The following is a 55,664-nucleotide window of genomic DNA, read 5'->3' on the forward strand; positions in this document are numbered from 1 at the left end:
GCGACTCCGCGCCGACCACCAGGGGGCGTCGAGGTGCGGGGGACGTGCCCTTCCACCTTTACTTCATCATCCTCGACCCGCGAGAACAAGACTTGATCTTGGGCCGGTCGGCGGTCAGGGTAAGTCCATGGATTTCGATGCGACAGCCACCGCGCGACGAGCCCTGTGGATCGGTGGCGGACAGTGGGCCGGCAAGTCCACTGTCGCCGTCAACCTGGCGCTGCGGCACGGGCTGACCGCGTACCTCTACGACCGGCACGACGCTCGCGGCCACCACGACCGACGCGTGGCCGACCGCGTCCGACGTGGTGACCCGCCGGCTGACCCCGACCCGGACGTCGCCTGGGTGCACACCGATCCGGCGCGGATGGCGGCCGAGACACTGGCCGGCTTCCCCCGTCGCTTCGAATGGGTCCTCGACGACCTCAGCGCACTGGTCTGCGGACGGCGGGTGGTGGCCGAGGGTTGGGGGCTGCGAGCGGAACTGGTAGCGCCGCTGGTGGAGTCGGTACGGCAGATGGTGGTGCTGGTGCCCACCCCCGGGTTCCGAGCCCACCAGATCACCCGACTGCCCCGGGCCAGCGCTGCGGTAGCCGGGGTGAGCGACCCGCCTCTTGCGAACCGTCACCGGTGGGAACGCGATGAGTTGGTGGCGGCGGACGCGGTCGTGCAGGCCGAACGACTGAAGGTCCGCGTGATCCGGGTCGACGGCAGCCTGGACGGCGAAGGACTGACCGACCTGGTGGCGGACCACTTCGCCGCATACCTGTGAATCCCCGTCAGGACAGTGGCGTCGGATCGGCGGGCAGGGCTGTGGGTTCGGCCGCACGGCGGCCGGCGCGGGCACCGCCCAGCACCACCACCGCCACGCCGGCCAGCAGCATCGCCATGCCGAGCAGCGCGTACGGGCGGGGCACCTGCCCCAGCCAGGCCCAGCCGAGCACTGCCGCGCCGGGCGCCTCCAGCAGGATCAGCACGCTCACAGTTGTCGCCGGGACCTTCCGCAGGGCGTAGTTGAACATCGAGTGCCCGAGCAGTTGAGCGCCGGCCACCAGGGCCAGGATGGCGAGCCAGGTGCGCCCGTCGAAACCGGTCAGCCGCACGCCGCCGACCAGGCACAGGGCCAGCAGGATCAGCGAGCAGATCCCGTAGCAGATGGTGGTGTAGGTGGTGGTGCTGATGCTGACCCGGGCCCGCTCCCCGAAGGCGGTGTAGACGGCGGCGAACATGGCGCCGATCAGCGCCAGCACGTCACCGAGGACCGCCCGGCCGGAGACCCCGACGTCCACCCCGGTGGCGACCGCCGCGCCGCCGACCGCCACCGCGATGCCGGTCCACACCACCCGGGGCAGCGGACGCCCCTGGGCGCGAGCGATCAGCCCCTGCCAGACCGGCTGGGTGGCGACCAGGGCGGTGGACGTGGCGACCGAGGTGAGTTGGGCGCTCGGCACCCAGGTCGCGAAGTGCCCGGCGAGGGCGACCCCGGACAGAACGCAGAACAGGCCCTCCCGCCGGCCCGCGCCCACTGTCAACCTGCGGAACTCGGCGCGGCGTCGGACCAGCGCGAAGGGGCTCAGGACGGCCACCGCGAGCAGGTTGCGCCAGAACGCGATGGCCAGCGCCGGAGCGGCGGCGTACGCGATCAGCGGCGCGGACGACGACACGGCGACCACTGCCAGCCCGACCGCGCCGGTGGTCAGCGGATCCAGTGACGGTCGGGGTGAAGGTGGGGGCACGGGACGTAATCCTCACACGTATGACGGTCAGCACGGAGGGTCATCACTCCGTTACGATCACGCGGTTCCGCGCCGGCGACCCTCGACCGCCCGGAGGCGCTCTCCCATGCCCAGCTACCAGGCGGTGCTGTTCGACTTCTTCGGCACCCTGACCCGTTCGGTACAACGCGGTGTCGCGCACGTCGGCACCGCCGAGCTGCTCGGATGTCCCACCGAAGTCCTGACCGAGGTGCTGAACCGCACCTACTACGAGCGGGCCAGCGGCCGACTCGGCGACGCGGAGGCGACACTGCGCTGGGTGTGCGCCCAGGCCGGCGTACACCCCAGCGACCACGCGGTACGGGCAGCGGTGGCGTCCCGGCACCGGGCGGTCCGCGCCGACACCTGGCTGCGGGCCGACGCGGTGCCGGTGCTGGCGGCTCTGCGTCAACGCGGCCTGCGCACCGGCGTGATCAGCGACTGTACGCACGAACTGCCGGCCTTCCTGCCGCAGCTCGCGGTCGCCCCCCTGCTCGACGTACGGGTCTTCTCGGTGCAGGTCGGGCGGTGCAAGCCGGATCCGACGCTCTACCTGACAGCCTGCCAGCGGCTCGGGCTCGCGCCAAGCGACTGCCTCTACGTCGGTGACGGCGGCAGCCAGGAGTTGACCGGCGCCGAGCGGGCCGGGATGACCGCCGTCCGGCTCGCCGCACCGGATCTGGCCACGCACATGGTCTTCAACGCCGACCGGGACTGGTGCGGCCCCGCCCTCGGCACCCTGGGCGAGGTGCTCGCCCTCGTCGACGCCGAGGCGGCGGTGGCGGGCGTCGGCGGTCGGACGGGCTGATCGACCAATCAGCGGCGGCGGACCCGGTGCAGGCGGAACGGCTTGCGGGTGGCCCGGACCGCCGGACTCGCCCGGGGCGGCTCGGCCTGCGCGTCGGCCGGCAACTCCGCGCCGGCCAGCGGCGTACCGGCCGGGGCGAGGCGGTTCACCGCGCATCCGTCGGCGGCCCATCGGGCCACCAGGTCAGCGGTCGGACCTGGCGCGTTGAGGCGCTTCGCCGCCACCAGCGGCGCAGTGACGTCCCACGCCTCGGTGCCCGGCTGCAACCGGCTCACCCGGGCCGGCCAGGTGACGATCCGGCCGCCGTGGTCGCCGCGCAGGGTGACCTGGGCCTCGGTCGCATCGGCCAGACCCGGTGCGGCCTGCTCGCCCGGCCCACTGACCACCAGCAGCGCGCCTTCCAGCGGAGCGCACCAGAGCGCAAGCGCCGGCCCACCCGCAACGCTGACCCAGGCCACGGCGGCCTTCTTCATCGCCTCGTCGACCAGTGGGGTGCCCCCGGGGGCGGTCTCGTCCGTCACACCCGCATCCTCCCGCATCGGCGCCTCCGCTCAGCCCACGAACGGTGGCACGGCGATCTCGCCCCGGGCCACCGGCACCACCTGGCCGGCGACGGTCGCGCCGACCGCCGCCCCGTTCGCCGCAGTGACCGTGCAGGCCAACGCGGACGGACGGTTCATCTCCACGCCCTGACTGACCGCGTACTCGGACCGACCCTCACCGGGCAGCAGACCGCTCGCGACCAGCCAGACACCGAGGCCGAGGGCCGCCGAACCGGTCGCCGGGTCCTCCGGAACGCCGATACCCGGCACGAAGACCCGGGCGTGCGCGGTTTGCGCGGCCGCGTCCCAGGAGAAGACGCTGACGTGCGAAACCCCGTACCGCTGCGCCGCCGCGGCATTCACCTGCGCGCGGGCCACCGACTCCGGACGCACCGGCAGGTACGGGAACTCCAGCCCGCAGCCGGCGACCCGTGGGGCGGGCCCAATGTGGTCCTCGGCGACCAGGCCGGCGATCTCCAGCAACGGCTCCGGGTCCAGCTCCGGCCCGAGCGTCGGGGCGCCACCGGTCAGCGTCGCCCCGGACGCGGTCACCTCGATCGGCAGCACACCGGCCCGGCACTCCTGGGTGACCTGCCCCACACCGAACATGCCCCGCCGGCAGGCGGTGACCGCCGCACCGACACTGGGGTGCCCGGCGAACGGCAACTCCTCCACCGGGGTGAAGATCCTGGCCCGGTAGGTGACGCCGACCTGGGTCGGCGGCAGCACGAACACCGTCTCGGACAGGTTGAACTCCAACGCGAGCGCCTGCATCTGCTCGGTGGCCAGCGCCTCCGCACCGAACACCACAGCCAGCGGGTTGCCGGCGAAGGGGCGATCGGTGAAGACGTCCACGATCTCGTAGGCCAAGGTCGACATGTTGATAAACACTAGGCGCTTAGGCTGGTGCCCGTGAGTACGCCGACCCGGGTCTACATCGCCCGTCTCGCCGGAGTCGCCGTCTTCGACCCGAACGGCGATCAGGTGGGCCGGGTTCGTGACGCCGTGGCACGGCTGCGGGCGACGAAGCGTCCGCCGGAGGTGGTGGGCCTCGTCGCCGAGATGCCGATGCGTCGTCGGATCTTCCTGTCCATCAACCGGATCACCTCCATCGACGCGGACGCCGTCGTGCTCGGCTCCGGCACCCTCAACCTGCGCCGGTTCGAGAAGCGTCCGAACGAGCTGCTGGTGCTCCAGGAACTGCTCGACCGGCGGGTGCAACTCGACCCCGGCGGCCAGCCCGGCGCCGTCGTGGACGTCGCGATGGAGTGCACCCGGGGTGGCGAGTGGTCGCTGACCCGTGTCGCCGTCCGCGAACAGACCGGTCGGCTCAGCCGCCGCGGCCACCTGCACCAGGTCGAGTGGGACCGGGTGCGCGGGCTCAGCGGCATCGCCGACAACCGGGGTACGGCGAACCTGCTCGCCGTCCTGGAGGACATGCGCCCCGCCGACCTGGCGAACGCGTTGCAGGATCTGCCCGACGCGCGACGCAACGAGGTCGCCGCCGCGCTGGACGACGAACGACTGGCCGACGTGCTCAGCGAGCTGCCGGAGCACGACCAGGTGGAGATTCTCGCCGCCCTCGACCGGGAGCGGGCCGCCGACGTCCTGGAGGAGATGGACCCGGACGACGCCGCGGACCTGCTCAACGAACTGCCCCCACCCGAGCAGGACGTGCTGCTGGACCTGATGGAGCCGGACGAGGCCGACCCGGTACGCCAACTGCTCAAGTACACCCCCGGCACGGCAGGCAGTGTGATGACCTCGGAGCCGGTCATCCTGCCGCCGGACGCCACAGTCGCCGAGGCGCTGGCCCGGATCCGGGAGCCACAGCTCTCCCCCGCCGTGGCCGCGCAGGTCTTCGTGACCCGGGCACCGCAGAACACGCCGACCGGCCGTTACCTGGGCATGGTGCACTTCCAGGCGCTGCTGCGCGAACCCCCGGCCGACCTGCTGGGCAAGGTGGTGGTCAACGACATCGACCCGCTGCGCCCCACCACGCCGCTGCCGGAGATCACCCGCCGGATGGCCACCTACGACCTGGTCGCCATGCCGGTGATCGACCGCAACAACCGGCTGGTCGGTGCCGTGACGGTGGACGACGTGCTGGACCACTCGCTGCCCCGGGACTGGCGGGACCGCGACGCCCTCGTCGCCCCGGGCACCACCGACCCCGCGCTGGACGGCACGGATGGCTGACCAGCGTCGGACGGAGCGCCTCGACCAGCCACGCGAGCCCCGGGGCGTCAAGCTGCCCCGGTTCGACGCGGAGGCGTTCGGTCGATGGTCCGAGGGCATCGCCCGGGGCATGGGCACCGCGAACTTCATCGTCGTCATGACTGTGGTGATCGCGATCTGGTTCGTCTGGAACACCCTCGCCCCGGCGAACCTGCGCTTCGACCCGTACACCTTCACGTTCTTGACCCTGGTGCTGTCGTTGCAGGCCAGCTACGCGGCCCCGCTGATCCTGCTGGCCCAGAACCGGCAGGCCGACCGGGACCGGGTGGCCCTGGAGGAGGACCGGCGGCGCGCCACCGCGCAGAAGGCGGACACCGAGTACCTGGCCCGGGAGATCGCGGCCCTGCGGATCGCGCTCGGCGAGGTCGCCACCCGCGACTTCCTCCGCTCCGAGCTGGCCCGACTGGCCGAGGAACTGGACGAGGTGGGGCAACGCCGGCAGCGACTGGAGCGCCGCCAGCAGGAGAAGGACAACCGGCAGGAGCGACGTGGCCAGCGGCCGACCGACGGCGTCGGCCTGGAAGAACCCCGCGACGACCTGGACGGCGACTTCACCCGCAACGCCCGGCCGGACGGCACCGGCCCGCGCCGGTCGGAGGGCTGACCGACGGGTCATCGATTGGCTCACACCGCGCTGGGCAGCGGCGGCAACGGATGCCCCGCGACGTAGCATTGCGGGCATGTCAGCACCCGTGAGCACCGTCGAGGACGCGATCCAGGCCGCCCTGGCCACCGTCAACGACCCGGAGATCCGCCGGCCCATCACCGAGCTGGGCATGGTCCGCTCCGCCACGATCGGTGCCAGCGGTGTGGTCCGCGTCGAGCTACTGCTCACCGTCGCCGGCTGCCCGCTGAAGGACAAGCTGCGTACGGACATCACCGCCGCCGTCGCCTCGGTGCCCGGAGTCACCGGCGTTGAGATCGACTTCGGGGTGATGACCCCCGAGCAGCGGCAGTCGCTGCAGTCGCAGCTGCGCGGCGGCGGCGCCACCGAGGAGCCCGTCATCCCGTTCGCCCAGCCCGGCTCGCGCACTCGTGTGTACGCGGTGGCCAGCGGCAAGGGTGGCGTCGGCAAGTCCAGCGTCACCGTCAACCTGGCGGCGGCGCTCGCCGCCCGTGGGCTCTCCGTCGGGGTCGTCGACGCCGACATCTACGGCCACTCGGTGCCTCGGATGCTCGGCACCGAGGCACGACCCACCCGGGTCGAAGACATGATCATGCCGCCGCAGTCGCACGGCGTGAAGGTGATCTCGATTGGCATGTTCACGTCCGGCAACGCCGCAGTCGTGTGGCGCGGCCCGATGCTGCACCGGGCGTTGCAGCAGTTCCTGGCCGACGTCTACTGGGGCGACCTGGACGTGCTCCTGCTCGACCTGCCGCCGGGCACCGGTGACGTGGCCATCTCGCTGGCCCAGTTGCTGCCCAACTCGGAGATCCTGATCGTCACCACCCCGCAGACCGCCGCCGCCGAGGTCGCGGAGCGGGCCGGGGCGATCGCCCTGCAGACCCACCAGCGGGTGGTCGGCGTGATCGAGAACATGTCCTGGCTGGAGTTGCCGGACGGCTCCCGGATGGAGATCTTCGGCGCCGGCGGCGGTGAGGCGGTGGCCGAGTCGCTGAGCCGGACCATCGGCGCGCAGGTGCCGCTGCTCGGTCAGATCCCTCTGGACACCCGGGTCCGCGAGGCCGGCGACGCCGGTAACCCGATCGTGCTGGCCGAGCCGGAGTCCCCGGCCGCTCAGGCGCTCGGCACGGTCGCCGACCGGCTCGCCCTGCGCCGCGAATCGCTGCTCGGCAAGCCACTCGGTCTCAAGCCCGCCGGTCGCTGACCACCCGGAACACCGTCAGCCCGTCGGCCGCTGTCGGCCGGCGGGCTGAGTCGTGTCGGTCGGTGATCCGCCAGGTGCTGGCGTAGCGCTGGCCCCCATGGTCGATTTCTGGAAATCGGGGCATCACGCGCCGTTTGACGGGCCGACTTCCTGAAAACCGAGTTGATCAAGGCAAGCGCGGGCCCCGGGGGCGGGTCGGTCAGGTGGCGTCGTCGTAGCTGGCCCGAGGGGCCGGGGCCGAGGCAGTGCTGGTGGCCGTGCTGGCGGGCGAATTCCCGTTCGACCGCAGGTCGGCGGCGTTGGCCACGTCCTTCAGGTCGTTGTGCACGCCGCTGACGTCCGCGCGCAGGTTGTCGTAGACGCCCTGCAACGGCTTGCGGATCGCCGCCTCGTCCTCCTCGCTGAGGAGGTGCTTGCGGATGAACGCCTTCGGGTGCAGGTCTTCCAGCTGGATGTCGGTGCCCAGCTCACGGCTCAGGTCACCGGTGGCGTTGCGGGCCATGTTGCGCAGGTTTCGCACCAACCGCAGGCCGTCGGTGATCACGGCGGGAAGCCGGTCACCGAAGATCAACAGCGCCAGGAGCAGCAGCGCACCGATCTCCCACCAGTTCAGGTTGTCGAGCATCCCGCGGGCCTCCTCTCGGCGTCAGCAGCAAGACTACGCACGGTGGACGGCTTTCGGGCAAGGGGTGCGCCGCTGTTCCCTTCACTTCCGCGCTGAGTCACTTCGCGTCCGCGGCGAGAGTTACCGAGGTGTTCTGCCGGGCGGAGCCCCGCCGATACTCGACGGTCACGATCGAACCCGGGGCGTACTTGCGGACCAACGCGGTCAGATCCGTCGGCTCGGTCATCGGCCGCCCGTTGATCTTGAGGATCACGTCGCCGACCTTCAGTCCGGCGCCGTCCGCAGGGCCGGACGGCTCCACCTCGGCCAGCCGCAGGCCGCCCCCGACGACTCCGGTCGGGCCGTCCGCCCGCGCGCCGATCACCGTACGCCGGGCCTTGCCGGTGCCGATGATGTCCTGGGTAACCCGCTTGGCCTGGTTGATCGGAATGGCGAAGGCGAGCCCGATGTTGCCGGCCTCCTGCCCCTCGGCGACCAGTGACTTGATGGTGGAGTTCACTCCGACCACCCGGCCCGCGCCGTCGACGAGTGGGCCGCCCGAGTTGCCGTGGTTGACGGCGGCGTCGGTCTGGATGGCCGCGTAGTAACGCACCGGGCCGCCCGGCTCACCGGCCTGCATCGTCCGGTCCAGCGCACTCACGATGCCGGCGGTGACCGTGTTGGCCAGCGACAACGGCGAGCCGATGGCGAGCACGGGGTCGCCGACCGCCAGCGCGTCGGAGTCGCCGAACTCCACGGGTCGCAACCCGGGACGACTCACCTTGATCACCGCGATGTCCGACTCCGCGTCCTGGCCGACGATGGTCGCCGGCGCGGTGCTGCCGTCGTTGAAGACCACCGAGGCCTTGCCGGTGCCGCCGGCCACCACATGGTCGTTGGTGATCACATGGCCGTCGGTGGTGGCGATGAAACCGGAGCCCTCACTGGTCCCACCGAGGCTGCTCACCCGTACGGTGACCACGCTGGGCAGGACCCGTTCGGCGACCCCGGCCAGCGACTCCGGTTTGCGCTGCGCCAGCGCCGGCACCTCTGCGGGCGCACCGCCGAGGACCGCCGCACCAGCGCCGCCGCGCACCGCGAACGCGTAGCCCAACGCACCGCCGAGGGTGCCGGCCAGCAGCGCGGTGATCACGGGAATGAGCAACAGGTGGCGCAGTGTCGGCCGGCCCGGCGCATCAGGGTCGGTGACCGGCTCGGGCTCGGCGCCGGGAGCCACCACCCCGGGCACCACCACAGCGGTCGGGGCCGCCGGGTCGCGCCAGGGGTCGGCGAGCGCGTCCGACCACCAGGCCGACGCATCGGCAGGGCCTGGCCCGCCCGAAGCCGACGTCGGCCAGGCCGGTGTCGGTCCGCCGGAAGACGCCGGCCAGCCCGGTGCCGGCCCGCTGCCTGGCGGGCCGAGGGGCGGGCGGTCAGCCCCCGGCATGGTCGGCGGCCCCACCGACGGGGCTCCTGCCCCGGGCGGTCGCGCCGGAGCCGGAGTCTCACCGCCCCGGCGCCAGTCCCAGCCGTCGGTCACGTGGTGCCTCCCAGTCCGTCCCCGGATCCCGTGCCGCGTCGCCCGGCCACGGGCCGGTCTGGTCGCGGCTGACGGGATACCGCCTCCAGGATTGCACGGATGGACGCGGTGCAGTCAGCGGTTGCCCCGGTGATCGCTTCCGGCGGAGGCGCGGCTGCGCGCCCCACGACTGTCGCCTCTACGCTCACAGTGCCAACCCGCCCCCGCACCACGCACCGCCCCCGGAGGTGCCCCATCGCCACGGTCGCCGGTTCCGGCAGTTCGACGACACAGGCCCAGCATTTCGCCGAGTCGTACGTCACCGAGGATCTCGTTCTGCGTACCGCCCGCAGCCTGGCCCGGGAGGTCGGCCTCGACGCGGTCACGCCCGGCGCGGGGGCGGCGCTGCGGCTGCTGGCCGCCGCCGGCAACGCCCGTGCGGTGGTGGAAATCGGCACTGGCACCGGGGTCAGCGGTGTCTGGTTGCTGCGCGGCATGCGCGTCGACGGCGTGCTCACCACCATCGACGTGGAGGTGGAGCACCAGCGGATCGCCCGACGGATCTTCGCCGAGGCGGGTTTCGCGGCCGGGCGTACCCGGATCATCACCGGTCGGGCGCTCGACGTGCTGCCCCGGCTCGCCGACGGTGCGTACGACCTGGTCTTCGTGGACGCGGAGGCGACCGGCTTCCACGCCTGTGTGGAGGCGGCGCTGCGGCTGTTGCGCCCGGGAGGCGTGCTGGCGCTCAACGGCGTGCTGGCCAGCGGCCGGATCGGAGACCCGTCCGCCCGGGACGCGGAGACGGTCACGGTTCGCGAAACGATCAAAGCGGTCCGGGAGTCGGAGCACTGGATCCCCGCGATGCTTCCGGTCGGGCACGGGCTGCTCGCCGCGGTGAAGTGCTGATTCGAGCCCAGGACGGGTCAGAGCCCCGGTCGCGCCGAGGCTCTGACCCGCGCCCTAGTTGACGTCGGCGAGCCAGCGCAGCAGCGAGCGGACGCCCCAACCGGTGGCCCCGCGGCTGACCTCGGCCTGGTCTCCGTCGGCCCAGGACGGCGCGGACATGTCCAGGTGCAGCCAGCGGTCTCGTAGTTCACCGGTGAACTCGCGCAGGTAGAGCGCGGCCAGCACCGAGCCGGCACCCTGGGTGGGCGCGCTGTAGAGGTCGGCGATCTCGCTGCCGAGGTACTCGACGTAGTCGGTGTGCAGCGGCATCCGCCACGCCGACTCGCCGGACGCCTCGGCCGCCGCCAGCACGCTGGCGGCCAGTTCGTCGTTCTCGCTGTACAGGGCGGCGGTGCGCTTGCCCAGCGCCACCGAGTTCGCGCCGGTGAGCGTGGCCAGGTCGAGCAGCAGGTCCGGTTTGAGCTGCTGCACCGCGTACGCCAGCGCGTCGGCGAGGACCAGGCGACCCTCGGCGTCGGAGTTGGTCGTCTCGCTGGTCGTACCGCCGTAGTGCCGGATCACGTCGCCGGGGCGGAACGCCGAGCCGCTGACCATGTTCTCGGCCAGCGGTGCCAACGTGGTGATCCGGACCGGCAACCGCAGCGCGGCGGCGCCCACCGTGGCGGCGACGACCGCAGCCGCGCCGGCCATGTCCTTGCGCATCAGCTTCATCGACGCCACCGGCTTGATCGAGATGCCGCCGGTGTCGAAGGTGATGCCCTTGCCGATCAGCACCACGTGGGTGCGCGCGTCGGCGGGGTGCCAGTCCAGCTCGACCAGCCGCGGTCCGCTGGCGGAGCCACCGCCCACGGCGAGGATCCCGCCGAAGCCCTCGGTGGTCAGCTCGGCCGGGCCACGGACCCGCAGCCGCAGGTCCGGAAGGTCGGCTGCGGCGGAGGCCACCTGGTCGGCGAACCACTGCGGGGTCTTCACCGAGGAGGGGGTGTTGGTCAGGTCCCGGGCGAGATGCGTCATCGCGGCCGTGGTTCGGGCCGTGGCGACGGTGTCCTCGTACCCGGTGGGGTCGTCGAGCAGCAGGTCGACGCCGGTGAGCGCCGGTCGGTCGCCGGCCTCGGTGAGCCGGAAGCGGTACGGGGCGAGCAGCAGCCCCTCGGTCAACCCGCGAACCGCGGCCGCTGTCACCTCGGCCGGCAGCGCGATGGTGATATGCGTCTCAGCTGAGGCTGAGCGGGCCAGGGCCGCGCCGGCCGCCCGCCAGGCCGCCTCGTCGCCGTCGCCGATGCCGAGCAGTAGCAGCCGGCCGGGGGTACGCCCGGGCCGCAGCTGGGTGTGGATCTCGCCGGCTCGGCCGGTCAGCCGGGCCGCTGACACCAGCGCTGTCGCCTCGTCAGCCGTGCCGTCCGGGCCCGCCACGGCGGTCGGTACCGGCTCGGCCGAGGTGTCACCTTCCGCCGTCGAATCGGCGGAGCGGACGGGCAGGACGAGGACGTCGAGCCGGTCGGGCTCGGCGATCAGACGAATGGCGAGCACGCGGAACCGCACCTCCAGGAAAGTGTCGCGGGTCGGCGGCCAACCCGCCTACCCGCAGCGTTGAAGGCCCTGAGCCACCGGTGGTTCCGGTGGCTCAGGGCCTGAAGAACGTTCCGGGCGGCCTGAGCCGCCCGGAGCACTCCTTACTCAGCCGGCCGCTGCCTTCAGTGCGTCACCGAGCGCGTTGGCCTCGTCGGGAGTCATCTCGACGACGAGCCGGCCACCGCCCTCCAGCGGGACCCGCATGACGATGCCCCGCCCCTCCTTGGTGACTTCCAGCGGACCGTCGCCCGTCCGCGGCTTCATCGCCGCCATGTTGTCTCCCCTCAGACCTACACCAGGGTCGGTGGGTTGCCCCACAGCCACTTCGTCACGACCACCCGCAACGGTCGCGGGGGTGTCAACAAACGATTTTCCCTGATGAACACCGCCGGACCCAAACCGGAGCAGCATTGATGTAACAGCATCTAGCTTATCTTGAGAAGGCCTGTCACAATGTGCGGTCATGCAGGCACGGTCGGCACTCTTCGACCTGTACGGCGACCACCTCCGTCCGAGGGGTGGCCGGGCACCGGTTGCTGCCCTGGTCAAGCTACTGGCGCCGCTGGGAATCGCACCGCCAGCAGTTCGCACCGCCGTCTCCCGGATGGTGCGCCAAGGCTGGCTCGAGCCCCTCCGGTTGGTCTCCGGACCCGGATATTCGATCACACCGAAAGCTGCCCGCCGACTCGACGAGGCAGCCGCCCGGATCTACCGGACCGGCCGGGTCACCTGGGACGGCCGGTTCGATCTGCTGGTGTTGGAGGCCCCGGGCTCCCGGCGGGACCGCCAGCGGCTCGCCGCCAACCTGAGCTTCCTCGGCTACGGGACGCTCGACGAGCAGACCTGGGTCGCCACCCGCCCCGCCGAGGATGTCGACCTGCTCCTCGCCGAGACCGGCATCCGGTTCGAGCGGTTCACCGCCTCGCACTTCTCCGGCACCCCCGGCGCGATGGGCGTGGTCCGACGCGCCTGGAACCTGGCCGAGATCGGCCGCGCCTACGAGCGGTTCGTCGCGGACCAGCGCCCGCTGCTCGCCGCGGTCACCGTACGCAGCAGCGACGAGGAGGCGTACGCGACGCGGTTCCGCCTCGTGCACGCCTGGCGTACTTTCCTCTTCCAGGATCCGCAGTTGCCCCCGGCGCTGCTGCCCGAGCGGTGGCCCGGCACCGCCGCGGCCAGTTTCTTCGACCGGCACGCAGCCCGCCTGCGTCCGGCCGCCGACCGGTACGTCGAACAGTGCCTCGACGCCGGCAACCGCATCGTCCGACAGAAGGGTCGTTAGACACGTGACCGAGCCGCTGCTGGTCGACCGGACCGACGCCGTCGTCACCCTCACGCTGAACCGGCCGAAGGCGATGAACGCGCTCGACGTGGCGCTCAAGGAGGCGCTGCGCGACGCCCTCGCGGAGCTGGAGACCGACCGGTCCTGCCGCGCGGTGGTCCTGGCCGGGGCCGGCGGGTCGTTCAGCGCCGGGCAGGACCTGCGCGAGCACGTGGCCACCCTGGAAAACTCCGGCAATGATCCGCTGGGCACCGTGCGGGCGCACTACAACCCGATCGCCGCCCGGCTCGCCAACCTGCCCAAGCCGGTGATCGCCGCGGTCCGCGGGATGGCCGCCGGGGCGGGCGCGTCGTTGGCGTTCCTGGCCGACATCCGCATCGGCGGTCCGACCACCAGTTTCCTGATGGCCTTCGCCAAGGTCGGTCTCGCCGCCGACACCGGCGCCTCCTGGACGTTGCCGCGACTGGTCGGGCACGCCAAGGCGGTGGAGCTGCTGATGCTGGCCGAGCCGGTCCGCGCCGAGGAGGCCTGCCGGTTGGGCCTGCTCAACCGGTTGACGGACGACGACGAGGAGGTCCTGCCCGTCGCCCAGGAGCTGGCCGCCCGCCTCGCCGCCGGCCCGACCGTCGCGTACGGGGCGATCAAGCGACAGCTCTCCATCGCCGACGCCGGCACCCTCGCCGACGCCCTCGCCGCCGAGGCGCAGGCCCAGGCGATCTGCGGCGCCACCGCCGACCACCGGGCGGCCACCCTCGCCTTCGTCGGCAAGCAGAAACCGGTCTTCGAGGGACGCTGAACGCGATCCGGACGCCGCCCTTACCGTCCTCGAACACGGGCCGCCTAGCGTCGGCCGGTATGAGCGATCGTGAAGCGGTGGCGCACCTGCTGCGCCGGGCCACCTTCGGGCCGACCGCCGACGAGGTGGACGCGGCCGAGCGGGCCGGGACGGCGGCGACGCTGGACCGGCTGCTCACCCCACCCGCGACGGACCGGGGTGCGGCGGCCACGCCGGTTCCGACGCTGCCCCCGGACCCGTACGCCGGGCTGACCAAGGACTCCACCCGCGAGCAACGGCAGCAGGCCAACGCGGAGCGCCGCAGGCAACTCCAGCAGGTCACCGAGTGGTGGCTGGACCGGATGGTGACCGCCGAGGACGGGCTGACCGAAAAGTTGGTCTTCTTCTGGCACGGGCACTGGGCGACCAGCGCCCAGAAGGTCAAGTCGGCGCGCCTGATGGTGGGCCAGTTGGAGACGCTGCGCCGGTACGGTCGTGGGCCACTGGGCCCGCTGGTCGCCGCGATGGTGCGCGACCCTGCCCTGATCGTCTGGCTGGACGGGCAGAAGAACACCCGCAAGGCGCCGAACGAGAACCTGGCCCGCGAGCTGATGGAGCTGTTCACCCTCGGCATCGGCGCCTACAGCGAGGCCGACGTGAAGGCCGGCGCGCGGGCCCTGACCGGCTGGGTGGTCGACCGGCGTACCGGTGCGGCCCGCTTCGAGGCCCGCCGGCACGACAGTGGCGAGAAGAGCATCCTCGGGCAGAGCGGCCGGTTCGACGCCGAGACGTACGCCGGCCTGCTGGCCGCCCACCCGGCGGCCGCGACCTTCGTGGCCGGTCGGCTCTGGTTCCGCTATGCCGGCACCGAGACCCCGGCCCCGGACGGCCTGGCCGGCGCGGACACCATCGCGACCCTGCGCGCGCTCTTCTCCGCACCGGCCTTCGCGCAGACCCGGGGCACGCTGGTGAAGCAGCCGGTGGAGTGGTTGGTCGGTGCGCTGCGGCAACTCGGTATCCGACCGTCCGCGCTGCCCGAGCAGCAACGCCGACAACTGCTGGCCGGTCTGAACGCGCTCGACCAGGTGCCGTTGCGCCCACCCAGCGTGGGCGGTTGGCCGGCCGGGTCCGCCTGGCTGACCACCTCGTCGTTACAGGCCCGGCTGCGGACGGCGGGGGTGCTCGCCGCCGCCACGGCTCCAGCGGTGCTGGCCCGGCTGACCGCCGCGCCCACCGCCGGGCGACCGGACGCGCTGGCCCGACTGCTCGTGGTCGACGGCTGGGGCGCGCGCACCCGCGCCGCCCTCACCCCGCTGGCCGGTGAGCCCCGCAAGCTGCTGGCCGCCGGCCTGGTCAGCCCCGAATACACAGTCAGCTGAGCGGAGAGTCGACATGGACACCCTGACCCGACGCAGGTTCCTGCTGACCAGTGGGGTGGTCGGCGCTGGCGCGTTGGCCGCCGGGGCCGGCGCGTACAGCCTGCGGGACCTGCTGGACACCAGCGGAGACCGGGACCCGCAGTCCCGCACCCTGGTGCTGGTGACCCTCTACGGCGGCAATGACGGCCTCAACACGGTCATTCCGTACGGCGACCCGGCCTACCGGGCGGCTCGACCGGAGCTGGCGTACCCGGACGGGGAGGTGCGGCGGTTGGACGACGACTTCGGCCTCAACCCGGCGCTGGCCGGCCTGCACCAGCGCTGGTCCGACGGTGGGTTGGCGATCGTGCGTGGGGTCGGTTACCCGAAGCCGGACCGCAGCCACTTCCGTTCCATGGACATCTGGCACACGGCGCAACCGGACCGGCCCGGCAACACCGGCTGGCTCGGGCGGTGGCTGGACGGCGCCGGTGGCGACCCCCGACTGGCGGTCTCCTTCGAGCCAGCGTTGCCGCCGCTGCTGGCCGGGGCGCAGAGCGCCGGTGCGGCAGTACCGGTGACCGACCGGAAGGCAGCCAAGGGGCTGTCGGCGCAGACGCTGACCGCGTTCGAGGCTGCCGAGCCGGGTGAGTCCGCCGCGCGGGCCCGGGCCGCCGCCTGCTTCGCCGACCTGCGGTCGGTGGACGAGATGATCCGCCAGGTCCGCGACTCCGACAACCCGGACATGGCAGACCCGGACGGCGAGCAGGCTCCGGCGACCGCCACCGGCGGGGCAAAGACTCCGCTGGACGCCCAACTGGACCTGGTAGCGCAGTGCGTCGAAGCGGGCGTGTCCACCCGGGTCTTCTCGGTGTCGCTGGGCGGCTTCGACACGCACGCCGACGAGAAGCAGTTGCAGGCGGTGCTGCTGGGTCAGCTGGACCGGGCGTTGACCGGGTTCGCCGACCGGATGAGTCGCACCGAGGCGGGCCGGAAGGTGGTGGTGGCGGTCTACTCCGAGTTCGGCCGTCGGGTACGCGCCAACGCCTCCGACGGCACCGACCACGGCACCGCCTCGGACGTGCTGCTGCTCGGCGCGGGCGTCCGAGGCGGCTGGCACGGCGCACCGCCGAGCCTCACCGACCTCGACGACGGCGACCTGAAATACACCACTGACTTCCGGGACGTCTACGCCACGCTGCTGGAACGGGTGCTGGACACCGACCCGGGCCCGGTCCTCGCCGACTGGCGGGGACGGGTGGACAAGCTCTTCTAATCGTCCTCTTCCGGGTCCTGATTGGCCTGCTCGCCCAGCACGAACGCCTGCATGGCCAGCTCGTCGCCGGACGGCGAGACGAAAGCGGGCAGCTCACGCGGGCCCAGCTCCTGCACGTAGGACCAGAAGAGCCGCACCGCCTCGGCCGGCGTGTCGGCCTCGATCGGCAGGTCGAGGCTGACCAGCCAGGTGCGGCGCGCCGGGGGCAGGCCGAGCTGGTCGGCCAGCGCCCGGAAGGCCGCCGGCTCCACGGCGGTCACCGCCCCGTCGAGCGTCAGCAGGTCGGCCGGCACCGGCTCGTCGAAGGCCCGCCGGGTGTACGCGACGACGAGCGTGCCCGGCTCGACCGGGGACTGCGGGTCGTCCGGGTCCTCGCGGTGGCGTCGTCCCGGCTCGGTGACCCGGCCGAGGGCCACCAGCCGTGGCGGCGCGTCGACCAGCACTGCCACCTGGTCGCCCGGCCCTGGCCGGACGACGTCGGTCAGCCCGGTCAGCTCCAGCGTGTCGTGATGTACGAGCCGCTCGGCCTCGTACCGTTCGGCGGGCAGCAGCACGGCCCAGGTGCCCACCCCGTCGGCGTTGCCGGCCGCACCGGCCCGGTGCGCGGTCTCGGTCGTCATGCCTGCCATCTCATCACGCCGCCGGTGGGACGGTGACGTGACAGCCGACGATGTGATCGTCGACCATCCCGGTGGCTTGCATCAGCGCGTACGCGGTGGTCGGGCCGACGAACCGGAAGCCGCGCTTCTTGAGTGCCTTGGCCATCGCCGTCGACTCCGGGGTGATCGGCGCCAGCTCGGCGAACGAGGCGGGGCGAGTCGGCCGGGGCTCCGGCGCGAAGGACCAGAGCAGCGCGGACAGGCCCTCCGACAGCTCCAGTGCGGCGCGGGCGTTGGCGATCGCCGCCTCGATCTTGGCCCGGTTGCGGACGATGCCGGCGTCGGCGAGCAGCCGGGTGACGTCGGCGTCGTCGTAGCGGGCGACGGTCGGGATGTGGAACTCGTCGAAGGCCAGTCGGAACGCCGGACGCTTGCGCAGGATGGTCAGCCAGGACAACCCGGACTGGAACGCCTCCAGCGTCATCCGCTCGTAGAGCGCGTCGTCTCCGCGCAGCGGCCGCCCCCACTCGGTGTCGTGGTAGACGGCGTAGTCGGGGGTGCTCGACCCCCAGGCGCAGCGAGCCAGCCCGTCGGCGCCGATCACCAGGTCAGTCACCTCGTACACGCTAGGGCATCCGTCCGACACCCCATTGCCACCGGCCGCCCGGCTGCCTATGGTGCTTGTTACCGACCGGTAGGTCGAGGTCACCCGACGGTGCGCCCCGACCGGTGACGGCGAGCGGAGGCCGCGCGGTGAAGGAGTTCCCGGACGTCATCGCCTGGTCGATCCCGGCCTTCGTGCTTCTCATCGTGTTGGAGCGAATCTCCTACCTGCTGCACCGCGACGACGACGAGGTCGGCTACGGCGGTGCCGACACCGCGACCAGCCTGACGATGGGGCTGGGCAGCATCTTCGCCGACCTGCTCTGGAAGGTGCCGATCGCCGCCGCGTACGCGCTGCTCTACGCGCTCACCCCACTGCGGGTCGCCGAGCTCTGGTGGACCTGGCCGCTGATCCTGCTCGCGCAGGACTTCTGCTACTACTGGTCGCACCGCGGCCACCACGTGATCCGCATCCTCTGGGCCTCGCACGTGGTGCACCACTCGTCGCAGCGGTTCAACCTCTCCACCGCGCTGCGCCAGCCGTGGACCGGCCTGACCAGTTGGGTGTTCTACATCCCGCTGATCCTGGCCGGCGTCCACCCGGCCGTTGTCGCGTTCTGCGGCTCGGTCAACCTGCTCTACCAGTTCTGGATCCACACTGAGCGGATCGAAAAGATGCCGCGCTGGTACGAGGCTGTGTTCAACACCCCGTCGCACCACCGGGTGCACCACGCGTCGCAGGGCAGCTACCTGGACCGCAACTTCGGCGGCATCCTGATCGTCTGGGACCGGCTCTTCGGGTCGTTCGCGCCGGAAGGGGAACGTTGCGTGTACGGCCTGACCAAGAACGTCGGCAGCTACAACCCGGTCCGGGTGGCCTTCCACGAGTACGCCTCGATCGCCCGGGACCTGCGGGCCGCGGTGACCTGGCGGCACCGGGTCGGGCATCTCTTCCGCGCACCGGGCTGGCAGCCGGCACCGGGCTCCCCGGTCAGGGCAGCCGGCCCTGCTCGACCAGACGGGCAAACCTCTTCAGCGCCTGGGTGAGGCCGAGCTTGGAGCCGGGCCAGAGCACCGGCCACGCCAGTCGACCGGCCCGACCGCCCGGCAGGTGGAACCACTCGTGCCAGACGACCTGGGTGCGGTCCCGGTCCAGCTGGGTGCAGCGCAGCACCCCCGGGCCGCGCAGCAGCTGGCCGTGGTGCACGACGCCGATCTCGTACGGCTCGTCGACCCGGACAACCAGCATCTCGTCGCGCAGCGTCGCCCGGCCGAGCGCGGTCACCGCCTCGATCCGGCTGCCCTCGCGGCCGTCGCCCTCGACCACCCGGACGCGGGTGAACGGGATCCAGTCGGACTGACGTTCCCAGGCGAGCAGCGCGGCGAACACCCGCTCCGCCGGGGCTTCGACGATCACCGTGGCGGTCACCTCACCGGCACCGGGTCGGGCCGCCTCGCGAAGATCGTCAGCGCCCTCCGGCTCGGTCACGCCGACTCCGACCGAACCACCGCGTCGTGCTGGTCGGTGCCGGCGGTCTGCTCACGATCGGCCGACTCGCCGTCGGCGGGCGCGGCGGCGGGCGCCACCCCGTCGGAATCCGTCGGGGACGAGCTGGCGGCGGGCAACGGGCCGGGAGTCGTCGAACCGACCGGGGCCGAGCCCGCCTCGCCGGTCAGCGGCACGTCGCTGCCCGGCTCGGCCGCCTCGGCCGCCTCGCCTGCGTCCGGCTCGACCGCGTCCGCGGGAGTCACCTTGCTGGCAGACTGCTCGCGGGCCTGCCGCAGCACGTCCGCGTCGTCGGTGCGCCCCTCACGCAAGGCGATGACCTCCGACTCCAGTACGCCGATCAGCTCGGACTTGTAACCGATGTCGTAGGCGGCACGGCGCAACGCCTTATCGACCTGGTCCATCCGGTACCCGCGCAACCCGGTGTCGAAACGGACCGCCCCCACGTCGGATTCACGCAACGGGCGGGTGCCCGGCAACGCCACGGCCTGCGAATCCGGCTCGGCCGGCACCAGGCCGGGATCACGCCCGCTGACCAGCACCGTCACACCGAATATCACCGCTGCGACTGTCAACGCCACGACCAGAAGGAGCAGAAGCTGACCCATGTACTGATCGTGGCATGGCAGCCGGCCGGGAGCGACCCCGCCACCCGCCTCGATCACGATCGGTGCCGACGCCCGCCCGGGATGGTGGACGGGCGACCGGCTAGCGTCGGGACCGGCCGACGCGGCGGCGGCGGCGTGAACTTGCAGGAGGCGGGCATGGCCGGGGCGCTTCGGCTGGGTGGGCACACGTTCGCCCCCGGCGAGCTGGTGGTGATGGCGATCATCAACCGCACGCCGGACTCGTTCTTCGACCGCGGGGCCACCTACGCCGCCGACAGCGCTCTGCGCGCGGTGGAGCGGGCGGTGTACGAGGGCGCGGCCATCATCGACATCGGCGGCGTCAAGGCCGGCCCCGGCGCGGACGTGGACGTCGCCGAGGAGATCCGGCGCACGGTGGACACCATCGCCGCCGTCCGAGCCGCGTTTCCGGACGTCGTGATCTCCATCGACACCTGGCGGGCCGAGGTGGCGACGGAGGCCGTGGCGGCCGGCGCCGACCTCCTCAACGACACCTGGTCGGGCGCCGACCCGGCGTTGGTCCGGGTGGCCGCGCAGACCGGTGCCGGCCTGGTCTGTTCGCACGCCGGCGGGCTGACGCCGCGGACCAGGCCGCACCGGGCCGCCTTCACCGACGTGGTCGCCGACGTGGTCGCGACGGTGACCGGGCTCGCCGAGCGCGCGGTGGCGGCAGGGGTACGCCCCGACGGCATCCTCATCGACCCGGCGCACGACTTCGGTAAGAACACCCGGCACTCGCTGGAGATCACCCGCCGACTGGACGAGCTGACCGCTACCGGCTGGCCGGTGCTGGTGGCGCTCTCCAACAAGGACTTCATCGGGGAGACGCTGGGCCTGCCGGTGGCCGAACGGCTGGAGGGGACGCTCTCCGCGACGGCCGTCTCGGCCTGGTTGGGTGCCCGGGTCTTCCGGGCCCACCAGGTCGGCCCGACCCGCCGGGTGCTGGACATGGTGGCCTCGATCCGAGGCGACCGCCCGCCCACCGCCACCCGCCGGGGCCTCGCCTGACCGGTCGTCGCCGTAACCGACAGCGAACGGTCCGAGGGACCGACACGATCGCCGGAAGCAGTGGCGCTCAGGTCCAGCGGAGGATGTTCCTACGCCAGGCGTAGAGGATGCCGAGCGCGAGCACGGCCACGAACACCGCCATCTCCACCACCGTCACCAGACCGAAGCCGGGCCGGTCGAAGACCACCGCCCAGGGGAAGAGGAACACCGCCTCGACCGCGAACAGCACGTAGAGGTAGGCGTACACGTAGTAGCGGATCTGCATCTGCGCCCAGTCGGCACCGACCGGGTCGAGCCCGCACTCGTAGCTGGCCCGCTTGCCCGGCGGGTCGGCCGGACGCGCCGGGCGTAACACCCGGTTCGCCGAGAACGCCGTAACGAAGAAGAGAACGCTGGCGAGCAGCAGGAGCCCGAGCGTCGCGTACGAGCCCAGGTATCCGTTCACAGTCGGCAGCCTACCGTCCGCCCGGACGGGTCGTCCCAAACACGTTACGAATTTGTTTCGCATGGGACTAGTGCCCCGGGGCAACTGTTACCGAATACTGGACACCCACCCATGTCACCGGAGGATTGATGTCCCGCGTGAAGACATCGCCCGGTAACCGGGCGGAGGGGCGACGTTCCACGCCCCTGCTGGCGACCGCGCTCGCGCTCGGCCTGCTCACGGCGCTCGCCGTGGGGCCGGCCTGGGCCAGCGCGGCCGCACCGGACGCGGAGCCGGTCGCGACCTCGGCCGAGCCGGTCAACGAGCCGGGAGGCGAGGAGCCCCCGACCACACCGGCGGAGGAGCCCACCCCGACCGAGGACCCGGGCGGTGAACCGGAGCCGACCGGCCCGGCGCCGGAGACCTCCGCGCCACCACCGGAGACGACACCACCGGCACCGGTGACCACCGCCCCGGAGATCCCGCCGGCACCGACCACCGTCGCGCCCGCGCCGGACGCCACCACCCGACCGCCCAGCCCGGCTCCCCCGGTGCCACCGACGGCGCCCCCCGCCCCGCCGACACCGCCGGGGCCGACGGTCCGCCCGCCCGCCCCGGGTTCGGCGCCGCCGCCGCAGAGCCCGCTGGGCGTGCAGGTCACCACCGGCGACGTCACCCTCACCGAGGCGTACTGGAACACGCCGAGCACGGCCGCCACCCTCCAGGTCACCGTGCACAACACCGGCACCACAACGGAACAGATCCGACTCTCGTACACGCTGCCCGTCGGGCTGACCGACGCCGGCACGAAGGGCTGCGCCGCCGCCGGTGGTGGGACGTACCGGTGCGGTGCCTGGACCGCCGGAGCGGGCGTCCGGTTCAGCACCGTGCTGCGGCTGCGGGTCGCCGGCACGGCGTGGAAGCAGATGCCGCTCAGCGGCGCCGTCCAGGTCATCGCGGACGCGCCGGGAGCGGAAGGGGAGGCGACCGACGACCAGGGCTTCGCGGTGCTCTTCCCAGCGGGCCCGCCGGTGCCCGGGATCGCGCTCGCCGCCGACGAGGTGGCCTTCGACATCAGCGGCGGCCCCAGCACCCTCACACTCCGGCTGGGCAACACCGGCGCGGTGGACGCCGCCGGCCGGGTCGACGTCGTCCTGCCGGCCGGGGTGACAGTGCCGACCCCACCGCTCGGCTGCGTGGCGGTCGACCCGACGCGTACCCGCTGCGACGCCGGCCTGGTGCTGGCGGGCACGACCGCCGAGGTGCAGCTGCCGGTGGAGGCGACGCCGCAGGCTCAGCGGGAAGCGCCGCTGTCCGGTGCCGTGATCGGGCAACTCGATCCACGCAGCGGCCCGACCCGGCGGGTGCAGATGAGCTTCCGGATCACCGCGGCAGCCGCACTGGCCACGCCGGTGGTCTCCCCACCCGCGCCGACCGGCTCGCAGGGCGTACTGCCCGCCGGTGCCACGACCGGAGACGGCGGGTTGACGTCGGTTCAGCGCACCGCTGTCATCCTGATCGCGGTCTCCACGCTGCTGGTGGTGCTGGCCCTCACGCTGGCCACGACCTCGCTGCGGCGCCGGCTCGGCGGCCCGCCGCCCGAGCCCGCGCCCAACCCCGCCGACTGATCGACGGACGACCCCGGCCCGCGCGACCGGGGTCGTCGGCGCGACCGGGTGGTGATCTGAATTACGGCGGGCGGTGCGTAACCCCGCAAAGGCGGGCATTTCGCATCCAGATCCGTCCCCAGTAGGCAACCCTCCGGGGATGGTTAGGGCCCCCTTAGACGTAGGCTCTCAGGAGAGGAACGACAGCGGCCGGACCAGCCTGGGGCGGTGCGGTGAAGCGTTGCGTCGAGGAGGTTCCGTGGCCGGGCAAGCCCCGCAGTCGCGAACGAAGGTGGCACAGTGACCAAGCAGATCCGTCAACTCGACCGAGTGGTCATCCGGTTCGCCGGTGACTCCGGCGACGGCATGCAGCTGACCGGCGACCGGTTCACCTCGGAGACGGCGCAGCTCGGCAACGACATCTCCACACTGCCAAACTTCCCCGCCGAGATCCGGGCTCCCGCCGGCACCCTGCCCGGCGTGTCGAGCTTCCAGGTGCACTTCGCCGACTACGACATCCTCACGCCGGGCGACGCGCCCAACGTGCTGGTGGCGATGAACCCGGCGGCACTCAAGGCCAACATGGCCGATCTGCCGCGCGGCGCGGACATCATCGTCAACACCGACGAGTTCACCAAGCGCAACCTCGCCAAGGTCGGTTACCAGAGCAGCCCGCTGGACGACGACTCGCTGGCCGGTTACGTGGTGCACCCGGTGGCGCTGACCTCGATGACTGTTGGCGCGCTCGCTGCCCACCAGGTGTCCAAGAAGGACGCCGAGCGGTCGAAGAACATGTTCGCGCTCGGCCTGCTCTCCTGGATGTACTCCCGGCCCTACGAGTCGACGCTGCGCTTCCTGGAGCGCAAGTTCGCGGCCCGCCCGGAGCTGGTCGCCGCGAACGTCGCCGCCTTCAAGGCCGGCTGGAACTTCGGCGAGACCACCGAGGACTTCGCTGTCCGCTACGAGGTCAAGCCGGCCAAGATGAAGCCGGGCACCTACCGCAACATCACCGGCAACGCGGCTCTCTCGCTGGGGCTGGTCGCCGCCGGGGTCCGCTCCGGGCTTCCGGTCTTCCTCGGCGCGTACCCGATCACGCCCGCGTCGGACATCCTGCACGAGCTGAGCAAGCACAAGCGCTTCGGCGTTCTCACAGTGCAGGCCGAGGACGAGATCGCCGCCGTCGGCGCCGCGCTGGGCGCCTCCTACGGCGGGTCGCTCGGGGTGACCACCACCAGCGGCCCCGGCGTGGCGCTCAAGAGCGAGACGATCTCGCTCGCGGTGGCGCTGGAGCTGCCGCTGGTGATCGTGGACGTGCAGCGCGCCGGCCCGTCGACCGGCATGCCGACCAAGACCGAGCAGGCCGACCTCAACATGGCGCTCTACGGCCGGCACGGCGAGGCGCCGGTCGCGGTGATCGCGCCCCGGTCGCCGTCGGACTGCTTCTTCGCGGCGCTGGAGGCGGCCCGGATCGCGCTCACCTACCGCACCCCGGTGATCCTGCTGTCCGACAACTACGTCGCCAACGGTTCCGAGCCGTGGCTGCTGCCCGACGTGGAGTCGCTGCCCGACCTGCGGGTCGAGTTCGCCACCAAGCCCAACGGCGAGGACGGCACCACCTTCCTGCCCTACCTGCGTGACCCGGAGACCCTGGCCCGGCCATGGGCGATCCCCGGCACCGCGGGCCTGGAGCACCGGATCGGCGGTCTGGAGAAGGCCGACAAGACCGGGGACATCTCCTACGACCCGGCCAACCACGACTTCATGGTGCGCACCCGGGCCGCGCGGATCGAGACCATTCCGGTGCCGGACATCGAGGTGGAGGACCCGGACGGCGACGCTCGGGTGCTGGTCCTTGGTTGGGGCTCGACGTACGGGCCGATCGGCGCGGCGTGCCGCGGGGTCCGCCAGCGTGGCCTCTCCATCGCCCAGGCGCACCTGCGGCACCTGGCCCCAATGCCGGCCAACCTCGGTGAGGTGCTCCGCTCGTACGACAAGGTGGTCATCCCGGAGATGAACCTGGGCCAGCTCGCCCACGTCATCCGGGCCCGCTACCTGGTCGACGCGATCAGCTACAACCAGGTCCGCGGCCTTCCGTTCACGGCCGCCGAGCTGGAGACGACGCTGGAAGAGGTCCTGAAGAATGTCTGAGCCCGTCGCCCTCAAGCTCACCGCCAAGGACTTCAAGTCCGACCAGGAGGTGCGCTGGTGCCCCGGCTGCGGTGACTACGCGATCCTGGCGGCCATCCAGCAGTTCATGCCGGAGCTGAACATCCCCCGGGAGCGCACCGTCTTCGTCTCGGGGATCGGTTGCTCGTCCCGCTTCCCGTACTACATGAACACGTACGGGATGCACTCGATCCACGGTCGGGCCCCGGCGATCGCGACCGGCCTGTCGGTGTCCCGGCCGGACCTGTCGGTCTGGGTGGTCACCGGCGACGGCGACGCGCTCTCCATCGGTGGCAACCACCTGATCCACGCGCTGCGTCGCAACGTCAACCTCAAGATCCTGCTGTTCAACAACCGGATCTACGGTCTGACCAAGGGCCAGTATTCTCCGACGTCCGAGGTCGGCAAGGTCACCAAGTCGACCCCGGCCGGCTCGGCGGACGCCCCGTTCAACCCGCTCTCGCTCGCCCTCGGGGCGGAGGCCAGCTTCGTCGGCCGCACCATCGACTCGGACCGCAAGCACCTCCAGTCGGTGCTGCGGGCCGCCGCGGAGCACGAGGGCTCGGCCTTCGTGGAGATCTACCAGAACTGCAACATCTTCAACGACGGGGCGTTCGAACAGCTCAAGGACCCGTCGACCCGGGACGACTACCTGATCCGCCTGGAGCACGGGCAGCCGATCACCTTCGGTGACGGGCGCTTCTGCGTGGTGCACCCGCCGGGTGGCTTCGGTCTGGAGGTCCGGGAGACCAGTTCGGTCCGCCCCGAGGAGATCGTCGTGCACGACGCGACGGTGACCGACCCGGCGTACGCGTTCGCGCTGTCCCGGCTGCCCGGCCTGGACCTGCGCAACACCCCGATCGGGGTGTTCCGCTCGGTGGACCGACCGTCCTACGACAGCGTCGTGCAGGCTCAGCTCGCGGCCGCCAAGGCGACTGTCACCGAGACCCCCGAGCAGCAGCTCGCCGGCCTGCTGGGCAGCGGCGACACCTGGACGATCATCTGACCCGTCGTTACTGACGAGAGCGGCCGTCCCCGATCCGGGGGCGGCCGCTCTCTCGTCGTACCGGCGCTGCCTCAGCGCTGGGCGGTGGCCGGCGTCCAGAGGTTGTCGATCTCCTTTTCGGCCGCCGCGAGACTCGCCTCGTGCAGCGGGATCAGCTCGGCCATCGCCGGCACCGACGGTGCCAGGGTCAGCTCGGCACTGATGAAGCGCGGCTGCATGCCGGTCATCGACAGGCCGTGCGGGAGCCAAGGCTCGGCGTGGTCCCAGCCGGAGCGAGGGGTGCCCTCGCCGTAGCCGCCGCCCCGGGTGGCCAGCACCACGAATTCGCGCCCGCCGAGCAGGCCCTCCTGCGTCGTCGGGTCGTACGCCAGCCCGGGAACGATCAGGTGGTCGACCCAGGACTTGACGCTGCTGGGCGCACCGAAGTTGTAGAGCGGCAGGCCGAGCAGCACCACGTCGGCCCGCTTCACCTCGTCGACCAGCCGCTCACTGAGCTGCCAGGAGTCGCGCTGCGCCGGGCTGTGCTGGTCCGGCGGCGTCATGCGAGCCAGCCCACCGTCTGCATCCAGGTGCGGCAGCGGCTCCGCGCCCAGATCTCGGTAGGCCACAGTGCCGTTCGGGTGAGCCGCACGCCAGGTCGCGACGGCGCGGGCGGTGAGCCGCCGGCTGACCGACCAGTCACCGCGGATGCTCGAGTCGATATGCAGCAGATGCATCATTCCTCCTCCAGGAATCGTCTGTGAAGCACCAACTATTTATAGCAGGCCGATGTTCCTCAGACTCGGTAGACTGGGTCACATGTCCGCGCAGCCGCTCGACTCCTCCGAGCACCGCTCGGGCGCACTCCTGGACCATCTGGCCCGGCGGATGCGACTGCGGTCGGAGTCGGTGCTGGCGCCGCTGGGACTTCGCCCGCGGCATCTGGTCGCGCTCACCGTGCTGCGCGCCGGCGGCGGCACCGGGCAGCAGGCGCTCGCCACCATCCTGGAGATGGACAGCACCAACATCGTCGGGCTGCTCAACGACCTGGAGGCGAAGCAGCTGATCGAGCGTCGGCGCTCACCCGAGGATCGTCGCCGACACGTCGTCGACCTCACCGAAGATGGGGCGAAACGCCTCAGCGAGGCCGAATGCGCCCTGGCCAGCGCCGAGGACGAGGTGCTGGGCGCGCTGGATCCCGCCGAGCGGGAGACGCTCTACAAACTGCTCAGCCGGGCCTCCACCGGCGCGGCGGTCAACTGCACCGAGGCGATCTGCGTCGCCGACGACACCTGCTGACGCCGCCTCACCACACTGACGACAGCGGGGCCGGCACGCCGCGGCAGCGGCAGCGGCAGCGGCAGCGGCAGCGGCAGCGGCAGCGGCAGGACGATCAGGCGGTGGTCGCCGACTGGGGACGGTCGTCGCGTACGTGCACCAGCATGTCGCCGGTCTCGATCACCGCGCCGGCCCGGTCGGCCAGGGTGACCACCTTGCCCCGCCGTACCAGGGCGATCACCAACGACTCCAGCTCGCGCGGCGAGCGCCCCACCTCGTCCCGCTCGGCCGAACGCATCGCCAGCGCCATGCCCTGGCCGGGGGTGAGCAGGTCCTCCACCACGTCGATCAGCGGCGGCGCCGAGGTGGACAGGCCGAGCAGCCGGCCCGCCGTGGCCGAGGAGACGATCACATGGTGTGCGCCACTCTGCTTGAGCAGCGGGGCGTTCTCCGCCTCCCGGGCTGCCGCGATGATGCGAACCTGCCCGGCGGTGAGCTGCCGTACCGTCAGCGCGACCAGCACCGACGCGTCGTCGCTGTCGGTCGCGATGATCACGGCCTTCGCGTTCTTGACGTGCGCCTCGTTCAGCACCGACGAGCGGGTCGCCGAGCCCTCGATCGCCACCAGCCCGGCGGAGGTGGCCTGCCGCAGGGCGGCGGCGCTGCGCTCCACCACCACGATCCGCGAACGGTCCAGACCGTTCTCCATCAGGGCGGAGACAGCGCTACGCCCCTTGGTCCCGTAGCCGCAGATGATGACGTGGTCCTTCACGGCTCTCCTCCACCGCGACAGGCGACGGCCGGTCCGGTACTGCTCGGTCAGAACTTCCAGGGTGGTGCCGACCAGGATGATAAGGAAGATCACTCGGGCCGGGGTGATGAAGAGGACGTTGACCAGCCGGGCCGACGGCGCGGCCGGGGTGATGTCCCCGTAACCGGTGGTCGAGAGCGAGACGACCGCGTAGTAGAAACAGTCGAGGAGAGTCAGACCGTCCTCGTTGACATCGCGGTAGCCGTCCCGGCCGAGATAGACCGCGGCGACCACTGCGAAGACCAGGCCCAGGGCTGCGGCGAGCCGAAGGCTCAGCGCGCTCAGTGGGCCCCGCCGCTGCGCGGGAAAATGGATCACCGTCGAACCTGCTGCCCCGCCGTCGCCTGCACGCCCACAACATAGCGGGTACGCCGCCGATCGCACGTCCGGGTCGCGGCGGACAACCGACGCCGCTCCCGCACCCGACTTACGGACGACAACGACGAACCGGTGCAGGCCGGCAGACGGAGGGGGCGCGACCCTCGTGACGACGAGCGGCAGACGGCGAGCCGAGGCCGACGACGAATACACCGAGTACGTCCGGTCCCGGATGGCGCAGTGGCGACGCACCGCCTACCTGATGTGCGGGGACTGGGACCGGGGCGACGACATCCTGCAACGGGTGCTCACCGAGCTGTACCGCTCGTGGGCGCGGGCGCGGCAGGCCGATCACCTGGACGCACTGGTGCGCACCATGCTGCTGCGGCGACTGATCGACGAGCGGCGGTTGCGGTGGACGCGGGTCCGCCTCGGCGCCGCGCTGCCCGACGTGTCCAGGGCCTTCGCCGATCCGACCGACCGGATCACCCTGGTGGGCGCGCTGCGGCAGGTGCCTCCACGCCAACGCGCGGTGCTGGTGCTGCGGTACTTCCAGGACCTCAGCGTCGAGGAGACCGCCCACGCGATGGGCTGCTCGACGGGGACGGTGAAGAGCCAGACCGCCAAGGGCCTGGCCACTCTGCGCACCCTGCTCACCCCCACCCTGACCGCGAACTGAGAGGAGCGACGATGCTTGACGAACGCCAGATCGGCGACCTGATGCTGACCGAGATCGAGTCGGCCGAGCGGCCCTCCGTCGTGCTGGACGTGGAACGGGCGATGACCACGGCACGGCGGCAACGCCGCCTCGCTCACGGTGCCGGCGCCGCGCTGCTGGCGGTGGCGCTCACCGTCGGCGGGCTCACCGTCCCCCACCTGCTGACCCCGGACCGGGCGCCGGCCCCGTTCGACGCCGCGACACTCGCCGGCCAGACCGGACTACCGGCCGCGCTCACCACCATCGACCCACAGCGGGTGTACGTCCGGTTCGGCTGGCTGCCGGACGGGCTGCCCAAACTTCAATACCAGGCCGGGCTGTTGCTCTCCGGCTCCGGCGTCTATCTCAGCGCGTCCACTGCGCCCGGCGGCGGCCAATGGAAGGGCGTCGCGATCACCCTCTATCCGAGGGGAGTGCAGCCTTCGGCACCGCAGCGGGACAGCGGCGAAGCGGCCCGGCCCGGCGAGACCACACCCGGCCCGCAGTTGAATGGCGGGGCCAGCAGTTTCGCCTCGTACAGCGGGGCCGAGCAGCCGGAGGCGATCCTCCGCTGGCGGTACGCCCCGGACGGCTGGGCACAGCTCAGGGTGGTCGGCGTCGGAGCCGACGTCCGGAGCACCGCGACGCGGGTGGCCCGGGCGCTGCGGTTCGCAGACGACCCGATCCCGATGCCGGCCGCGGTGGCGGGTGTACCGGCAGCACTACAGGTGATCGCCGTCGACGTTCAGGAGTCGCTGGACGAGCCGAAGGTCTGGTACGCGTCGACCACCTGGTCACCGAAGTCGATCACCGACGATCCCGGCCAGCAGCGGGCCCGGACGATGACGGTGAGCATCTCCCGCTACCGGAACATCACCGATTCCGCCGACAACGAGTACGTCGACCCGAACACGACCGTCGACGGGCACCCGGCGCGGTTCGGCGGGGAGAACGGCAACGAGTCGTTGACCGTCTACGACGTCGACGGGGCGAACGTGTCGATCGACGACAGCGCCCTGCTCCCCAGCGGTGGCACCCGGGCGCTGTTCCCGGCGGTGACGCTGGTGGCCGATCCGGCCAACTGGCACACCCACCTGCACCGGTGAGAGCCCCGGGCCCGCGCCGTCGAGCGGCGCGGGCCCGGACGGGTCGGCCTTAACGGCCGGGGACGGGCATGATGAGGGTGTTCCCGACGACGACCGCGAAAGTGAGGCCGGCATGTCGTTGCTGCGACGAGTCATCGGCGGGGTGCTGCGTCGCCACCGCCAGCGCCAGGGCCGCACGCTGCGCGAGGTGGCCGAGTCGGCCGACGTGTCGGTGCCCTACCTGTCGGAGGTGGAGCGGGGCCGCAAGGAGGCTTCCTCGGAGGTGCTCGCGGCGATCTGCCGGGCGCTCGGCATCAGCCTCGCCGACCTGCTCGGGGAGGCCCGCGACGACATGCGCCGGGTCGAACCCCGTCTCCCGGCGGCACCCCGCGCCGCGCTGACCCACCTGGAGCCTGTCGAGGCGGTCCGACGGGAGATCGGCAATGCCACCCTTCTGGTGGGTCCGCTCGGCGGCGGGCTGCCCCTCCAGCGGGTGCCCAGGGCCGGCGAGCCGACCATGCGGGTCGGCGTGACGGTCTCCGCTGGTGGCTCGCGCCCCGGCCCGCGTACCCCTTGCCTGGCTGGCAGGGGGTCGGCCCCGGTCGGCGCGCGGCGGTTGACCGCCGCGTAGGCCGCGCCGGTTCTGCCGTCGGCGGATCTGCCGGCGGCAGAATCCGTGGGCTGGCCGTCGCGACCGCCGGCACGCTGGAAGGGCCGGTCCACCGGGTGGTCCCACCGCCCGCCGGCACGGCGGAAGGCGGCGGCACATGATGGGGTACGGCGTACAGATGCTCAACGGCGGGCAGCCGACCTTCGGCGACCAGGTGTTCGAGCGCCTGCTGCGGGAGCGGATCGTCTTCCTCGGCACCGAGGTGACGGAGGAGTCGGCCAACCAGATCTGCGCGCAGATCCTGCTGCTCGCCGCCGAGGACGACAACCGGGACATCTACCTCTACATCAACTCGCCGGGCGGTTCGGTGAGCGCGGGGATGGCGGTCTACGACACGATGCGCTACGTCCGCAACGACGTGGCGACGCTGGCGCTCGGGTTCGCCGGCTCGATGGGGCAGTTCCTGCTCTGCGCGGGTGCGGCCGGCAAACGGTACGCGCTGCCGCACTCGCGGATCATGATGCACCAGCCGTCCGGCGGGATGGGCGGAACCGCCGCCGACATCACCATCCAGGCGGAGAACATGCTGCACGTGAAGCGGACGATGCAGGAGCTCATCGCCCAACACAGTGGACGGACCCTCGACGAGATCCAGCGGGACTGGGACCGGGACCGGTGGTTCACCGCCGAGCAGGCCCGGGAGTACGGCCTCATCGACCAGGTGGTCACCCGAGCCGAACAGCTGCCGACGCTCTGATCAACGTCTGGTGGTCGCGGTACCGCCCGACCACACCACCCACCAACGCCGGCTGGAACAATCTGTGGACCGGCATCCACGGGGCGCAGGGCACCGCGCTGGCCGCGCTGAACCTCGACGGGGTGAAGCACATCTACAACGTCGTCGACGGCTACGTGCACGAGGCCGCCAGCAACAACGGCTGGCGCAACCTCAACAGCGGGGTCCGCGGAACCCGGGCAGCCGCCCTGGGGCTGGACGGCGTCAAGCTCATCTACGCCGCCTGAGTCGCCCCACCGCCCCGGCCGGTCGTGATCGGCCGGCCCGGATGGTGCGGTGCTAGAGCGCGCAGCCGCTGACCCGTGGGCATCGATGGTGAGCGAGCCAGGTGCGGGCGTCAAGCCGACGCCGCTCGCGGGTCAGCTGCGCGTGGAACTGGTCGCGCATGGCGATCGCTTCCGCTTCGTTGAGGCCGTCGTCGCGCTCCTCGGGGTGCACACCGTTCATTCGCCGCCAGCTGATCTCCATATCGAGGTCGGGTGCGCCTGCTCCCAGTCAACGATTTCGTTGCTCTGCAGTCTCGAAGCCGTCGACCGGGTCGGACTCCGGCGACAGCAAATAGTCATAGAGGCGTTGGCTCACCGCGCTAATCTCGCTGCGCAGCTGCTTCTCCTTGATAGCCAGCTCGTTCCGCAAGGCGGGAAAGTCCTTCTCGAGGCGTCGCATTCAGCGAGATATGCCGGCTCGTTCACCTGGCCGACACCCTGCGGCAATGTATCGGACCGGAGTTGTGCACGCGGGACCACGACTGTCGTGGCCCGAGCCGCGGGCCGCCCACTCGGCGGGGTTTCTTGACACGCCGTCGGCCTGAAATGCCAACCCTGCCGCCGGAGCGCGGGCGGCACCGGAAAGACCTATGCAACCGACGGGAGAGCCCGCACGTGTTCGTGTTGCTCGCCCACGAGGGTGGCACCACGGGAGGAAGGAAACGTGACCGCAGTGATGACCGCAGCCGCGGCCGCACCTCGAGCCTCGACAAAAGACGACCAGCGCGATTTCGACGAATTTTATGCGACAAAGTTCGACGTCCTCAGGTCCCAGCTCTACGCATACCTGGGTGACCGAGCAGAGGCACAGGACCTGGTGCAAGAGGCATTCTGCCGCGCCTACACCAGATGGGCCAGGATCAGGCAATACGACGACTCCTATGCCTGGGTGCGCCGGGTCGCATGGAATCTCGCCACCAGTAGGCTCCGGCGACAGAAGACGTCCGCGATATTCCTGCGCCGCCAGCGGGAAGAACATCACGACGGCCCGTCGCCAGACCGCGTGGCGCTGGTCGCAGCCTTATCCAAGATACCGCCGAAGCTTCGCAAGGCCGTCGTTCTGCACTACCTGGGCCAGTTGTCAGTCGCGGAAATCGCTGTGCAGGAAAACGTGGCCGAGGGCACGGTAAAAAGTTGGCTCAGCCGCGGGCGAACCGCCCTCGCCGAGCACCTCAAGGGATGACCGGAAAGGAAACCTATGTCTGACAACCTGGACAACCTCATCAGCGACGCATTCACCGAATTCGACGCGACAGAGCGCTCCTCCCACCTGCCCGCCCCGGGCGCCCCCGCAGTCCGTCACAAGGTGGCGTTCCGGCGGAGAGTCCACCTCACGGCATTCAGCGTGGCCGGTGCGTTGCTGATCGCCCTGCCGATCACGGCCTACTCCGCCAGTCCACGGGGCAACAACTCGCCACCCGATGCGATCGGATCCGCCAACCCCGTCGAACCGGCCAGTCCGACTCTGTCGCTCGCCCCGTCATCGGCTCCAGCATCGTCGGCTCCAGCATCGGCCGATCTGCGCAATGCCACCCTCACCCTCCCGGCGTTCCCTGGCTGGGAAGACGACGGGTGCAAGGCGAAGGGAACGAGGAAATTTGTCCACGGTACGACGACGCTGGCGGATGGCGCGAAACTGGTCATCGGGGAGCTGGATCCCATCAAGGCCGACCTCGATGGCGTGCCGGGCGACGAGGAACTCACCACCATCCGTTGCCAGAACGATGAGTCGCTGAACGTTACCCAGTTGCTGGCGCTGAAGGTCGCCTCGGACGGCGCACTGACACCGTTGGGATACGTCATCAACTCGGCGGACACTCCCAACGTGGCCGCGACGTTCTCCCGCGAGGCAATTACAGTCGATAACGGCGTCGTCCGGCTCGCCGCCTATGGCCCGTACCAGACCAACGGGTGGCTGCCCTGCGAGCGACAGGTGCGGGGCTATGCGTTCCGGAACAGCGCCTTCCGTCAGGTGGACGGTCCGACCACCTTCCAGAAGCCATCCAAGGACTTCCACGAGGTCGACTTCCGCAACACCGGCCTCCTCGTGAGCCGCCGGAAGCCCAACGGATCCGGCGAGTCGGCTTACTGCGTGCCGATGGTGAATGGGTCCGGCAAAGTCAACATGTACAACAACAGCGATGACCCCAGCAAGGGCACGACCCACTACACAGTCACGATCGGCGCCGTGTCCTTCGTCAACGCCAGCGACGGCGAAGCGACGTTCGCCATCCTCACGTTGCGGTCCCCTAGCGGCGAAACGTCGCAGACCCTGCAATCCTTCCGGCACGATGGGGACTACCCACTCGGCTCGGAGGTTCTCCGGTCGGGCGTCAACGGAGTCACCCGTATCGAGAAGGCGGAAGTCCGCGAAGGCATCGTGCAGGTAACCGTCACGACCACAAGCGGAAAACAAGTGTGGTCGTACCGTCCCTTTGCCGCAGATCGGAGCTGGCAACGAGTCAGCTCATAGCTTCTCCAGAAAGTGCCGGGCCCGCCCGAGCAGGGCAGGCCCGGCACCAGTGCCTCCGCGTGCTTTGCCGAGCGAGGTGCCCGAGCGGCGCTTGAACGCCCGTGCTCGCCTGTCAAGAGAGCCTCTATCGATGTCGACTTCCTGCTCGATCACGGCAGCAGCGAGGTCGCCGTCTGGGAAGTAGGTAATCACACGAAGCCCAAGCAAGTCGTGCAGTGAGTCAGCGTGGAAACCCAAGACTGTGCACAGCTACCGCTCGGTCCTGGACCGCCTCATCGTGCCGCACCTCGGCCGTACCCAGCTCTCGATGCTCCGGCCGATCGCCGTAAGCAAGTGGGTCGGCAAACTGTCGCAAACGCTGAGCGCCTCGCAAACGCGGCAGGCGTCTCGGCTGCTGGCTCAAGTCATGGCCTCGGCGGTCGACAACGACATGATCGCGTCGACTCCCTGCCGTGATGTGCGGCTGCCCCGAATACCGGAGGCTGATCCGCGCATCCTTACCGTCGAGGATGTCGGCCGTCTAGCCGCACACTGCGAACTCGGCGACCGGGTCCCGGTCCTGCTGCTGGCCTATGGCTGGCGGCGCCGCTTCGTCCAGGCCGTCGCCGCCGGACTCGACGACGTGACCCCGCATGATCTGCGGGCGACCCACGCGAGCTGGGTAGCTGACTCTCACGGTGTGCTCGTCGCTGCCCGTCGGCTCGGACATGCCAACGCGAGCGTCACCACCCGATCGGGCACGGAAGTCGCGCAAGGGTAATGATTGATCGATGATCAAGACTCTGACCTGGTGCCCCCGGCAGGATTCGAACCTGCGACACACGGTTTAGGAAACCGATGCTCTATCCCCTGAGCTACGGGGGCGCGAGGGCTCAGTCTAGCGACCCGGGCGTCCAGCTGAGGTGGCAGGGAGCGGCCTGCGTTCACCCCGCCACCCGGACACCTTTTCTCCCAGCACAGGGCCACCCCCGGCGGAACGCCAGGGGGACCGACATGAGGGCGGCAGCCGCCCGCTGCCGGCGAAGACTCACGGACTGGCGGGCCGGGCGGCGCGGCGACGCTCGGTGAGCCGTCGCGCCTTCACCGCGTTGCCGCAGTCCGCCATGCGACACCAGCGGCGGGAACCGTTGCGGGTCCGATCGAGGAACAGCCAGCCGCAGCCACCTTCGAGCACAGGGCAGCGGCGCACCCGGGTCAGGTCGGCCGCCACCATGAGGTCCAGGGCGGCCTCGGCGATCCGGTCGGGCACCAACATGGCCGGCACCGTGCCGTAGACCAGCCGTACCTGCGACGAGTCGAGCACGAATCTCGCTCGGGCGGCCGCGCCGGACCAGCGCTGGTGGAGCCCGACCAGCGCGGCACCGGCCGCGACGGGGTCGCCCGCCGCGCCGTCGTCCGCGTCGGTGATCGCCGCGAGCATCACGAGATACAGCCCTTCGCGGATGTCCCGCACGGCGGCCAGGCCCGCGTGTGCCGCCGCCGGCTCGTCGCCCCAGGCGCGGCCAACCTGGTCGGCCTCCGCGTCGCTGATCAGGCCCACCTGGACCGACCAACGCAGCAGGGCGGAGCTGTCGGACAGGAAGTCGTGCGGCGACGTGCCGCCGCGCTCCAGTGTGTTGACCAGATCCAGCACGGGGTGCCCCCCGACCATCGGTAACTGGCACACGTCGAGTGGCATACCAGCGAGGCTACCACCTAAAGCATCGACGGCGGTTCACGCCCGTCCAGTTCGTGAGCTGGTGCGCCACGCTTGGCCACACGCATCGGCGCAACAACAACGCCTTGCGGCCGAACAACGAGGGATGCCCACTCGTCTATGCTACCGTCAAAATCCATTTAGCCGGAATCATCTATCGACGTTCGGGATCTGGGAGGTAGCCAATGGCACCCCAACGACGCGCGGTCTATGCCCTCGCCGCGTTGTCCGCCGCCACTTTCTGTTACGTCACCACCGAGGTTCTTCCGATCGGGTTGCTCACCCTGATCGCTCCGGACCTGGGACGCTCCAGGTCCGAGGCCGGCCTGCTGGTGACCGGGTACGCCGTGGTGGTCATGATCGTGGCGCTCCCGCTGACCCGGGCCACTCGGCGTGTACCCCGGCGCCCACTGCTCGCTGGTGCCCTCGGTGTGTTCGCCGCGGCGACGACGGTGTCGGCCTTCGCAACCTCCTACGAGGTGTTGCTCGCCGCGCGACTGGTGTCCGCCACCACGAACGGTGTCTTCTGGGCTGTGGTGTTTCCGGTGGCGATCTCGATGTTCCCCGCGAACATCCGCGGCCGCATCGTGGCTCGGCTGTCGATCGGTAACGCCCTCGGCCCGGTCCTCGGCGTACCGCTGAGCACCTGGCTGGGCGGGCAGGCCGGGTGGCGGGCCGCCTTCGTCGCGATGGCCGTCTTCGGCTTCGTCACCTGCGTCGCGGTCGCCCTGCTCCTGCCGAGCGTCGCACCGCAACAGAGTGCCGGCGACATCGGGCCGATGCCGGACCGAGCACGCTTCGTCGTGCTCCTTTCCGCCACCGTCCTCGCGGTGACCGGCGCCATGGGCGCGTTCACCTACATGACGGTCTTCCTCCTCGACGTCAGCGGGTTCGCCGCAGCATCTCTCGGCTTGCTGCTCTTCGTCCAGGGCTCGTTCGGCGTCGCCGGGACCTGGGCGGTCGGCCGGGTCCTCGACCGGTTTCCGCTCGGTGTCGTGCTGGTTCTACTCGGGCTCCTCACCGCCGCGATGCTCGGCCTTTATGGAGCTGGCGCGAGCAAGGTAGTGACGATCCCGTTGCTCGCTGTGGCGGGGATGTCGTTCAGTTCGCTGATCGCGGGAATCCAGCACCGCGTCATGCAGGTGGCCCCGTCGACCACCGACATGGCGTCGGCCAGCCTCAGCGTCGCATTCAACTTCGGCCTCGCGGCCGGCTCGTTGATCGGCGCGGGTCTGCTGGCGACGGCCGGGGTGCGCGTCATCCCCTTGTTCGGTGGCCTGCTGACAGCCGTGGCGATCGCGTTGCTCGCCGGCCACGAGATGTCCCGCAGGAGAGGGAGGAACTACAGCAGTTGGTCGGTGCGACCGGCCAGTGGTCGGGATGCCGAGAAGCCACCGGCCACCAGCGTGCGGACCTAGCTGGCGCGGCGTCCCCGACGACTACGGGGGGCGCGAGCGCGACCGGGGTGGCGAGGAACGGCCCGGCGCGGAGAGTGGTCCTCCGCGCCGGGCCGCCGCATCGAGTGCTGTCAGTTGGTCACGCAGTCGGCCAACACGCCCGGGCCGGTGCCGGTGCCCTGGAAGCCGAAGTTGGTCGACTGCCGGCCGAGGACACGGCCGTTGTAGCTCACGTTGGTGAACCCTACGGATCCGCTGGTGCCGCTGACCTGCGCGTTCCAGGCGCTGGTCACAGAGCCGTTGGGCAGCGCGACGGTCACGGTCCAACCGTTGATGTCCGACTTGCCGGCGGTGACCGTCACGCTCGCGGTGAAACCGCCAGCCCACTGGTTGACCGCGATCGACGCGTAGCAGCCGTCACCGGCCGGCGGCGTGGTCGGCGGAGTCGTCGGAGGGGTGGTTGGCGGGGTGGTTGGCGGCGTCGTCGGAGGAGTCGTCGGAGGGGTGGTGGTGGGCGGGTTGGGCGCGCCGTTGGCCAGGCTGAAGGCCAGTTCGGGCTGGAACGAGCCGGCCGTGAAGCGGCAGCCGTCCGCCTCCCCCGGCGGCTTCACCCACAGGTACGCGTCGATGTTGCCGTCGCCGGTGTTGGTCGTCGGGTACTGCCCGATGCGCCGGTCGGTGTTGTCGTCGCCGCACCAGTCCCCGCTGGCACCTCCGTTACGGCTGGTGTCGATGACCTGGCGCTTGCCCGAGATCCCCATGCCGTTGAGAGCGGAGATGACCGCCCGACCGAAGTTCGCCTCGTTGGAGGTGGAGTTGTAGTTCGAGACGTTGGTGAAGAAGCCGTCGGCGTACTGCACGCCGGCTGCCCGGAGCCGGTTTGCCGTCTCACCAGCGCTGTTCCAGGTGGAGTGGCCGCCGTCGAGGTACACCTTGGCGTTGGGGTTGCCCGACTTGATGGTCCGGGTGGCCGTCGAGATCGCCGCGTTGCGCGCGTTGATCTCGGCGCTGCTCAGGCACGTCAGCAGAGCGAGCGAGTCGGTTTCCAGGATGATGATGACGGTCTGGTTGCCCAGTCCCCTGGCGAAGTTCGACACCCACGTCTGGTACTGGTTGAGGTCGGGCGCCCCACCGGCGCTGGCACCGCCGCAGTCGCGGTTGGTGATCTCGTAGACGGCCAGGACTGGGATCTGCTGCGCCGCGTTGGCGGCGCCGATGAACCCGGAGACCTCGGACTGCACGGTCGAGGGGTTGAAGTTGGCGAACCAGCGCGCCTGCGGCTGGCTCGCGATCTTGTCCCGGATGACGGCCGTACGCGAGTCGCCCGGGTTGGCGGCGACCCAGCGGACGACGGCCGAACTCGGGTCACGGTAGAGCGACCCGGACAGCGTGCCCGCGGAGGCGCTGCTGACGGCGAGGCAGACGCCGACGGCGGTGGCGCCCGCGACGGCCGCCACGCTGAAAGCCGCCGATCTGCGGCGGAGCGAGGAGAGGATAGCCACGACGTGTTGCCTCCAGATCACATAGATGTATCTAAGTTCATGGGAGCGTTCCCACGGTAGCGGAGGCGCGTGCCGCTGCCAAGATGCGCGGGCATGCTCGCTCAGGGTCTGCACGACGAACCCGCCGGCTTCTCCGACTGTCGAGGTCGCTGATCGACCGGGGGACAGCGGGCCAACCCCTCAGCGGGCGACGGGCAAGGCGTACTAGCCTGTCGCGGTGGCGAGCAATTCTCAGGTGAGCGGCGGGTTCTCCGGCACGCTACGGGCGATCCTCAGTTGCGTGGTCGCACTGGCGGTCGGGGTCGGGGCGATCTATGTCCTCGGACCCTGGTCCGTCGAATCTCCCGCGCCGGCAGACCCGCCCCGCCCCTTGGGGGCCCCGGTGAAGGCGGCCGGACGGACGGTGTCCGTGCTCGGCGCCGGGGACATCCTGCTGCACCCCGAGCTGTGGGACCAGGCCCGGCGCGACGGTGGCGGCGAGTTCGACTTCGCCCCCATGCTGGCGCCGGTGCGGGAGACCGTTTCCAGCGCGGATCTGGCCCTGTGCCACCTGGAGACCCCGCTGGCACCGCCGGGCGGCCCCTACATCGGCTTCCCGAAGTTCAACGTGCCGCAGGAGGTGGTCAAGGGCATCAAGACCACCGGGTACGACGGTTGCTCCACCGCCTCGAACCACACGATCGACCAGGGGTACGACGGCGTCAAGCGGACCCTCGACGCGTTGGACAAGTCGGATCTGGGGCACACCGGCAGCTACCGGACCGAGCGTGAGTCCCGCACCGTCAAGATCTATCGGGCCAAGGGCGTGAAGGTCGGGCACATCAGCTTCACCAAGAGCTTCAACGGTCTGCGCCCGCCCGCCGACAAGGAGTGGGTGGCGAACCTCATCGACGTGAAGGCCATTCGGCGGGACGCGGCGGCGGCCCGGGAAGCCGGCGCGGAGATCGTGGTGGTCAGCCTGCACTGGGGCACCGAGTACGAGCACGAACCGGACGTCGACCAGCAGACCTGGGCCCGTCAGATCGCCGCCATCGACGACGTGAACGTCGTCTTCGGGCATCACGCGCACGTCGTCCAGCCGGTGGAGCGGATCGGCGACACCTGGATCGTCTACGGGATGGGCAACCAGATCGCCCGGCACGCCGAGCCGGTAAACGCCAACCGTGACGGCGCGATGACCCGGGTGACGTTCGGTCCGGCCGGCGAGACGAAGAGGTGGAAGGTGGTGGCCATCGAGGCGATCCCCACCTTCGTTGATCTGAATCCGAACATCCGTCTGGTCGATCTTGAGCGGGCGTTGGCGGATCCGGCCCTCTCCCCAGGGCGCCGCCGGATCTACGAGGCCGCGGTCGAGCGGATCGAAGGCAACCTCTTAACCAGGGCCGCCGATACCGCAGGCCTGGTGGTACGCGGAGTGCCGCGCAAGTAACAGCCGCAACTGAGCCGAGACAAAGACGAAATCGTCACAGATCTCGTGGTGACGCGCCTTGCTAGCATTCGCGGCGGCCTGCGGCCGTCGCCTGGGGTGACGAGCTGGACAGGCAGCGGTCCAGGGAGTAGCTCCACGGGGAAGGTTGTCGTTTCGTGTCAGGCAGGTCGGCGCAGTACGCGCCATGGCAGTCGACGGCTGGGCCCGCAGACGATCATGAACAGTTGCTGGCCTGGAGGCGACGGGCGCTCGACCAGCAGTTGCCGGCCGCGTCCTTTCCCGCCGGCACGAGCGCACCCTCACTCGTCTATCTCTGGACCACGATGTTCGTGGTCGCCATGGCGATCCTCGGGTTCGCGGTCAGCGCCGAGCGCGGGGTGCTCCCAGCCGTCGTCGACTCCCAGCGTGACGTCGTGTCCAAACTGGCGTCGAGCATGCAGACCGAGGCCCGCAGCCGGGCGACCAACCTCAGCCGGACCGTGCAGGACCGGGGCACCACTAGCGACGCCGATCTGCTGACCCGCCTGGTCGGGGAGGGTGCCGGCTTCACCGGCGCGGTGATCGTGGAAACCGCCTCCCGGCGACCTCTCGCCGCCAAGGGCGCGGCGCTACCGCTCGACCTCCTACCGCCGGTGCTGGAAGTCGACAGGACGATCGCCGCCACCACGGCTGATGGCCCGGTGCTGGTCTATGCCGTAGCGCTGGACGACACCCGGGCAGTACTCGCACTCCAGCAGGTCACCATGCGGAACCTGCGACTCAACCCCGACGCGGGACATGGCGTCCACATGATCGGACCCGACGGCAAGAGCAGCCTGATGCAGGGGGCCAGTGCGGTCGACGCCGTGCACCTGCCGACGGTCTTCGCCGGCCTGGCCGGGTCCGACTCGCCCCAGAGCCGCGAGGTGGTGGTCAAGGAGTGGACGGACCGCAGGCTCGTGGTGTCGTCCGCGCCGGTGGGTGAGACCGGGCTCGTGGTCGTCTCCCTGCTCGCGGCGGACGTGAGCGCGGGGACCTCGGGCACCAAGGGGGTGCTGCTCGGGCTCAGCCTGCTGCTCGTGACACTGCTCAGCTTCGTACTCATGCGCATGTCGCTGGTCCGGCCGGTCCGGGCGCTGCTGAACCAGGCCAAGGCCGACGCCTGCGGCGTGATGACCCGGCGCCGTCCGCCGATGCGCATCCGCGAGGCGCACCGGATCACGCGGGCGTTGGCCCTGGCCTCCGGCGACCAGTACCCGCCGGACCAGCGGTGGCGGCCAACCGTCCTCCAGGGCCTGACCGTCGCAGTGGTGGTCGCCATGCTCTGGCCGGCGGCGGCCACGTTGGTCGCGTTGCAGGCTCCCGATCCGACGATTCCCGTGCAGTTGGTGCGGGATGCGGAAAGCCGGGCCGAGGAGGCCAGCAACGCCCTCGGGCACCTGCTGGATGACGGCCTGACCACCGTCTCCCGGGTCTCGCAGGGGATCACCTCGAAGGACCTCGGGCAGGCGGACCGTACCCTCGACCGTGAACTCGCCGCCGAGCAGCGGCTGCGGGCCTTGTACCTGGTCGACCACGACGGAAAGATGGTGGCCGGCGCGGGCCGGAAACCGCTGCGGACCGTCGCGCCACTGCCAGGCGAGGTCGGCATCCATCTCGACGACACAGCCGAGCGGTTGCCGCTCGTGTACGCCTTCAACCAGCGCGCCGACGGCTTCGCTGTGGTCGGTGAGTTCGACCCGGACCGCCTGCTCGGGCTGGTCCGTCGGGTGGATGGCCGAGTCCGGGTCGTCGACGCCGAGCTGCGGACGATCCTGGATTCGGAGGGCTTCCAGGCGTTCCAGCCGCTACAGGGCGCGTTGGCCCGAAGCGTCGCCGTCGAGGTGCTGCCAGGCAGCACTGTTGGCCGGTCGACCACCGAGGACGGCACCCCGGCGATGGTCGCTGCCTCCGGACTGACCGTGCCGACGACAGTCGCCCACCTTGAGTGGGCGGTCGTGCTGGAGCAGGACGTCGCCGGGTTGCGCCTGCCCACGATGGTGGAGCGGCGGTGGACCCTGCTTGTGGCCGGGGCCGTGGTGGGCATCGCCCTTCTCACCCACCTGTGGCAGCTCTACATCTTCGTCCGGCCGTTGCGCAGGTTGAGCTCCTTCGCCGAGCGGATGGCCGACGGGACCGTGGATCTGCCCGTCCCGCCGCAGCGCCACGACGACATCGGTGCGATAGCGATGTGCCTGGAGATCTGTCGCCAGGTCCGACACACCGGGTCCGCCCGATTTGGTGGTGCGCTGCGGCTACGCGGCGCGGGAGCCGACCGGACCAGCGTCCTCGCCCGCGTCCGGCACGCGGCGGGGACTCGCAACCGGGCGACGAAGGGCTGAGCATGTTCTACCTCTACACCGTCTACAGCCTCTGCTGCCTCGCCCTCCTGGTGGCCGGCGTGATCGAGCAGCGGAACCACAACCGCAACCTCGACACCATCCCGCACCGGGTGCTCGTCAACGGGATCCGTGGCAAGAGTTCGATCACACGACTCTGCGCGGGCGCGTTGCGCGGCGGCGGCAAGGTGGTGGTGGCCAAGACCACCGGCACCGCCGCGCGGTTCATCTTCCCGGATGCCAGCGAGGAGCCGGTGCACCGCAAGTTCGGGATCGCCAACGTGGTCGAGCAGATCGGCATCGTCCGGCGGGCCGCCGTCTACCACCCGGATTCGCTCGTCATCGAGTGCATGGCGGTCATGCCGGCGTTGCAGGAGATCAACCAGAGCAAGCTCATCAGGTCCACCATCGGGGTGCTCTGCAACGTCCGCGAGGATCACCTCGCCGAGATGGGGCCGACCCTCGACGACGTGGCCCGGTCGCTGAGCCGGTCGATGCCCGAGGGCGGCATCTGCATCACCGCGGAGAAGGACCGACTGGCGATCCTGGAGAAGGAGGCAGCCAAACGGAACTGCCGACTGATCGCGGTCGACCCCGAGTCGGTGACCGACCAGGAGATGTCCGGCTTCGGCTGGATCACCTTCAAGGAGAACGTGGCCATCGCACTCGCCGTTGCCGAACAGCTCGGCGTCGACAGGCACAGCGCGCTCACCGGCATGTGGTCGGCCCCACCCGACCCGGGAGTGCTCTCCGTGGCCCGGGTTCTGTACGGCGACAAGCGCGTCCGCTTCGCCAACATCTTCGCCGCCAACGACCCGGAGTCGACGTACATGAACATCGAGCAACTGGAGAAGCAACGGCTCATCAGCAAGCCGTTGACCATGGTCATCAACTGTCGACCGGACCGGGTGGAACGGAACGGGCAGATGGGTACGCTCGCCGGCCGGGTACAGCCGCAGTGCATCGTGCTGATCGGTGAGATGACCCGCAGCGCCAAGGTCAACGTTCCCGCCGAGTTGCAGAGCCGGGTGGTCGACCTGGGCGGCAAGCTCCCCTCGGAACGGCTGATCAGCGAGGTCATGGCGGTGACGGCGGAGGATGCCTCGATCGTCGCCGTCGGGAACATCCACGGGCAGGGTGAGGTGCTGCTGCACGAGCTGGCCGCCCTGCCGAGCTGGGAACCGCAGGACCGCAGTCGTGCCGAATCGATGCTCCGTCCGCCGACCGCGCGCGCTTCCGCCGTGGACGGCGAGACCGTGTTCCTGGGAAGGACCTACCGGTGACATTCGGAGGAGAACTAAGCGCCCAGCTGGCCACCGCGTGCCTCGGCATCGGCCTGGTCTTCGCGCTGCTCTGCTATCTGACCACGAACCTCTCGCCAGGCGGGATGATCACGCCGGGCTGGATCGCGCTCGCGCTGATCGAGGACCCGCTCCAGGCTGCGGTGATCGTGGTCATGACCGTCGTCACCTACGCCCTCACCCGGCTGATGCAGCGCATGGTGATCCTCTACGGCAAGCGCCTCTTCGCCGCGATCGTCCTGCTCAGCGTCCTCCTCCAGATGACTCTGTTCGTGATCGTCCAACGGGACCTGCCGCTGCTCTTCGCACACCAGACCCTGGGCTTCGTGGCGCCGGGGCTGATCGCCTACCAGCTCGTACGCCAGCCGCCGAAGGCGACAGTGCTGGCCACCGTCATGGTCACCGTCATCACCTACGGGGTGGCGTTCAGCGGCGTCGTGGCCGGCTTCGTGCCGGTCACCTGAGGCCCCACACCGACGAGGGACAGGCATGAACTACCGGACTTACTCCCGCAGCCGCGCCATGCTGATGACCGTCGCCGCCTTCGCTCTGCTGAGCGGCGGCAGCACCTTCGCCTACGTCATCGCCCGGCACAGCGCGGCGGATCCGATCGAGCTGAGCCTCGGCGCGCAGGCCGCGCAGGCCGCCGTAACCAGCGGCTCCGGCTACAACTACCGACGGTTGACCGCGCCGAACCGGACGCAGATGGTCGACGCCAAGGGCAAGACCGTCGCGATCATGACCGACGGTGCCCGCACGGTGCACATCAGCGGCCCGAAGCGGACGTTCGCCGAGTCGCGGTTCACCAAGGCCAAGGTCCCCGCCGAGCTGTGGGTACGACTGGCACCACGGGAGTGGCGGGCGGGTGCCGAGAAGGAGAAGTGGTTCACCGACTGGTTCCGTAAGGCCCGTACCGACCGCTCGCCCGACGTGCTGGCGGTGGCCCGGGAGTACACCTATGTCGCCGTGCCGAAGAAGGACGCGAAAGGCCGGCAGTACTCCGGGGACGCCGCCTTCGGGCCTCTGTCGGACATCGACCCGGACGGTCGCGCCGAGAACTCCGACTTCTACGACTACCTCGGTGTGTCGTGGGAGTTCCCCGACAAGAAGGAGAAGCCGACGGCGTCGCACATCCGCAGCCTGGACTGCTCGGGCTTCCTGCGCATGGTCTACGGCTACCGGATGGGCTACCCGCTCCTCGGCACGAACAACGCCGGCCCCGGCCTACCCCGGCGGGCGACCGCGATGGCCTCGGTGGGACCAGGGGCCCTGCTGATGCCGAACACCGGCAAGCGGGCCCGGGAGCTGGATCGGCTGCTCCCCGGCGATCTTCTGTTCTTCAACGCCGGGCCGGTGCAGGGCGCGAACATCGAGCACTCCGGCATGTACCTCGGCGTGGACGACCGGGGACACCACAGGTTCATCTCGAGCCGTACCACCGCGAACGGCCCGACCATGGGTGACCTGGGTGGCGAGTCCATCCTGGACGGCACCGGCTACTGGGCCCTGCGTTGGCGGACGGCCCGCCGGATCTGACCTCGACGGCGACCCTGCAACGGGTCAGGCCACGGCGAGCTGCGCCGCGAGCACGTCCGCGACACGGCCGCGGGCTTCGGCGTCCCGCCGGACCGACCAGCTCAGCTCCAGGTGGACGAAGACCGCTTCCAGCTCCGCCGCGGCCCGGCCCTGTTGGTTGGTCTTACCCTCAAGCTGGCCGCACTTCCGCACCCACGCCCGACAGGTGTTCAGCCCGGCCCCGGAGAGGCCGTCCGCGATCCGGCGGGCCACCGGGGTCACCGGAGCCGACCCCGTCGACACCACCGCGTCGGACGTGGGCAGGTTCCGGTCGGCGAAGCCGTGCAGTTGGATCTGGTCGAGGTCGTTCCTGGCGAACTCGGTCGCCAGGGTGTGGAACAGCGAGCGGTCGTTGTGGGCGACGTCCGCGTCGCTGTCGGCGGCCTGCCGGTGTGCCCCGGCGACGAGCAGCACGCTTCCCGGCGTCTTCCGGTGGACGGCCAGGCCCAGCTTCTCCGTGTTGATGTCGAAGCCGGGGTGCGGCACCTCGATCACCGTGCGCGGGGCGGTGCCCCGGTCCACCAGCACGGCGCCCCAGGAACGATCGTCCGACCCATCGGCGAGGTAGAGCGCGAACGGCCGGTCGGTGACCGGGTCCGTCCCATGATGGGCCCGGAAGCCGAGGTCGCCGAAGACCTGATCCAGGTCGTTGGCGGCATTCGGCTCGGTGACCAGCGACCGCGCTGCCCGCCGGGCCGCCGCCCGCTCCTCCGTGTCCGGGTCTCGGTAGGGGTTGTCCCGGGATAGGCCGGCGGTCAGCTCATCGATCAGCACCTCGGGATCGGGCCCTCGCTGCTGCTCGGATGTCGGCTGGGCGTCGGCGCACGCCCCCGAAACGAGCAGTGCCAGCGTCGCCGCGGCGATCAGCCCGCGGCGAGTTGAACCCGCGGCCGGAAGCGGTGTACGCACCCGTGCAGGCTATCCGATCACCCCCGGGTGCCTTCCGGCTCGGCCCGCTGGCCCGGTCAGACCCGGGCCAGCCCGAGCGCGCGCACATCCACCGCCACGTCGGGGCCGTAGGACTCGACGAGGCGGCGCTCGAAAGCGTCCGCGTCGATCGTGTATTCCTGTGGACCCTCGACCTCCAACACGTGCGCCGCCAGAACACAGCCGACCTGCGCCGCCCGCTCGATGGGCAGGTCTGTGGCGAGCGCGGCGAAGAAGCCGGCCCGGAAGCCGTCGCCGACGCCTGTCGGGTCGACGATGTCGCCCACCCGGGCCGCCGGCACCAGGACGTCGCCGTCCCGCCCGGTGATCCGTACCCCATTGGCGCCCAGGGTCACGACCCGCACGCCCACGCGGCGCAGGATGTCGTCTTCGCTGAGCCCGGTCTTCGACTCCAGCAGCGCCGCCTCGTACTCGTTCGTCAACAGGTAGCCAGCGCCGTCGATCATCGCCTCGATGTCGGCCGACGGCATCCGGGCCAACTGCTGTGACGGGTCGGCGGCGAAGGGCAGGCCCAGCCGACGGCAGGCGGCGGCGCGGGCGAGCATCGTGTCCGGGTTCTCCGCGGCGACGATGACGAGCCCCAGCCCTCCGGCGCGCTCGGCGACACCGTCGAGGCTGATCCGGTCGGGCTCGCCCATCGCGCCGGGATAGAACGAGGCGATCTGGCAGAGATCGGTGTCGGTGGTGCAGATGAACCGGGCAGTGTGGGCGATGGAGCTGACCTGCACCTCCGAGCAGTCGACCCCGTGCCGCTCCAGCCAGCTGCGGTAGTCGCCGAAGTCACCGCCGACCGCGCCGAGCAGCACCGGCCGGTGCCCGAGTTGGGCGAGCCCGAAGGCGATGTTGGCGGCGACCCCGCCGCGCCGGACAACGAGGTCGTCGACGAGGAACGAGAGCGAGACGGTGTCGAGGCTTCCGGCGATGAGTTGCTCGGCGAACCGCCCCGGAAAGCGCATCAGATGGTCGGTCGCGATCGAGCCGGACACGGCGATCATGCGGAGGGGCCCTCTCAGTAGCGGTAGTGGTCGGGCTTGTAGGGCCCTTCGACCGGGACGCCGAGGTAGCTGGCTTGTTCCTTCGTCAGTTCGGTGAGGCGGACACCCAGCGCGGAGAGGTGGAGTCGGGCCACCTTCTCGTCCAGGTGCTTGGGGAGGGTGTGGACACCGATCGGGTACTGGTCGGTCCTGGTGAACAGCTCGATCTGCGCGATGGTCTGGTTGGCGAAGCTGTTCGACATCACGAAGCTCGGATGCCCGGTGGCGTTGCCCAGGTTCAACAGCCGGCCCTCGGACAGCACGATGATCGAGTGGCCGTCGGCGAACCGCCACTCATCCACCTGCGGCTTCACGGTGATCCGCTCGACATCGTCGCGTTTCGCGAGACCTGCCATGTCGATCTCGTTGTCGAAGTGACCGATGTTTCCCACGATCGCCTGGTGCTTCATCCGCGCCATGTGCTCGTTGGTGATCACGCTGAGGCAGCCCGTCGCGGTCACGAAGATGTCAGCGGTCTCGACCACGTCGTCGATGGTTGCGACCTGGTAGCCGTCCATCGCCGCCTGGAGGGCGCAGATCGGATCCACCTCGGTCACGATGACCCGCGCACCCTGACCACGCAGACTCTCGGCGCAGCCCTTGCCGACGTCGCCGTAACCGAACACCACGGCGACCTTCCCGCCGATCAGCACATCGGTGGCCCGGTTGATCCCGTCGATCAGTGAGTGCCGGCAGCCGTACTTGTTGTCGAACTTGCTCTTGGTCACCGAGTCGTTCACGTTGATCGCCGGGAAGAGCAGGCTCCCTGCCTGCTGCATCTCGTACAGCCGGTGCACGCCCGTGGTGGTCTCCTCGGTCACTCCCCTGATCCCGGCCGCGAGCCGCGTCCAGCGGCGGTTGTCCTCGCGCAACGACCGCGTCAACACACCGAGGATGACCTCGTACTCCTCGGAGTCCGCGCTCTCCGGGGACGGGACCGCGCCGATCGCCTCGAACTCGGCGCCCTTGTGCACCAGCAGCGTGGCGTCACCACCGTCGTCAAGGATCATGTTCGGGCCCTGGCCGTCCGGCCAGAGCAGCGCCTGCTGGGTGCACCACCAGTACTCGTCGAGGGATTCGCCCTTCCAGGCGTAGACCGGGACACCCTCCGGAGCGTCCGGGGTGCCGGTCGGGCCGACCACGATCGCCGCCGCCGCGTGGTCCTGGGTGGAGAAGATGTTGCAGGACGCCCACCTGACCTGCGCGCCGAGCGCCACCAACGTCTCGATCAACACGGCCGTCTGGATTGTCATGTGCAGCGAGCCCGTGATCCGAGCGCCCTTCAACGGCTGCCGCGAGGCGAACTCCCTCCGGATCGACATCAGACCCGGCATCTCGTGCTCGGCCAGCTCAATCTCCTTACGCCCGAAGGCTGCCAGCGACAGATCCGCCACCTTGAAATCGCTGAAGTCACCAGTCATGTCCGCACCTCCCCCACCAGTGTCGAGAACCGATGGAGTCCGGTTCAACCGCGCACTTGCTCGGTGGGGAAGACTCGACGGGTCCGTCTACTCCGGCTGGTTGGGAGTGCCGCGACCCAGCTCGTAGGGGGACGTCACGCCCTCGTAGGCGAGGTGCATCACCATGCCGTTGGCCGCGTGGTCGAGGTTGTGGCAGTGGTCCATCCAGAGACCCGGGTTGTCCGCCGTGAAGCCGATCTCGTAGATCTCGCCGGGGATCACGTCGAGGCTGTCGATCCACCACGGTGACCCGGTCGCGGCGACCCCGTTGCGGGACAGGACCAACGCGTGATGGCCGTGCAGGTGCATCGGGTGGTTCTGGTGACTGCGGTTGACGAGCCGCACCTTGACCACGTCGTCCGTCCGGACCATGAGCGTCGGTGTGTCGGGGAAGCTGTGCCCGTTGATGATCGGCACCAGGTGGAGACCCCCGTTGTAGAAGGACAGCCGGTCGTCGAGGAGCTGGGTGAACGAGCGGTCGTACGACGAGCCGGCGTCGAAGGGCCGGGAGACGCCGGAGCCGTACGACAGCGGGTCGAACCGGTCCCCGTCGTCGACGATCCTCGGCGTCGACGTGTCGCCCGGTGGCGCCAGGACCAGCCCGGCGTCGCGGTTGGCGAGGTCCGTCAGCCGCACCGGGCCCGCCGGCATCGTGAACGTCACGTCGTAGCGTCCACCGGTCGCCAGCCCGAACCGCGGGTCGGTCAGCGGGGTCGGGCCGTTGACGTCGACCCCGTCGATCGCCGCCACCCGTACCGGTGTGCCGTTGACCGTCAGGGACCGCGGACGGCTGTCGGTGGACGGGTTGTTGTCGGTGTTGACCAGACGCAGCCGCACCGGAGTGCCCGGGGCGACCTCCTGGCGTTGCAGCGTGTCACTCGTGCCGAACGAGACGATGGTGTCGGTCGGCGTACGCCACTCGTGGGCCTGCACGACGAAGTCCCGCTCGCCGGGTGGTGGTCCGCCGCGCGGCTCGACGATCAGCGCGCCGAACAGGCCCCGCCTGATCGCCTCCAGTGGGTTCTGGTGGGTGTGGTACCAGAAGGTGCCGACCTGCTCGGCGAGGAACCGGTAGGTGAAGCTGCCGCCCGGCTTTACCGCGTTCTGGGTCGCGCCGGCCACGCCGTCCTCACCGTTGGGGACATCGAGACCGTGCCAGTGGATGGTCACGTTCTCGTCGGGGATCTCGTTGTGCAGCGTCACCTCGACGAGGTCTCCCTCGCGGACCCGCAGCTCCGGCCCGGGCGACTGTCCGTTGTACGTGAGCGCCTCGATCTCCGCGCCCGACGAGAGCCGTACCGTCGCGTTCTTCGCGGTCAGCGTGAAGGCCCTGTCGGGCTTGCCGGTCCGCGGCCCGCGCAGGTCGTCGACGGAGACCCCGCCATGACCGCCGTGACCGAACGACGGGCCTCCGCCGTAGTCGACGTTGTCGTGCGACATCATGCTCGTCCGGTCGGGCAGCCTGCTGCTCTGCGCCACGTAGGTGATGCCGGCGGCGACGACCAGCACCACGACGGCGGCCTGCGCGGTGGCGCGCAGACCGCGGGCCCGCCGGCCACGGCGCGCGAAGTCGGTGGCGGTGACGACCCGCAGGCGACGCCCCTGCCAGAACCACAGCACCACCACCGACAGCAGGATCGGCGCGGAGTGGGTCGCGATGTCGTCGGGGTAGGACGGGACCGGACGGGACACGTACGCGACGTAGACGCCGACAACTGTCGCCACGGCCGTCACCTGGACCGGCACGACGAATCGGGGGTCGGCGGCGGAGGAGCGCGTCCCGGCGTCGACCGGTGCGTCGTCGCGGTTGGCCAGGGCGCGCAGGCCCGGCACGGTCCAGAGGGCGACGGCCAACATCGGCAGCAGCAGGAGCGGCATCTGCACGATCACGCGGTTGTCGGCAAAGATCCAGTCGACGGCGAGCATCAGCCCGATCGCGACGCACTTGACGACCAGCACCACCAGCGCGGCGACGAGCAGACGCAGCAACCGACGGGCGCTCTTCCGTAGCGCCTCGGGTGTCGGCCGCCAGGCCAGCCGCGTGGCGAGGATGGCCGCGGACAGCCAGATCAGGAACAGGACCCCGGCCAGGATCCCGTCGGCGTTCTCTCCGACCTCGAACATGACGCCAACGTACGAAGGCTGCGTACCGGGTGGCATCCGCCGAGGAACGGCCGGTGCGTACGGGAATCGCCGTAGCCCGCACCACCCGGGAAACAGGGGCCGTAGTCAGCTGCCGGGCGCGACGAGCCCCGTCTGGTAGGCGAGGACGACGAGTTGCGCGCGATCGCGGACGCCGAGCTTGACCATGGCTCGGTGGACGTGGGTACGGGCCGTGGCCGGGCTCATCGACAGCCGGCGTCCGATCTCCTCGTTCGTCAGCCCGATGGCCACCAGGCTCATCACCTCGCGCTCGCGGTCGGTCAACACCGCCAGCCGGCCGCCGTCGACGGGCGTCGGTGCGACCGTGCTGACGAACGCGCTCACCAGCCGGCTCGTCACCCGCGGCGAGATCAACATGTCGCCGCCGGCCACCACCCGCACCGCCTGGCGCAGCTCGTCGGGCTCGATGTCCTTGAGCAGGAAGCCACTCGCGCCGGCCCGCAGCGCCTCGAAGACGTACTCGTCAAGCTCGAAGGTGGTCAGGACGATGACCCGCACGGCCGGGAACCGCTCGACGATCGCGGCCGTGGCCCGCACGCCGTCGAGCACCGGCATTCGCACGTCCATCAGCACGATGTCCGGCCGGGTCGCGGCGACCATCTCGACAGCCTGGGCGCCGTTGGACGCCTCACCGACCACCTCCAGGTCGTCGCTGTGGTCGAGCAGGCCCCGGAAGCCGGCCCGCACGAGTGTCTGGTCGTCCGCCAGCACCATCCGGATCGTCACGCTGTCTCCCCCACCTCGACCGGCAGCCGCGCGGCCACCCGGAACCCCCCACCCTCCGGCCGGGGCCCGGCCTCAAGGGATCCGCCGGCAGCGGTGGCCCGTTCCCGCATGCCGGCCACCCCGTGCCCCCGCCGGCCAGCCCCGGACCCGACCCCGTCGTCGACGATCTCCACTGTGACGGCGTCGCCCGCGTAGGCGATCGTGACGTCGACGGTCGTTGCTCCGGCGTGCTTGACGGTGTTCGTGATCGACTCCTGCACGATCCGGTAGACCGAGAGCGCCACCTCCGGCGGGATCGGGCGCGGGGTGCCCGCGGTTCCCGACCGCACCTTCACGCCGGCCTGTTCGGCGACAGCGAAGACCCGCGCCAGATCGGGCACCTCCCCGGGGTCGCGGAGCATGCCGATGGCCGAGCGCACCTCGTGCATGGCGTCACGGGCCGCGCCCCGGATGTTCCGTAGCGCCGCCCGCGCCTCGGCCGGCCTGCTGTCGAAGATGTCGTCGGCGAGGCTCGCCTGCACACTGATCGCGGCGATCGTGTGACCGAGTACGTCGTGGACCTCGCGGGCGATGCGGAGCCGCTCCTGGGCGACCTCGTGTTGACGCTCCTGGCGCATCACCGCGAGACGTTGCTGTGCCTCGGCCAGCCGGACCCGGCGGGTGCGGATCGTCTCGGCGAGCAGCACCACTGCCGCGAGTAGCGAGCCCTCTTCGAGGGTGGCCGAGAGAGCAGGGAAGAAACCCTCGCCGAGCAGCGTGTACCGCATGATCAGCTCAAGGACGACGAAGAACCCGGCGACGACGAGCGCCCAGGTGAACCGGCCGGCGGCCGCGACGGAGAAGAGGGCGGCGGCCAGCGGGAGGGCGGGCGGGATGCCCGGGTACTCGAGGACGTAGTAGATCATCAGCGCGGTGACCGAGCCGACCAGCACCAGTAGCGGCCAGCGGCGTCGGAAGACCAGGAGCAGCCCGATCACCGCGCCGATCGCGTAGGCGCGCGCATCCGGCGGCCGGGCGCCGGGCTCGTCGGCGACCCGGATCGCCACCGCCACCACGGCCGCGACGACGACCGCGATGAGGGCATCGATCGCGATTCGCCTGACGGCCGGGTTCATGTCCGCAACGGTACGACGCGCGCACGGTCCGTCAGCGAAGGGCCCTTCCCGACCGTGAACTGTCCGCAAAGGCCCGTCGGCTCAGCCGTGGGGCCCGGAGCCGGTCGGCTCCGGGCCCTCCCTCTGCCGAACTCAGGGGCTGGTGCAGGTGACGCTGCTGGGCGCGGTGGCACCGTTGCCCGTGGCGGTGAACCCGAAGGTGGTCGATGCGTTCGGGCCAACTGTGCCGTTGTAGGCGGCGTTTCTGACCGTGACGCTGCCGGTGGTGCCCGTGTTGACGCCACTCCACAGACTGCTGATGGCCTGACCACTGGCCAGAGTCAGGCCCACCGTCCAGCCGTTCAAGGGCGCGGTGGAGGTGTTGGCCACTGTCACCTCGACCTGGAAGCCGCCGGGCCAGGTGTTGGTCGTCCGGTAGGTGGCAGCGCAGGTACCGGGCCCCCCGGTCGGCGGCGGGCTGGTCGGCGGATCGGTGGGCGGGTCAGTCGGCGGGTCGGTCGGCGGGTCGGTCGTGGGCGGCGTGGTCGACGCGAACTGGCTGAAGAACCTCCAGATTTCCCCCGACGTCCAGGTCCGCGAGTCGTTGGGGCTGCCCGACCCGTCCACCGGGCTCGGGGTGTGGTCCCCGTCGAACGCCGCCCACTGCACCGGGTAGCCGGCCCGGCAACCCGCGTACGTCGTGGTGATGTGGGTGAGGCTGCCTCGGCTCGGCTCCCGTGGGCTCTGCGCGGTGCAGCCGTTGTTTCGTACGAACGTGTCGCGCAGTTGCCGACCCTGGGAGATGTTCAGCACGCTGTCGTAGATGCCGTGGATGCCGAAGTAGGCGACCGGCTGCGTACCCCCGTTGCACCCGCTGAGGTTCGCGCCGGACAGGACGGTGACCGCGCGGATGATCGTGGGCCGGGCGCACGCCACCGCGTAACTCATCGCTCCGCCGTAGCTCCAGCCCAGGGCGAAGCGCTGGGTGGTGTCCACGCACAGATCGTTCTCGATCTGCCGGGAGATGTCGTCGAAGAGGGTCAGGTCCCGACCGTTGGTGTTGGCCCAGCCGGCGTTGAGACCCTGCGGGGCGACGAAGATCGCGCTGTTGTTCGACAGCGGCTGTAGCCCGTAGTAACCGGCCGAGGTGACGTTGTTGGCCGAGCCGTTCAACCAGTGGAAGCCGAAGATCAGCCGGTAGGGGCGGTTCCGGTCGTAACCGTCCGGTATCCGCAGGTTGTACGTACGACTCTGTCCGCTGCTCTGAATCGTCCGCGTCCCGCTGGCGAGCGTGGGGGCCTTGCCGCAGCCGGCGGTCGCCGCGAGGGTGCCGTTGGTGGCGGCCACCGCCGTCGCACCGAAGCCGCCGCTCAACACGCCGCCGGTGGTGGCCGCGAGAACAAGCGCCGCGGCCGCGATGGATGGGAGGAAGAACCTACGTCTCAGCATTGCTGGGGCTCCTTGCCGTTCGACGACCAACAGTGGTCGCCTGGCATCGACGGGGGCCCGGACTGGTCACCGACCGGGAAGGCGGCGGGAGGGGGCGGGCCCCTCGGCGCGTCTTCGCCGCTGGCTCGGGTGACCGGGAGCGTGCCCTTCACTCCCGGGTGAAAGATAGCATGTTATCGATAACACACCGAGCCGATCGGGCCTCCCGGGCTCACGTCCCGAGCGGCCGGGCCGCCCACTCGACAGCCACTTCGTGCAGGTCACCGGTGCGAAAAAGCGGGGGCTCGTGCAGCAGGAAGTCACGGTGGCTGATGTTCCAGGCGTACGCCCCGGCCATGGTGAAGGCCAGCACGTCGCCCACGCCGATCGGCCCCGCAGTGGCCGAGAAGGACAGCACGTCCTTCGGTGTGCAGAGTTGCCCGACCACTGTGACCGGCCCGCCGTCGGTGCGGGGGCCGCCGGCAGCCGGCCGTTGGTGCACGGTGAACGGCTGCGCGTGCCCCTTCGCCGCCGGAGTCCGTAGGTGGTGCGTCCCACCGGCCACCACCACGAACCACTCGCCGTAGGAACGCTTCACGTCGACGACCTCGGTGAGGTACGCCCCGCAGTAGGCGGTGACCGACCGGCCCGGCTCGATGCGCAGCCGCACGCCCGGGTGCCTGTCGAGGACGTCCGTGAGGGCCTGGCCGTAGCCCGCCCAGTCGAACCGCGCGTCCGGGTCGGTGTAGTCGACGGTCATGCCGCCGCCGACGTCGACCTCGGAGGCGTCGACCTCGGCCGCCGCCCAGTCGACAACGGCCGCGGCGACCGTCGCGGCGAGCGGTGCGTCCAGTCCGCTGGCCAGGTGGGCGTGGATTCCGCGTACGTCGATGCCGGCGGGCGGGCGGCGGGCGCACGCCACCGCGTCGGCCGGGTCCATGCCGAACGGGCTGGGTCCACCGCCCATGACCAGACTCGCGCCCGGCGCGTCGACAGGCAGGTTCACCCGCAGCAGCACCTGGGCCGACCGGCCCGCCGCAGTGGCCAGCGCGCCGAGTCGCGCCAGCTCGGTGGGGGACTCGACGTGGATGCGGCGCACCCCGGCGGCGAGAGCGGCGGCGAGGTCCGCGTCGGTCTTGCCCGGTCCGGCGTACGCGGCGGGCGCCCGTCCGGGCAGCACCTCCGCCAGCCTGCGCAGCTCGCCCCGGCTGGCGGCCTCGAACCCGTCGACG

At 70.8% G+C, this 55,664-nt stretch carries 56 protein-coding genes and 1 tRNA gene (1 of these 57 only partly in view); 30 read left to right on the forward strand and 27 right to left on the reverse strand.

The genetic code is table 11. The features are described from left to right. Window positions 1-127 precede the first annotated feature (127 nt). Window positions 128-772 carry a hypothetical protein gene (locus AB0B68_RS20160; protein WP_357261698.1) on the forward strand — a complete coding sequence of 215 codons (645 nt, stop codon included), beginning with the start codon at window positions 128-130 and terminating at the stop codon, window positions 770-772. 7 nt (window positions 773-779) lie between these two features. On the opposite strand, the gene AB0B68_RS20165 is transcribed toward AB0B68_RS20160, so the two are convergent. Continuing rightward, a complete protein-coding gene (locus AB0B68_RS20165) occupies window positions 780-1,736 on the reverse strand; it encodes a DMT family transporter (protein ID WP_357195500.1) in 957 nt (318 codons plus the stop codon). 106 nt (window positions 1,737-1,842) lie between these two features. Between AB0B68_RS20165 and AB0B68_RS20170 the strand changes: the two genes are divergently transcribed. After that, the gene (locus AB0B68_RS20170; RefSeq protein ID WP_357195503.1) at window positions 1,843-2,562 is read left to right on the forward strand and encodes an HAD family hydrolase; all 720 of its coding nucleotides are present in this window, start codon (window positions 1,843-1,845) and stop codon (window positions 2,560-2,562) included. Between the two features lie 8 nt (window positions 2,563-2,570). Here AB0B68_RS20170 and AB0B68_RS20175 read toward each other — a convergent pair whose 3' ends face one another. Both AB0B68_RS20175 and AB0B68_RS20180 read right to left on the reverse strand, forming a co-directional pair. Next, window positions 2,571-3,101, reverse strand: coding sequence for a hypothetical protein (locus AB0B68_RS20175; RefSeq protein ID WP_355005100.1), 531 nt, complete (start codon window positions 3,099-3,101; stop codon window positions 2,571-2,573). A gap of 12 nt (window positions 3,102-3,113) precedes the next feature. Next, window positions 3,114-3,983, reverse strand: coding sequence for a PhzF family phenazine biosynthesis protein (locus AB0B68_RS20180; protein ID WP_357195506.1), 870 nt, complete (start codon window positions 3,981-3,983; stop codon window positions 3,114-3,116). A 33-nt stretch (window positions 3,984-4,016) separates the two neighbouring features. Here AB0B68_RS20180 and AB0B68_RS20185 point away from each other — a divergent pair, with 33 nt between their 5' ends. From AB0B68_RS20185 to AB0B68_RS20195, 3 genes are all read left to right on the forward strand, one after another. Next, entirely contained in the window at window positions 4,017-5,303 is a 1,287-nt protein-coding gene (locus AB0B68_RS20185) for a CBS domain-containing protein (protein ID WP_355005098.1), read from the forward strand. Continuing rightward, complete coding sequence (locus AB0B68_RS20190; RefSeq protein ID WP_357195510.1) at window positions 5,296-5,946, forward strand: DUF1003 domain-containing protein; 651 nt, start codon at window positions 5,296-5,298, stop codon at window positions 5,944-5,946. Before AB0B68_RS20185 ends, AB0B68_RS20190 begins: the two co-directional genes overlap by 8 nt. A gap of 76 nt (window positions 5,947-6,022) precedes the next feature. Beyond that, complete coding sequence (locus AB0B68_RS20195; protein WP_357221833.1) at window positions 6,023-7,171, forward strand: Mrp/NBP35 family ATP-binding protein; 1,149 nt, start codon at window positions 6,023-6,025, stop codon at window positions 7,169-7,171. Window positions 7,172-7,370: 199 nt separating this feature from the next. On the opposite strand, the gene AB0B68_RS20200 is transcribed toward AB0B68_RS20195, so the two are convergent. After that, window positions 7,371-7,796, reverse strand: a complete 426-nt coding sequence (locus AB0B68_RS20200; RefSeq protein ID WP_357195517.1) for a preprotein translocase subunit TatB — start codon at window positions 7,794-7,796, stop codon at window positions 7,371-7,373. A gap of 97 nt (window positions 7,797-7,893) precedes the next feature. Then, window positions 7,894-9,315 (reverse strand): trypsin-like peptidase domain-containing protein, encoded by a 1,422-nt coding sequence (locus AB0B68_RS20205; protein ID WP_357261701.1) that lies wholly within the window; start codon window positions 9,313-9,315, stop codon window positions 7,894-7,896. Between the two features lie 234 nt (window positions 9,316-9,549). Between AB0B68_RS20205 and AB0B68_RS20210 the strand changes: the two genes are divergently transcribed. Continuing rightward, window positions 9,550-10,200, forward strand: a complete 651-nt coding sequence (locus AB0B68_RS20210) for an O-methyltransferase (protein ID WP_357221871.1) — start codon at window positions 9,550-9,552, stop codon at window positions 10,198-10,200. A 54-nt stretch (window positions 10,201-10,254) separates the two neighbouring features. Here the strand turns inward: AB0B68_RS20210 and AB0B68_RS20215 are convergent, their stop codons facing one another. Continuing rightward, the gene (locus tag AB0B68_RS20215) at window positions 10,255-11,730 is read right to left on the reverse strand and encodes a leucyl aminopeptidase family protein (RefSeq protein WP_357261704.1); all 1,476 of its coding nucleotides are present in this window, start codon (window positions 11,728-11,730) and stop codon (window positions 10,255-10,257) included. A gap of 147 nt (window positions 11,731-11,877) precedes the next feature. After that, window positions 11,878-12,045 (reverse strand): DUF3117 domain-containing protein, encoded by a 168-nt coding sequence (locus AB0B68_RS20220; protein WP_007455245.1) that lies wholly within the window; start codon window positions 12,043-12,045, stop codon window positions 11,878-11,880. A gap of 190 nt (window positions 12,046-12,235) precedes the next feature. Between AB0B68_RS20220 and AB0B68_RS20225 the strand changes: the two genes are divergently transcribed. From AB0B68_RS20225 to AB0B68_RS20240, 4 genes are read left to right on the forward strand one after another with little or no spacing between them, the layout of a single operon-like run. Next, window positions 12,236-13,054 carry a PaaX family transcriptional regulator C-terminal domain-containing protein gene (locus tag AB0B68_RS20225; protein ID WP_091394799.1) on the forward strand — a complete coding sequence of 273 codons (819 nt, stop codon included), beginning with the start codon at window positions 12,236-12,238 and terminating at the stop codon, window positions 13,052-13,054. Between the two features lie 4 nt (window positions 13,055-13,058). Next, window positions 13,059-13,850 carry an enoyl-CoA hydratase-related protein gene (locus AB0B68_RS20230; protein WP_357261707.1) on the forward strand — a complete coding sequence of 264 codons (792 nt, stop codon included), beginning with the start codon at window positions 13,059-13,061 and terminating at the stop codon, window positions 13,848-13,850. Between the two features lie 59 nt (window positions 13,851-13,909). After that, entirely contained in the window at window positions 13,910-15,208 is a 1,299-nt protein-coding gene (locus AB0B68_RS20235) for a DUF1800 domain-containing protein (RefSeq protein ID WP_357261710.1), read from the forward strand. A gap of 13 nt (window positions 15,209-15,221) precedes the next feature. Further along, window positions 15,222-16,463, forward strand: coding sequence for a DUF1501 domain-containing protein (locus AB0B68_RS20240; protein WP_357261713.1), 1,242 nt, complete (start codon window positions 15,222-15,224; stop codon window positions 16,461-16,463). Here AB0B68_RS20240 and AB0B68_RS20245 read toward each other — a convergent pair. Together AB0B68_RS20245 and AB0B68_RS20250 are read right to left on the reverse strand one after the other, a co-directional pair. Further along, window positions 16,460-17,083, reverse strand: a complete 624-nt coding sequence (locus AB0B68_RS20245; RefSeq protein WP_357261716.1) for a hypothetical protein — start codon at window positions 17,081-17,083, stop codon at window positions 16,460-16,462. The genes AB0B68_RS20240 and AB0B68_RS20245 overlap by 4 nt on opposite strands. A gap of 13 nt (window positions 17,084-17,096) precedes the next feature. Continuing rightward, window positions 17,097-17,678: a DNA-3-methyladenine glycosylase I gene (locus tag AB0B68_RS20250; protein ID WP_357261719.1), complete on the reverse strand. Its 582-nt coding sequence runs from the start codon at window positions 17,676-17,678 to the stop codon at window positions 17,097-17,099. A gap of 113 nt (window positions 17,679-17,791) precedes the next feature. On the opposite strand from AB0B68_RS20250, the gene AB0B68_RS20255 reads away from it, so the two are divergent. Next, window positions 17,792-18,712 carry a sterol desaturase family protein gene (locus tag AB0B68_RS20255; RefSeq protein WP_355005088.1) on the forward strand — a complete coding sequence of 307 codons (921 nt, stop codon included), beginning with the start codon at window positions 17,792-17,794 and terminating at the stop codon, window positions 18,710-18,712. On the opposite strand, the gene AB0B68_RS20260 is transcribed toward AB0B68_RS20255, so the two are convergent. Both AB0B68_RS20260 and AB0B68_RS20265 read right to left on the reverse strand, forming a co-directional pair. Continuing rightward, window positions 18,657-19,154, reverse strand: coding sequence for an SRPBCC family protein (locus tag AB0B68_RS20260; RefSeq protein ID WP_355005087.1), 498 nt, complete (start codon window positions 19,152-19,154; stop codon window positions 18,657-18,659). The genes AB0B68_RS20255 and AB0B68_RS20260 overlap by 56 nt on opposite strands. After that, on the reverse strand, window positions 19,151-19,780 hold the full coding sequence (locus AB0B68_RS20265; RefSeq protein ID WP_357261722.1) for a DivIVA domain-containing protein: 630 nt from the start codon (window positions 19,778-19,780) through the stop codon (window positions 19,151-19,153). The genes AB0B68_RS20260 and AB0B68_RS20265 overlap by 4 nt, the downstream gene beginning before the upstream one ends. A gap of 156 nt (window positions 19,781-19,936) precedes the next feature. On the opposite strand from AB0B68_RS20265, the gene folP reads away from it, so the two are divergent. Next, the gene (gene folP, locus AB0B68_RS20270; RefSeq protein ID WP_357195542.1) at window positions 19,937-20,806 is read left to right on the forward strand and encodes a dihydropteroate synthase; all 870 of its coding nucleotides are present in this window, start codon (window positions 19,937-19,939) and stop codon (window positions 20,804-20,806) included. A gap of 67 nt (window positions 20,807-20,873) precedes the next feature. Here folP and ndhC read toward each other — a convergent pair whose 3' ends face one another. Then, on the reverse strand, window positions 20,874-21,251 hold the full coding sequence (ndhC, locus tag AB0B68_RS20275) for an NADH-quinone oxidoreductase subunit A (RefSeq protein ID WP_091394827.1): 378 nt from the start codon (window positions 21,249-21,251) through the stop codon (window positions 20,874-20,876). Window positions 21,252-21,379: 128 nt separating this feature from the next. Here ndhC and AB0B68_RS20280 point away from each other — a divergent pair, with 128 nt between their 5' ends. The 3 genes from AB0B68_RS20280 (at window position 21,380) to AB0B68_RS20290 (ending at window position 26,009) form a co-directional block, all read left to right on the forward strand. After that, on the forward strand, window positions 21,380-22,858 hold the full coding sequence (locus tag AB0B68_RS20280) for a hypothetical protein (RefSeq protein WP_357261726.1): 1,479 nt from the start codon (window positions 21,380-21,382) through the stop codon (window positions 22,856-22,858). Between the two features lie 279 nt (window positions 22,859-23,137). After that, window positions 23,138-24,985, forward strand: coding sequence for a 2-oxoacid:acceptor oxidoreductase subunit alpha (locus AB0B68_RS20285; RefSeq protein WP_357261729.1), 1,848 nt, complete (start codon window positions 23,138-23,140; stop codon window positions 24,983-24,985). After that, window positions 24,978-26,009: a 2-oxoacid:ferredoxin oxidoreductase subunit beta gene (locus AB0B68_RS20290; protein ID WP_357261732.1), complete on the forward strand. Its 1,032-nt coding sequence runs from the start codon at window positions 24,978-24,980 to the stop codon at window positions 26,007-26,009. The genes AB0B68_RS20285 and AB0B68_RS20290 overlap by 8 nt, the downstream gene beginning before the upstream one ends. A 71-nt stretch (window positions 26,010-26,080) precedes the next feature. On the opposite strand, the gene AB0B68_RS20295 is transcribed toward AB0B68_RS20290, so the two are convergent. Then, window positions 26,081-26,725: an NAD(P)H-dependent oxidoreductase gene (locus AB0B68_RS20295; protein WP_357195551.1), complete on the reverse strand. Its 645-nt coding sequence runs from the start codon at window positions 26,723-26,725 to the stop codon at window positions 26,081-26,083. 82 nt (window positions 26,726-26,807) lie between these two features. Here AB0B68_RS20295 and AB0B68_RS20300 point away from each other — a divergent pair, with 82 nt between their 5' ends. After that, a complete protein-coding gene (locus tag AB0B68_RS20300) occupies window positions 26,808-27,287 on the forward strand; it encodes a MarR family winged helix-turn-helix transcriptional regulator (protein WP_357261734.1) in 480 nt (159 codons plus the stop codon). Between the two features lie 94 nt (window positions 27,288-27,381). On the opposite strand, the gene AB0B68_RS20305 is transcribed toward AB0B68_RS20300, so the two are convergent. After that, window positions 27,382-28,395, reverse strand: coding sequence for a potassium channel family protein (locus AB0B68_RS20305; protein WP_112603739.1), 1,014 nt, complete (start codon window positions 28,393-28,395; stop codon window positions 27,382-27,384). A gap of 166 nt (window positions 28,396-28,561) precedes the next feature. Between AB0B68_RS20305 and AB0B68_RS20310 the strand changes: the two genes are divergently transcribed. The 5 genes from AB0B68_RS20310 to AB0B68_RS20330 all read left to right on the forward strand — a co-directional run bounded on the left by AB0B68_RS20310 (window position 28,562) and on the right by AB0B68_RS20330 (window position 31,810). Beyond that, complete coding sequence (locus AB0B68_RS20310; protein ID WP_357195555.1) at window positions 28,562-29,074, forward strand: SigE family RNA polymerase sigma factor; 513 nt, start codon at window positions 28,562-28,564, stop codon at window positions 29,072-29,074. 11 nt (window positions 29,075-29,085) lie between these two features. Continuing rightward, window positions 29,086-30,198: a hypothetical protein gene (locus AB0B68_RS20315; RefSeq protein ID WP_357261737.1), complete on the forward strand. Its 1,113-nt coding sequence runs from the start codon at window positions 29,086-29,088 to the stop codon at window positions 30,196-30,198. Between the two features lie 112 nt (window positions 30,199-30,310). Continuing rightward, window positions 30,311-30,808 (forward strand): helix-turn-helix transcriptional regulator, encoded by a 498-nt coding sequence (locus AB0B68_RS20320; RefSeq protein ID WP_357205512.1) that lies wholly within the window; start codon window positions 30,311-30,313, stop codon window positions 30,806-30,808. A 139-nt stretch (window positions 30,809-30,947) separates the two neighbouring features. Continuing rightward, window positions 30,948-31,544 carry an ATP-dependent Clp protease proteolytic subunit gene (locus tag AB0B68_RS20325; protein WP_357205550.1) on the forward strand — a complete coding sequence of 199 codons (597 nt, stop codon included), beginning with the start codon at window positions 30,948-30,950 and terminating at the stop codon, window positions 31,542-31,544. A 122-nt stretch (window positions 31,545-31,666) separates the two neighbouring features. Next, window positions 31,667-31,810: a hypothetical protein gene (locus AB0B68_RS20330; RefSeq protein ID WP_357205515.1), complete on the forward strand. Its 144-nt coding sequence runs from the start codon at window positions 31,667-31,669 to the stop codon at window positions 31,808-31,810. Window positions 31,811-31,862: 52 nt separating this feature from the next. On the opposite strand, the gene AB0B68_RS20335 is transcribed toward AB0B68_RS20330, so the two are convergent. Beyond that, window positions 31,863-32,030 carry a hypothetical protein gene (locus tag AB0B68_RS20335; RefSeq protein WP_357261740.1) on the reverse strand — a complete coding sequence of 56 codons (168 nt, stop codon included), beginning with the start codon at window positions 32,028-32,030 and terminating at the stop codon, window positions 31,863-31,865. A gap of 48 nt (window positions 32,031-32,078) precedes the next feature. Beyond that, window positions 32,079-32,249 (reverse strand): hypothetical protein, encoded by a 171-nt coding sequence (locus AB0B68_RS20340; protein WP_357261743.1) that lies wholly within the window; start codon window positions 32,247-32,249, stop codon window positions 32,079-32,081. A gap of 273 nt (window positions 32,250-32,522) precedes the next feature. On the opposite strand from AB0B68_RS20340, the gene AB0B68_RS20345 reads away from it, so the two are divergent. The 3 genes from AB0B68_RS20345 to AB0B68_RS20355 all read left to right on the forward strand — a co-directional run bounded on the left by AB0B68_RS20345 (window position 32,523) and on the right by AB0B68_RS20355 (window position 35,082). Continuing rightward, on the forward strand, window positions 32,523-33,032 hold the full coding sequence (locus AB0B68_RS20345) for a SigE family RNA polymerase sigma factor (RefSeq protein ID WP_357205553.1): 510 nt from the start codon (window positions 32,523-32,525) through the stop codon (window positions 33,030-33,032). A 15-nt stretch (window positions 33,033-33,047) separates the two neighbouring features. Beyond that, entirely contained in the window at window positions 33,048-34,322 is a 1,275-nt protein-coding gene (locus AB0B68_RS20350; RefSeq protein WP_357205524.1) for a hypothetical protein, read from the forward strand. Window positions 34,323-34,509: 187 nt separating this feature from the next. Next, complete coding sequence (locus AB0B68_RS20355; RefSeq protein ID WP_357261800.1) at window positions 34,510-35,082, forward strand: hypothetical protein; 573 nt, start codon at window positions 34,510-34,512, stop codon at window positions 35,080-35,082. A 28-nt stretch (window positions 35,083-35,110) separates the two neighbouring features. Here AB0B68_RS20355 and AB0B68_RS20360 read toward each other — a convergent pair. Next, a tRNA-Arg gene (locus tag AB0B68_RS20360) sits at window positions 35,111-35,186 on the reverse strand. 163 nt (window positions 35,187-35,349) lie between these two features. Continuing rightward, window positions 35,350-36,000: a CGNR zinc finger domain-containing protein gene (locus AB0B68_RS20365; RefSeq protein ID WP_357205527.1), complete on the reverse strand. Its 651-nt coding sequence runs from the start codon at window positions 35,998-36,000 to the stop codon at window positions 35,350-35,352. 203 nt (window positions 36,001-36,203) lie between these two features. Between AB0B68_RS20365 and AB0B68_RS20370 the strand changes: the two genes are divergently transcribed. After that, the gene (locus tag AB0B68_RS20370) at window positions 36,204-37,436 is read left to right on the forward strand and encodes an MFS transporter (RefSeq protein ID WP_357261746.1); all 1,233 of its coding nucleotides are present in this window, start codon (window positions 36,204-36,206) and stop codon (window positions 37,434-37,436) included. Window positions 37,437-37,546: 110 nt separating this feature from the next. Here AB0B68_RS20370 and AB0B68_RS20375 read toward each other — a convergent pair whose 3' ends face one another. Further along, window positions 37,547-38,917 carry a glycoside hydrolase family 6 protein gene (locus AB0B68_RS20375; RefSeq protein ID WP_357261749.1) on the reverse strand — a complete coding sequence of 457 codons (1,371 nt, stop codon included), beginning with the start codon at window positions 38,915-38,917 and terminating at the stop codon, window positions 37,547-37,549. Between the two features lie 217 nt (window positions 38,918-39,134). On the opposite strand from AB0B68_RS20375, the gene AB0B68_RS20380 reads away from it, so the two are divergent. The 5 genes from AB0B68_RS20380 (at window position 39,135) to AB0B68_RS20400 (ending at window position 45,540) form a co-directional block, all read left to right on the forward strand. Next, window positions 39,135-40,346: a CapA family protein gene (locus tag AB0B68_RS20380; protein ID WP_357261752.1), complete on the forward strand. Its 1,212-nt coding sequence runs from the start codon at window positions 39,135-39,137 to the stop codon at window positions 40,344-40,346. A gap of 155 nt (window positions 40,347-40,501) precedes the next feature. Continuing rightward, window positions 40,502-42,706 carry a HAMP domain-containing protein gene (locus AB0B68_RS20385; protein WP_357205538.1) on the forward strand — a complete coding sequence of 735 codons (2,205 nt, stop codon included), beginning with the start codon at window positions 40,502-40,504 and terminating at the stop codon, window positions 42,704-42,706. Between the two features lie 2 nt (window positions 42,707-42,708). After that, window positions 42,709-43,986, forward strand: a complete 1,278-nt coding sequence (gene pgsB / locus AB0B68_RS20390) for a poly-gamma-glutamate synthase PgsB (protein ID WP_357205541.1) — start codon at window positions 42,709-42,711, stop codon at window positions 43,984-43,986. Then, complete coding sequence (locus tag AB0B68_RS20395; protein WP_355005071.1) at window positions 43,983-44,468, forward strand: poly-gamma-glutamate biosynthesis protein PgsC/CapC; 486 nt, start codon at window positions 43,983-43,985, stop codon at window positions 44,466-44,468. Before pgsB ends, AB0B68_RS20395 begins: the two co-directional genes overlap by 4 nt. Window positions 44,469-44,493: 25 nt before the next feature. After that, window positions 44,494-45,540: an NlpC/P60 family protein gene (locus AB0B68_RS20400; protein WP_357261755.1), complete on the forward strand. Its 1,047-nt coding sequence runs from the start codon at window positions 44,494-44,496 to the stop codon at window positions 45,538-45,540. Window positions 45,541-45,564: 24 nt separating this feature from the next. Here AB0B68_RS20400 and AB0B68_RS20405 read toward each other — a convergent pair whose 3' ends face one another. The 8 genes from AB0B68_RS20405 to AB0B68_RS20440 all read right to left on the reverse strand — a co-directional run. After that, the gene (locus AB0B68_RS20405) at window positions 45,565-46,488 is read right to left on the reverse strand and encodes a hypothetical protein (protein WP_357205547.1); all 924 of its coding nucleotides are present in this window, start codon (window positions 46,486-46,488) and stop codon (window positions 45,565-45,567) included. A 56-nt stretch (window positions 46,489-46,544) separates the two neighbouring features. Next, window positions 46,545-47,522 (reverse strand): carbohydrate kinase family protein, encoded by a 978-nt coding sequence (locus AB0B68_RS20410; RefSeq protein WP_357198494.1) that lies wholly within the window; start codon window positions 47,520-47,522, stop codon window positions 46,545-46,547. A 14-nt stretch (window positions 47,523-47,536) separates the two neighbouring features. Then, on the reverse strand, window positions 47,537-48,982 hold the full coding sequence (ahcY, locus tag AB0B68_RS20415; RefSeq protein WP_357261759.1) for an adenosylhomocysteinase: 1,446 nt from the start codon (window positions 48,980-48,982) through the stop codon (window positions 47,537-47,539). Between the two features lie 87 nt (window positions 48,983-49,069). Beyond that, the gene (locus tag AB0B68_RS20420) at window positions 49,070-51,145 is read right to left on the reverse strand and encodes a multicopper oxidase family protein (protein ID WP_357261762.1); all 2,076 of its coding nucleotides are present in this window, start codon (window positions 51,143-51,145) and stop codon (window positions 49,070-49,072) included. 105 nt (window positions 51,146-51,250) lie between these two features. Beyond that, window positions 51,251-51,910, reverse strand: a complete 660-nt coding sequence (locus tag AB0B68_RS20425; protein WP_357198485.1) for a response regulator transcription factor — start codon at window positions 51,908-51,910, stop codon at window positions 51,251-51,253. Continuing rightward, entirely contained in the window at window positions 51,907-53,025 is a 1,119-nt protein-coding gene (locus AB0B68_RS20430; protein ID WP_357198482.1) for a sensor histidine kinase, read from the reverse strand. Before AB0B68_RS20430 ends, AB0B68_RS20425 begins: the two co-directional genes overlap by 4 nt. Window positions 53,026-53,157: 132 nt before the next feature. Continuing rightward, window positions 53,158-54,453 (reverse strand): cellulose binding domain-containing protein, encoded by a 1,296-nt coding sequence (locus AB0B68_RS20435; protein ID WP_357198479.1) that lies wholly within the window; start codon window positions 54,451-54,453, stop codon window positions 53,158-53,160. A gap of 211 nt (window positions 54,454-54,664) precedes the next feature. Next, window positions 54,665-55,664: the 3' portion of an alanine racemase gene (locus AB0B68_RS20440; RefSeq protein ID WP_357198476.1), read on the reverse strand. 146 nt of this gene lie beyond the right edge of the window; only the last 1,000 of its 1,146 coding nucleotides appear in the window; its start codon lies beyond the right edge, outside the window; the stop codon is at window positions 54,665-54,667.

Source organism: Micromonospora sp. NPDC049049, assembly GCF_040649115.1.
Taxonomy (GTDB): Bacteria; Actinomycetota; Actinomycetes; order Mycobacteriales; family Micromonosporaceae; genus Micromonospora.

Coding starts and splice junctions, on each gene's coding strand:
- AB0B68_RS20160 (WP_357261698.1), top strand. CDS start 128: ATGGATTTCGATGCGACAGCCACCGCGCGACGAGCCCTGTGGATCGGT.
- AB0B68_RS20170 (WP_357195503.1), top strand. CDS start 1,843: ATGCCCAGCTACCAGGCGGTGCTGTTCGACTTCTTCGGCACCCTGACC.
- AB0B68_RS20175 (WP_355005100.1), bottom strand. CDS start 3,101: ATGCGGGAGGATGCGGGTGTGACGGACGAGACCGCCCCCGGGGGCACC.
- AB0B68_RS20180 (WP_357195506.1), bottom strand. CDS start 3,983: ATGTCGACCTTGGCCTACGAGATCGTGGACGTCTTCACCGATCGCCCC.
- AB0B68_RS20190 (WP_357195510.1), top strand. CDS start 5,296: ATGGCTGACCAGCGTCGGACGGAGCGCCTCGACCAGCCACGCGAGCCC.
- AB0B68_RS20195 (WP_357221833.1), top strand. CDS start 6,023: ATGTCAGCACCCGTGAGCACCGTCGAGGACGCGATCCAGGCCGCCCTG.
- AB0B68_RS20200 (WP_357195517.1), bottom strand. CDS start 7,796: ATGCTCGACAACCTGAACTGGTGGGAGATCGGTGCGCTGCTGCTCCTG.
- AB0B68_RS20220 (WP_007455245.1), bottom strand. CDS start 12,045: ATGGCGGCGATGAAGCCGCGGACGGGCGACGGTCCGCTGGAAGTCACC.
- AB0B68_RS20225 (WP_091394799.1), top strand. CDS start 12,236: ATGCAGGCACGGTCGGCACTCTTCGACCTGTACGGCGACCACCTCCGT.
- AB0B68_RS20235 (WP_357261710.1), top strand. CDS start 13,910: ATGAGCGATCGTGAAGCGGTGGCGCACCTGCTGCGCCGGGCCACCTTC.
- AB0B68_RS20240 (WP_357261713.1), top strand. CDS start 15,222: ATGGACACCCTGACCCGACGCAGGTTCCTGCTGACCAGTGGGGTGGTC.
- AB0B68_RS20245 (WP_357261716.1), bottom strand. CDS start 17,083: ATGACGACCGAGACCGCGCACCGGGCCGGTGCGGCCGGCAACGCCGAC.
- AB0B68_RS20265 (WP_357261722.1), bottom strand. CDS start 19,780: ATGGGTCAGCTTCTGCTCCTTCTGGTCGTGGCGTTGACAGTCGCAGCG.
- folP (WP_357195542.1), top strand. CDS start 19,937: ATGGCCGGGGCGCTTCGGCTGGGTGGGCACACGTTCGCCCCCGGCGAG.
- AB0B68_RS20280 (WP_357261726.1), top strand. CDS start 21,380: ATGTCCCGCGTGAAGACATCGCCCGGTAACCGGGCGGAGGGGCGACGT.
- AB0B68_RS20290 (WP_357261732.1), top strand. CDS start 24,978: ATGTCTGAGCCCGTCGCCCTCAAGCTCACCGCCAAGGACTTCAAGTCC.
- AB0B68_RS20295 (WP_357195551.1), bottom strand. CDS start 26,725: ATGCATCTGCTGCATATCGACTCGAGCATCCGCGGTGACTGGTCGGTC.
- AB0B68_RS20300 (WP_357261734.1), top strand. CDS start 26,808: ATGTCCGCGCAGCCGCTCGACTCCTCCGAGCACCGCTCGGGCGCACTC.
- AB0B68_RS20315 (WP_357261737.1), top strand. CDS start 29,086: ATGCTTGACGAACGCCAGATCGGCGACCTGATGCTGACCGAGATCGAG.
- AB0B68_RS20320 (WP_357205512.1), top strand. CDS start 30,311: ATGTCGTTGCTGCGACGAGTCATCGGCGGGGTGCTGCGTCGCCACCGC.
- AB0B68_RS20325 (WP_357205550.1), top strand. CDS start 30,948: ATGGGGTACGGCGTACAGATGCTCAACGGCGGGCAGCCGACCTTCGGC.
- AB0B68_RS20335 (WP_357261740.1), bottom strand. CDS start 32,030: ATGAACGGTGTGCACCCCGAGGAGCGCGACGACGGCCTCAACGAAGCG.
- AB0B68_RS20340 (WP_357261743.1), bottom strand. CDS start 32,249: ATGCGACGCCTCGAGAAGGACTTTCCCGCCTTGCGGAACGAGCTGGCT.
- AB0B68_RS20350 (WP_357205524.1), top strand. CDS start 33,048: ATGTCTGACAACCTGGACAACCTCATCAGCGACGCATTCACCGAATTC.
- AB0B68_RS20365 (WP_357205527.1), bottom strand. CDS start 36,000: ATGCCACTCGACGTGTGCCAGTTACCGATGGTCGGGGGGCACCCCGTG.
- AB0B68_RS20370 (WP_357261746.1), top strand. CDS start 36,204: ATGGCACCCCAACGACGCGCGGTCTATGCCCTCGCCGCGTTGTCCGCC.
- pgsB (WP_357205541.1), top strand. CDS start 42,709: ATGTTCTACCTCTACACCGTCTACAGCCTCTGCTGCCTCGCCCTCCTG.
- AB0B68_RS20400 (WP_357261755.1), top strand. CDS start 44,494: ATGAACTACCGGACTTACTCCCGCAGCCGCGCCATGCTGATGACCGTC.
- AB0B68_RS20410 (WP_357198494.1), bottom strand. CDS start 47,522: ATGATCGCCGTGTCCGGCTCGATCGCGACCGACCATCTGATGCGCTTT.
- ahcY (WP_357261759.1), bottom strand. CDS start 48,982: ATGACTGGTGACTTCAGCGATTTCAAGGTGGCGGATCTGTCGCTGGCA.
- AB0B68_RS20420 (WP_357261762.1), bottom strand. CDS start 51,145: ATGTTCGAGGTCGGAGAGAACGCCGACGGGATCCTGGCCGGGGTCCTG.
- AB0B68_RS20430 (WP_357198482.1), bottom strand. CDS start 53,025: ATGAACCCGGCCGTCAGGCGAATCGCGATCGATGCCCTCATCGCGGTC.
- AB0B68_RS20435 (WP_357198479.1), bottom strand. CDS start 54,453: ATGCTGAGACGTAGGTTCTTCCTCCCATCCATCGCGGCCGCGGCGCTT.